At 48.8% G+C, this 56,697-nt stretch carries 55 protein-coding genes and 6 tRNA genes (2 of these 61 cut by a window edge); 32 read left to right on the forward strand and 29 right to left on the reverse strand.

The window, feature by feature from the left end; genetic code table 11:
- The 6 genes from IOQ59_RS03330 to IOQ59_RS03355 all read left to right on the forward strand — a co-directional run.
- Nucleotides 1-728, forward strand: the 3' portion of a protein-coding gene (locus IOQ59_RS03330) for a DNA polymerase III subunit delta' (protein ID WP_193951837.1). Its footprint begins 262 nt before the window's first position; 728 of the gene's 990 nt are visible here — the last part of the coding sequence; the start codon falls outside the window, past its left edge; it ends in the stop codon at nucleotides 726-728.
- 12 nt (nucleotides 729-740) lie between these two features.
- Nucleotides 741-1,091: a PilZ domain-containing protein gene (locus tag IOQ59_RS03335; RefSeq protein WP_193951838.1), complete on the forward strand. Its 351-nt coding sequence runs from the start codon at nucleotides 741-743 to the stop codon at nucleotides 1,089-1,091.
- 24 nt (nucleotides 1,092-1,115) lie between these two features.
- Nucleotides 1,116-1,910 (forward strand): TatD family hydrolase, encoded by a 795-nt coding sequence (locus tag IOQ59_RS03340; RefSeq protein WP_193951839.1) that lies wholly within the window; start codon nucleotides 1,116-1,118, stop codon nucleotides 1,908-1,910.
- 11 nt (nucleotides 1,911-1,921) lie between these two features.
- Nucleotides 1,922-2,821: a radical SAM protein gene (locus IOQ59_RS03345; RefSeq protein ID WP_193951840.1), complete on the forward strand. Its 900-nt coding sequence runs from the start codon at nucleotides 1,922-1,924 to the stop codon at nucleotides 2,819-2,821.
- Between the two features lie 164 nt (nucleotides 2,822-2,985).
- Complete coding sequence (locus IOQ59_RS03350; protein ID WP_193951841.1) at nucleotides 2,986-4,086, forward strand: malate dehydrogenase; 1,101 nt, start codon at nucleotides 2,986-2,988, stop codon at nucleotides 4,084-4,086.
- A 65-nt stretch (nucleotides 4,087-4,151) separates the two neighbouring features.
- On the forward strand, nucleotides 4,152-4,559 hold the full coding sequence (locus IOQ59_RS03355; protein WP_193951842.1) for a secondary thiamine-phosphate synthase enzyme YjbQ: 408 nt from the start codon (nucleotides 4,152-4,154) through the stop codon (nucleotides 4,557-4,559).
- Nucleotides 4,560-4,571: 12 nt separating this feature from the next.
- Here IOQ59_RS03355 and IOQ59_RS03360 read toward each other — a convergent pair whose 3' ends face one another.
- The 8 genes from IOQ59_RS03360 to IOQ59_RS03395 form a co-directional block, all read right to left on the reverse strand.
- A complete protein-coding gene (locus tag IOQ59_RS03360; RefSeq protein ID WP_193951843.1) occupies nucleotides 4,572-5,129 on the reverse strand; it encodes a chemotaxis protein CheW in 558 nt (185 codons plus the stop codon).
- 2 nt (nucleotides 5,130-5,131) lie between these two features.
- Complete coding sequence (locus tag IOQ59_RS03365; RefSeq protein WP_193951844.1) at nucleotides 5,132-5,917, reverse strand: hydroxypyruvate isomerase family protein; 786 nt, start codon at nucleotides 5,915-5,917, stop codon at nucleotides 5,132-5,134.
- The gene (locus IOQ59_RS03370; RefSeq protein ID WP_193951845.1) at nucleotides 5,917-6,846 is read right to left on the reverse strand and encodes an NAD(P)-dependent oxidoreductase; all 930 of its coding nucleotides are present in this window, start codon (nucleotides 6,844-6,846) and stop codon (nucleotides 5,917-5,919) included. The genes IOQ59_RS03365 and IOQ59_RS03370 overlap by 1 nt, the downstream gene beginning before the upstream one ends.
- Nucleotides 6,847-6,866: 20 nt before the next feature.
- Nucleotides 6,867-7,199 carry a TusE/DsrC/DsvC family sulfur relay protein gene (locus IOQ59_RS03375; RefSeq protein ID WP_193951846.1) on the reverse strand — a complete coding sequence of 111 codons (333 nt, stop codon included), beginning with the start codon at nucleotides 7,197-7,199 and terminating at the stop codon, nucleotides 6,867-6,869.
- Nucleotides 7,200-7,201: 2 nt separating this feature from the next.
- Nucleotides 7,202-7,498, reverse strand: a complete 297-nt coding sequence (gene tusB / locus IOQ59_RS03380; RefSeq protein WP_193951847.1) for a sulfurtransferase complex subunit TusB — start codon at nucleotides 7,496-7,498, stop codon at nucleotides 7,202-7,204.
- A gap of 10 nt (nucleotides 7,499-7,508) precedes the next feature.
- A complete protein-coding gene (gene tusC / locus IOQ59_RS03385; protein WP_193951848.1) occupies nucleotides 7,509-7,874 on the reverse strand; it encodes a sulfurtransferase complex subunit TusC in 366 nt (121 codons plus the stop codon).
- Between the two features lie 3 nt (nucleotides 7,875-7,877).
- Nucleotides 7,878-8,270 carry a sulfurtransferase complex subunit TusD gene (gene tusD / locus IOQ59_RS03390; RefSeq protein WP_193951849.1) on the reverse strand — a complete coding sequence of 131 codons (393 nt, stop codon included), beginning with the start codon at nucleotides 8,268-8,270 and terminating at the stop codon, nucleotides 7,878-7,880.
- 85 nt (nucleotides 8,271-8,355) lie between these two features.
- Nucleotides 8,356-9,036 carry a Bax inhibitor-1/YccA family protein gene (locus IOQ59_RS03395; RefSeq protein WP_193951850.1) on the reverse strand — a complete coding sequence of 227 codons (681 nt, stop codon included), beginning with the start codon at nucleotides 9,034-9,036 and terminating at the stop codon, nucleotides 8,356-8,358.
- A 287-nt stretch (nucleotides 9,037-9,323) separates the two neighbouring features.
- Between IOQ59_RS03395 and IOQ59_RS03400 the strand changes: the two genes are divergently transcribed.
- The 4 genes from IOQ59_RS03400 (at nucleotide 9,324) to IOQ59_RS03415 (ending at nucleotide 13,297) form a co-directional block, all read left to right on the forward strand.
- Nucleotides 9,324-10,058, forward strand: coding sequence for a pseudouridine synthase (locus tag IOQ59_RS03400; protein WP_193951851.1), 735 nt, complete (start codon nucleotides 9,324-9,326; stop codon nucleotides 10,056-10,058).
- A 98-nt stretch (nucleotides 10,059-10,156) separates the two neighbouring features.
- Nucleotides 10,157-11,155 (forward strand): thioredoxin fold domain-containing protein, encoded by a 999-nt coding sequence (locus IOQ59_RS03405; RefSeq protein WP_193951852.1) that lies wholly within the window; start codon nucleotides 10,157-10,159, stop codon nucleotides 11,153-11,155.
- Between the two features lie 147 nt (nucleotides 11,156-11,302).
- Complete coding sequence (gene mtnN / locus IOQ59_RS03410) at nucleotides 11,303-12,058, forward strand: 5'-methylthioadenosine/S-adenosylhomocysteine nucleosidase (RefSeq protein ID WP_228050655.1); 756 nt, start codon at nucleotides 11,303-11,305, stop codon at nucleotides 12,056-12,058.
- Between the two features lie 60 nt (nucleotides 12,059-12,118).
- The gene (locus IOQ59_RS03415) at nucleotides 12,119-13,297 is read left to right on the forward strand and encodes a pyridoxal-phosphate-dependent aminotransferase family protein (RefSeq protein ID WP_193951853.1); all 1,179 of its coding nucleotides are present in this window, start codon (nucleotides 12,119-12,121) and stop codon (nucleotides 13,295-13,297) included.
- Between the two features lie 65 nt (nucleotides 13,298-13,362).
- On the opposite strand, the gene IOQ59_RS03420 is transcribed toward IOQ59_RS03415, so the two are convergent.
- Together IOQ59_RS03420 and IOQ59_RS03425 are read right to left on the reverse strand one after the other, a co-directional pair.
- Nucleotides 13,363-13,863, reverse strand: a complete 501-nt coding sequence (locus IOQ59_RS03420) for a TlpA disulfide reductase family protein (protein ID WP_193951854.1) — start codon at nucleotides 13,861-13,863, stop codon at nucleotides 13,363-13,365.
- Nucleotides 13,853-14,599 (reverse strand): alpha/beta hydrolase, encoded by a 747-nt coding sequence (locus tag IOQ59_RS03425; protein WP_193951855.1) that lies wholly within the window; start codon nucleotides 14,597-14,599, stop codon nucleotides 13,853-13,855. Before IOQ59_RS03425 ends, IOQ59_RS03420 begins: the two co-directional genes overlap by 11 nt.
- Before the next feature lie 48 nt (nucleotides 14,600-14,647).
- On the opposite strand from IOQ59_RS03425, the gene IOQ59_RS03430 reads away from it, so the two are divergent.
- Complete coding sequence (locus IOQ59_RS03430) at nucleotides 14,648-15,550, forward strand: NAD(P)-dependent oxidoreductase (protein ID WP_371871819.1); 903 nt, start codon at nucleotides 14,648-14,650, stop codon at nucleotides 15,548-15,550.
- A gap of 65 nt (nucleotides 15,551-15,615) precedes the next feature.
- Nucleotides 15,616-15,753 (forward strand): hypothetical protein, encoded by a 138-nt coding sequence (locus IOQ59_RS03435; RefSeq protein WP_193951857.1) that lies wholly within the window; start codon nucleotides 15,616-15,618, stop codon nucleotides 15,751-15,753.
- A 75-nt stretch (nucleotides 15,754-15,828) separates the two neighbouring features.
- Here the strand turns inward: IOQ59_RS03435 and IOQ59_RS03440 are convergent, their stop codons facing one another.
- Nucleotides 15,829-16,686: a DUF1853 family protein gene (locus tag IOQ59_RS03440; RefSeq protein ID WP_193951858.1), complete on the reverse strand. Its 858-nt coding sequence runs from the start codon at nucleotides 16,684-16,686 to the stop codon at nucleotides 15,829-15,831.
- A 63-nt stretch (nucleotides 16,687-16,749) separates the two neighbouring features.
- On the opposite strand from IOQ59_RS03440, the gene IOQ59_RS03445 reads away from it, so the two are divergent.
- The 9 genes from IOQ59_RS03445 to IOQ59_RS03485 all read left to right on the forward strand — a co-directional run bounded on the left by IOQ59_RS03445 (nucleotide 16,750) and on the right by IOQ59_RS03485 (nucleotide 20,277).
- A complete protein-coding gene (locus tag IOQ59_RS03445; RefSeq protein ID WP_193951859.1) occupies nucleotides 16,750-17,052 on the forward strand; it encodes an excinuclease ABC subunit C in 303 nt (100 codons plus the stop codon).
- A gap of 74 nt (nucleotides 17,053-17,126) precedes the next feature.
- The gene (uvrC, locus tag IOQ59_RS03450; RefSeq protein ID WP_193951860.1) at nucleotides 17,127-18,968 is read left to right on the forward strand and encodes an excinuclease ABC subunit UvrC; all 1,842 of its coding nucleotides are present in this window, start codon (nucleotides 17,127-17,129) and stop codon (nucleotides 18,966-18,968) included.
- Between the two features lie 26 nt (nucleotides 18,969-18,994).
- On the forward strand, nucleotides 18,995-19,543 hold the full coding sequence (gene pgsA, locus IOQ59_RS03455) for a CDP-diacylglycerol--glycerol-3-phosphate 3-phosphatidyltransferase (protein WP_193951861.1): 549 nt from the start codon (nucleotides 18,995-18,997) through the stop codon (nucleotides 19,541-19,543).
- A gap of 88 nt (nucleotides 19,544-19,631) precedes the next feature.
- Nucleotides 19,632-19,707: transfer RNA gene (locus tag IOQ59_RS03460), tRNA-Gly, on the forward strand.
- Nucleotides 19,708-19,741: 34 nt separating this feature from the next.
- Nucleotides 19,742-19,815, forward strand: a tRNA-Cys gene (locus tag IOQ59_RS03465).
- A gap of 9 nt (nucleotides 19,816-19,824) precedes the next feature.
- Nucleotides 19,825-19,911: transfer RNA gene (locus IOQ59_RS03470), tRNA-Leu, on the forward strand.
- Nucleotides 19,912-20,020: 109 nt separating this feature from the next.
- A tRNA-Gly gene (locus IOQ59_RS03475) sits at nucleotides 20,021-20,096 on the forward strand.
- A gap of 17 nt (nucleotides 20,097-20,113) precedes the next feature.
- Nucleotides 20,114-20,187, forward strand: a tRNA-Cys gene (locus tag IOQ59_RS03480).
- A gap of 14 nt (nucleotides 20,188-20,201) precedes the next feature.
- Nucleotides 20,202-20,277: transfer RNA gene (locus tag IOQ59_RS03485), tRNA-Gly, on the forward strand.
- 74 nt (nucleotides 20,278-20,351) lie between these two features.
- Here the strand turns inward: IOQ59_RS03485 and gap are convergent.
- Entirely contained in the window at nucleotides 20,352-21,359 is a 1,008-nt protein-coding gene (gene gap / locus IOQ59_RS03490; protein ID WP_193951862.1) for a type I glyceraldehyde-3-phosphate dehydrogenase, read from the reverse strand.
- A 179-nt stretch (nucleotides 21,360-21,538) separates the two neighbouring features.
- Between gap and IOQ59_RS03495 the strand changes: the two genes are divergently transcribed.
- From IOQ59_RS03495 to IOQ59_RS03510, 4 genes are all read left to right on the forward strand, one after another.
- Nucleotides 21,539-22,348, forward strand: coding sequence for a DNA-binding protein (locus tag IOQ59_RS03495; RefSeq protein WP_193951863.1), 810 nt, complete (start codon nucleotides 21,539-21,541; stop codon nucleotides 22,346-22,348).
- Nucleotides 22,349-22,404: 56 nt separating this feature from the next.
- Nucleotides 22,405-22,857 carry a response regulator gene (locus tag IOQ59_RS03500; RefSeq protein WP_193951864.1) on the forward strand — a complete coding sequence of 151 codons (453 nt, stop codon included), beginning with the start codon at nucleotides 22,405-22,407 and terminating at the stop codon, nucleotides 22,855-22,857.
- Between the two features lie 92 nt (nucleotides 22,858-22,949).
- Nucleotides 22,950-23,621 carry a response regulator gene (locus IOQ59_RS03505; protein WP_193951865.1) on the forward strand — a complete coding sequence of 224 codons (672 nt, stop codon included), beginning with the start codon at nucleotides 22,950-22,952 and terminating at the stop codon, nucleotides 23,619-23,621.
- A 79-nt stretch (nucleotides 23,622-23,700) separates the two neighbouring features.
- Complete coding sequence (locus IOQ59_RS03510) at nucleotides 23,701-23,979, forward strand: hypothetical protein (protein WP_193951866.1); 279 nt, start codon at nucleotides 23,701-23,703, stop codon at nucleotides 23,977-23,979.
- 1,430 nt (nucleotides 23,980-25,409) lie between these two features.
- Here the strand turns inward: IOQ59_RS03510 and IOQ59_RS21560 are convergent.
- The 5 genes from IOQ59_RS21560 to IOQ59_RS03530 form a co-directional block, all read right to left on the reverse strand.
- Nucleotides 25,410-25,562: an arsenate reductase/protein-tyrosine-phosphatase family protein gene (locus tag IOQ59_RS21560; protein ID WP_193951867.1), complete on the reverse strand. Its 153-nt coding sequence runs from the start codon at nucleotides 25,560-25,562 to the stop codon at nucleotides 25,410-25,412.
- A gap of 732 nt (nucleotides 25,563-26,294) precedes the next feature.
- Nucleotides 26,295-26,543, reverse strand: coding sequence for a hypothetical protein (locus IOQ59_RS21125; RefSeq protein ID WP_228050656.1), 249 nt, complete (start codon nucleotides 26,541-26,543; stop codon nucleotides 26,295-26,297).
- Between the two features lie 1,005 nt (nucleotides 26,544-27,548).
- Nucleotides 27,549-28,160, reverse strand: coding sequence for a glutathione S-transferase family protein (locus IOQ59_RS03520; protein WP_193951868.1), 612 nt, complete (start codon nucleotides 28,158-28,160; stop codon nucleotides 27,549-27,551).
- 112 nt (nucleotides 28,161-28,272) lie between these two features.
- Nucleotides 28,273-28,464, reverse strand: coding sequence for a (2Fe-2S)-binding protein (locus IOQ59_RS03525; RefSeq protein ID WP_193951869.1), 192 nt, complete (start codon nucleotides 28,462-28,464; stop codon nucleotides 28,273-28,275).
- Between the two features lie 117 nt (nucleotides 28,465-28,581).
- On the reverse strand, nucleotides 28,582-29,880 hold the full coding sequence (locus IOQ59_RS03530) for a tyrosine-type recombinase/integrase (RefSeq protein ID WP_193951870.1): 1,299 nt from the start codon (nucleotides 29,878-29,880) through the stop codon (nucleotides 28,582-28,584).
- Between the two features lie 630 nt (nucleotides 29,881-30,510).
- Here IOQ59_RS03530 and IOQ59_RS03535 point away from each other — a divergent pair.
- Both IOQ59_RS03535 and IOQ59_RS03540 read left to right on the forward strand, forming a co-directional pair.
- Nucleotides 30,511-33,567 carry an Ig-like domain-containing protein gene (locus IOQ59_RS03535; RefSeq protein ID WP_193951871.1) on the forward strand — a complete coding sequence of 1,019 codons (3,057 nt, stop codon included), beginning with the start codon at nucleotides 30,511-30,513 and terminating at the stop codon, nucleotides 33,565-33,567.
- A gap of 354 nt (nucleotides 33,568-33,921) precedes the next feature.
- Nucleotides 33,922-34,560: a hypothetical protein gene (locus IOQ59_RS03540; RefSeq protein WP_193951872.1), complete on the forward strand. Its 639-nt coding sequence runs from the start codon at nucleotides 33,922-33,924 to the stop codon at nucleotides 34,558-34,560.
- An 87-nt stretch (nucleotides 34,561-34,647) separates the two neighbouring features.
- On the opposite strand, the gene IOQ59_RS03545 is transcribed toward IOQ59_RS03540, so the two are convergent.
- The 4 genes from IOQ59_RS03545 to sbcD form a co-directional block, all read right to left on the reverse strand.
- Entirely contained in the window at nucleotides 34,648-35,097 is a 450-nt protein-coding gene (locus IOQ59_RS03545) for a DUF302 domain-containing protein (protein ID WP_193951873.1), read from the reverse strand.
- A 135-nt stretch (nucleotides 35,098-35,232) separates the two neighbouring features.
- Nucleotides 35,233-35,712, reverse strand: coding sequence for a transglutaminase-like cysteine peptidase (locus IOQ59_RS03550; protein WP_193951874.1), 480 nt, complete (start codon nucleotides 35,710-35,712; stop codon nucleotides 35,233-35,235).
- Between the two features lie 242 nt (nucleotides 35,713-35,954).
- Nucleotides 35,955-39,644, reverse strand: a complete 3,690-nt coding sequence (locus IOQ59_RS03555) for an SbcC/MukB-like Walker B domain-containing protein (protein ID WP_193951875.1) — start codon at nucleotides 39,642-39,644, stop codon at nucleotides 35,955-35,957.
- Entirely contained in the window at nucleotides 39,641-40,888 is a 1,248-nt protein-coding gene (sbcD, locus tag IOQ59_RS03560) for an exonuclease subunit SbcD (protein WP_193951876.1), read from the reverse strand. The genes IOQ59_RS03555 and sbcD overlap by 4 nt, the downstream gene beginning before the upstream one ends.
- A gap of 369 nt (nucleotides 40,889-41,257) precedes the next feature.
- Here sbcD and IOQ59_RS03565 point away from each other — a divergent pair, with 369 nt between their 5' ends.
- The gene (locus IOQ59_RS03565) at nucleotides 41,258-43,066 is read left to right on the forward strand and encodes a hypothetical protein (RefSeq protein ID WP_193951877.1); all 1,809 of its coding nucleotides are present in this window, start codon (nucleotides 41,258-41,260) and stop codon (nucleotides 43,064-43,066) included.
- 59 nt (nucleotides 43,067-43,125) lie between these two features.
- On the opposite strand, the gene IOQ59_RS03570 is transcribed toward IOQ59_RS03565, so the two are convergent.
- Both IOQ59_RS03570 and IOQ59_RS03575 read right to left on the reverse strand, forming a co-directional pair.
- Complete coding sequence (locus IOQ59_RS03570; RefSeq protein ID WP_193951878.1) at nucleotides 43,126-44,307, reverse strand: DUF1501 domain-containing protein; 1,182 nt, start codon at nucleotides 44,305-44,307, stop codon at nucleotides 43,126-43,128.
- A 3-nt stretch (nucleotides 44,308-44,310) separates the two neighbouring features.
- Nucleotides 44,311-45,708, reverse strand: coding sequence for a DUF1800 domain-containing protein (locus IOQ59_RS03575; protein WP_193951879.1), 1,398 nt, complete (start codon nucleotides 45,706-45,708; stop codon nucleotides 44,311-44,313).
- 280 nt (nucleotides 45,709-45,988) lie between these two features.
- On the opposite strand from IOQ59_RS03575, the gene IOQ59_RS03580 reads away from it, so the two are divergent.
- On the forward strand, nucleotides 45,989-46,807 hold the full coding sequence (locus IOQ59_RS03580) for an ion transporter (RefSeq protein WP_193951880.1): 819 nt from the start codon (nucleotides 45,989-45,991) through the stop codon (nucleotides 46,805-46,807).
- A gap of 93 nt (nucleotides 46,808-46,900) precedes the next feature.
- Here the strand turns inward: IOQ59_RS03580 and IOQ59_RS03585 are convergent, their stop codons facing one another.
- The 3 genes from IOQ59_RS03585 to IOQ59_RS03595 all read right to left on the reverse strand — a co-directional run bounded on the left by IOQ59_RS03585 (nucleotide 46,901) and on the right by IOQ59_RS03595 (nucleotide 49,821).
- On the reverse strand, nucleotides 46,901-48,460 hold the full coding sequence (locus IOQ59_RS03585; protein WP_193951881.1) for a methyl-accepting chemotaxis protein: 1,560 nt from the start codon (nucleotides 48,458-48,460) through the stop codon (nucleotides 46,901-46,903).
- Between the two features lie 318 nt (nucleotides 48,461-48,778).
- Nucleotides 48,779-49,471, reverse strand: coding sequence for a glutathione S-transferase (locus IOQ59_RS03590; RefSeq protein ID WP_307726988.1), 693 nt, complete (start codon nucleotides 49,469-49,471; stop codon nucleotides 48,779-48,781).
- Between the two features lie 35 nt (nucleotides 49,472-49,506).
- A complete protein-coding gene (locus IOQ59_RS03595; RefSeq protein WP_193951883.1) occupies nucleotides 49,507-49,821 on the reverse strand; it encodes a Rieske (2Fe-2S) protein in 315 nt (104 codons plus the stop codon).
- A 319-nt stretch (nucleotides 49,822-50,140) separates the two neighbouring features.
- Between IOQ59_RS03595 and IOQ59_RS03600 the strand changes: the two genes are divergently transcribed.
- From IOQ59_RS03600 to IOQ59_RS03610, 3 genes are read left to right on the forward strand one after another with little or no spacing between them, the layout of a single operon-like run.
- On the forward strand, nucleotides 50,141-50,488 hold the full coding sequence (locus IOQ59_RS03600) for a type 2 periplasmic-binding domain-containing protein (protein ID WP_193951884.1): 348 nt from the start codon (nucleotides 50,141-50,143) through the stop codon (nucleotides 50,486-50,488).
- Nucleotides 50,469-51,665, forward strand: coding sequence for a porin family protein (locus tag IOQ59_RS03605; RefSeq protein ID WP_193951885.1), 1,197 nt, complete (start codon nucleotides 50,469-50,471; stop codon nucleotides 51,663-51,665). The genes IOQ59_RS03600 and IOQ59_RS03605 overlap by 20 nt, the downstream gene beginning before the upstream one ends.
- 20 nt (nucleotides 51,666-51,685) lie before the next feature.
- Complete coding sequence (locus IOQ59_RS03610) at nucleotides 51,686-54,574, forward strand: putative bifunctional diguanylate cyclase/phosphodiesterase (protein WP_193951886.1); 2,889 nt, start codon at nucleotides 51,686-51,688, stop codon at nucleotides 54,572-54,574.
- Between the two features lie 7 nt (nucleotides 54,575-54,581).
- On the opposite strand, the gene IOQ59_RS03615 is transcribed toward IOQ59_RS03610, so the two are convergent.
- From IOQ59_RS03615 to IOQ59_RS03625, 3 genes are all read right to left on the reverse strand, one after another.
- On the reverse strand, nucleotides 54,582-55,259 hold the full coding sequence (locus IOQ59_RS03615) for a cytochrome b/b6 domain-containing protein (protein ID WP_193951887.1): 678 nt from the start codon (nucleotides 55,257-55,259) through the stop codon (nucleotides 54,582-54,584).
- 140 nt (nucleotides 55,260-55,399) lie between these two features.
- Nucleotides 55,400-56,350: an RluA family pseudouridine synthase gene (locus tag IOQ59_RS03620; RefSeq protein ID WP_228050657.1), complete on the reverse strand. Its 951-nt coding sequence runs from the start codon at nucleotides 56,348-56,350 to the stop codon at nucleotides 55,400-55,402.
- 119 nt (nucleotides 56,351-56,469) lie between these two features.
- Nucleotides 56,470-56,697 carry the final stretch of a c-type cytochrome gene (locus tag IOQ59_RS03625; RefSeq protein ID WP_193951888.1) on the reverse strand. The gene runs 243 nt beyond the window's last position, so 228 of the gene's 471 nt are visible here — the last part of the coding sequence; the start codon falls outside the window, past its right edge — the gene reads right to left on this strand; the stop codon is at nucleotides 56,470-56,472.

Genomic DNA, 56,697 nt, shown 5'->3' on the forward strand with positions numbered 1-56,697 from the left:
GAAAACCCATAAAAGTTGATCAAATTCGAGCGTTGACTGACTTTATCTGTCGCACGGCGCAGCAGGGCGGTTATCGGGTTGTCGTGATCAATCCGGCGGATGCGATGAATGTTGCGGCGGCAAATGCTCTGCTGAAAATGTTGGAGGAGCCTGGGCGAGACACTGTTCTAATGCTACTCACTGACCGCTTAGGCCAGGTGATGCCCACGATCAAAAGCCGTTGTCAGCGTGTTGAGTGCCCGTTGCCGGATGAGTCCGTAGCCGCTGCATTTGTTGCTGATACGCTTGAGCTGGACTCAGACGAAGCAACTCGCATCCTTAGAATAAACAACGGTGCACCGATGTCTGCACTGGCGTATAACGAGTCAAATCAGGCTGAGTTACGCAGTCAATTGGTCAAAGGGTTGGCCGATGTGCTGAAGCAACGGCGAACTGTTGTTGAGGTGGCACAAAGTTGGCAGAAAGCAGATCTGGAGCTTTTGCTGGGGTGGTTCTACAGCATGCTGGTTGATATATCGCGGGCAAAACTAACGCAAAGTGAAGCGATGCAGCAGGCCGATGCCCATAACATGTTATTGGCGGTCTCCCGCAAATGTGATTCAGTAAAAGTGTTTGAGCTGGCCGAACTGGTTCAGGAAGAACGTAAAAGCCTTATACTAAGACAAAATGCCAATAAGCAGATGCTGCTAGAGCGTGTTCTGCTTGCCTGGTCGGCTATCGCAAGATAACGGAGTATAGATATGTCAGTGGTCCCGCGCCTCAGTCACGGTATTCTTTCGCTGGTCATTGAATCCAAGGATGACCTCTATAAGGCGTATATGCCTTACATCAAACATGGTGGGTTATTTGTACCTACGCAGCGCAGTTATCACCTGGGTGAAGAGGTGTTCATGTTGCTGGAGCTGATGGGTGAGAATGACAAAATCCCCGTCACCGGAAAGGTTATCTGGGTAACCCCAAAAGGGGCTCAGGGTGGCCGCGAGCCGGGTATTGGCATTCAGCTTTCTGCGGAAGACTCTACTCTGGTGAATACCATTGAAAACCACTTAGCTGGCGCGTTGAATTCAGAGCGCCGTACTAACGCACTTTAATCTCACAATATACGTAGTTTACCCATGTTTATCGATTCCCACTGTCATCTCGACAGGCTGGACCTTTCTCCGTATGACGGTAACTTTGAAGCAATGCTGGATGCTGCGACGGCTCGTCAGGTTCAGCAAATGTTATGCGTCTCAATAGAGATGGAGCAGTTTCGCTCCATGTATGAGCAGATTAAGCCATACGATCATATTTTTGCATCGGTGGGCGTTCATCCGCTGAATACCGAAGGAGACGTTGTCTCTACTGAGGTATTGGTTGAGGCTGCACAACAACCGCGCATCGTTGCGATTGGTGAGACTGGCCTGGATTATTACTATCAACAGGACACCGTTGAGGTGCAGCAGCAAAGCTTCCGAAATCATCTGCAAGCATCATCAGAAACTAAGCTGCCGACCATCATCCACACCCGAGATGCGCGTGAAGACACCTTAAGCATTATCAAAGATAGCGGTGATGTGAATGTGGGTGGAGTATTGCATTGTTTCACTGAAAGTCTGGAGATGGCTAAAGCAGCCTTGGATCTGAATTACATGATCTCATTTTCAGGCATCATTACGTTTCGAAATGCGGCTGAACTGCGTGAAGTTGTAAAAGCGATACCACTAGAGCGCATCTTGATTGAAACTGATGCGCCTTACCTTGCGCCTGTGCCGTACCGTGGCAAAAAAAATGAGCCGAAGTATGTGGTTGAGGTTGCGCAGTGTGTCGCGGACCTGAAGGGTGTGAGAGTGGAGCAGGTTGCTGATCAAACCCGTGAAAACTTCCATCAGTTGTTTAGTCGCACTCAGGTTTCGTCTACACCGGAATAGAGGGTTCTCGTATGTACTACTATCCACCCGTTGAATATATTGAGCCGCTATTTCGTCCGCCCAGTGAAGGTAATTCTCTGATCCTTCAGGTGACGAATGGCTGCAGCTGGAATAACTGCACCTTTTGCGAGATGTATACCGAGCCGCAGAAGCGTTTTAAGCCTAAGGCTGAGGCTAAGGTGCTAGAAGAGATTCGACGTTGTGGTGAAGAGCTGGCAGGTGTACGCAGGATATTTCTGGCCGACGGTGATGCAATGGCATTGTCCTTCCGTCGCCTGAAGACCATTCTGGAGGCCATTCGAGTCGAGATGCCAGCGGTCACACGTGTTTCTGCTTACTGCTTACCTCGCAACCTTAAAAATAAGACGGTTGAAGAGCTACAAGAGCTGCGTGAACTTGGCTTGGGGTTGCTTTATATCGGTGCAGAAAGTGGTGATGACGAGGTGCTGGCGAAGATTCAAAAAGGTGAAACCTATCGCTCAACCTGTGATGCCCTGCTGAAGGCAAAAGCTGCCGGGATGAAGACCTCCGTGATGATTATCAATGGGATGGGTGGGGTAAAATACAGCGAGCAGCATGCATTAGCTGCCGCGCGTTTGGTGAATGAAACTCAACCGGATTACTTTGCTACCCTCGTGCTTTTCTTCCGCAATGGTATGGATAAGGTACAAGAAGGTTTTGGCGGTGATTTTCAGATGCTGGATCAGCAGGGGTTATTTCTCGAGATGGAGATGATGCTGTCTCACACAGAGCTGGAACGATCTGTATTCCGAAGTGACCATGCATCCAACTATCTCGTACTCAAAGGTGTGCTGGGTCGGGACAAGGATAAAATGCTTGCTCAGATTCGAGGCGCGCTTGAAAATTCGTCTCTAATCTCCCTGCGAAACGATTCTTACAGAGGCCTGTAACCCCCGTGGTTACAGGCTTTGCCTCAAAGCGGCTAAAAACAGCCAAATTCTACCTCATTGTCACAATTCCTTAGTAATTGCTGCTTACTTTACGGTATAAATGTATTTATACTTTTGTCTGAAAGTAAATATAATTATAAGTATATAACTAAGGGTTATAAATAATGAGACGTCCAGTTCGAATTGCAGTAACCGGTGCTGCCGGTGCGATTAGCTATAGTTTGCTGTTTAAAATCGCGGCAGGGGAAATGATGGGCAAAGATCAGCCCGTTATTTTGCAGCTTGTGGAACTCCCGCATGCCATGGATTCACTGCGTGGTGTGGCAATGGAGTTGATGGATTGTGCTTATCCTTTGCTGCACACCATTACGTTACACGATAATGTGGAAGATGGTTTCAGCAATGCTCATTATGCGCTGTTGGTTGGCGCTAAGCCTCGTGGTCCGGGTATGGAGCGCAGGGACTTGTTGGAAGAAAATGCACAAATTTTTGCTCGTCAGGGTAAGGCGCTGAATGACTTCGCTAACCGTGATGTAAAAGTCCTGGTGACGGGCAACCCTGCGAACACCAATGCACTGATTGCCAGCCGCAACGCACCCGACCTGAGCCCATCACAGTTTACCTGTCTGACGCGTCTTGATCACAACCGTGCGAAAGGTATTCTTGCGAACCACTGCGGCGCCACAACACGTGATATTGGCGGCATTATGATCTGGGGTAACCATTCGCCAACGCAATACCCTGATCTTCATCAAGCCACCATTTTGGGCAAGCCAGCGATGTCGCAGATCGATACCACATGGTATCGCGATGAGTTTATTCCTAAAGTACAAAAGCGTGGCGGCGAAATCATCGAAGCGCGCGGACTATCGAGCGCGGCTTCTGCTGCTCAGGCGATTGTTGACCAGATGCGGGATTGGGTGCTCGGCACGGAGCCGGGTGAAATTATTAGCATGGGCTTGTTGAGTGATGGCAGCTACGGCATTACAAAAGGGATTTTCTATTCTTTCCCGGTGATCTGTAACTATGGTCGTTACCAGATTGTTCAAAATGTCGAAGTCAATGAGTTCAGTCGTCAGCGTCTGACGGCAACAGAACAGGAGCTGCTGGATGAGAAGGCGGCGGTAGAGGAGATGTTGCCAAAAGAAACAGAGGCTTCCCATCAGAATCTGTCTATCTGCTTGCGCTCAGGTGTAACACTCTATGCTGACAACACAGGTCCGGATGCGGATAGTAAATTTATGACAACCAATCGCGTGCTCTGAGCATTGCTGATCTAAGTTGCTCTTTGCTAAAGTGCCCCTTCATCTAAGGGGCATTTTTATTTCTTATGGTTACCACGCTTTCAGTCAAAACAGGCCGTCAGGGGCTGTTCGAGTTCACATCACAGCTCGATACAATAGTATCCGGCTCCGGTATCAATAATGGACTCTGTTCGTTATTGATTCAGCATACATCGGCCAGCCTGACGATTCAGGAGAACGCAGACCCAAGTGCAAAAGTTGATCTTGAGAACTGGATGAATCGGCTGGTGCAGGAGAATGATCCGCTCTACACCCATACTCTGGAAGGGGAGGATGATATGCCTGCGCATATTAAAGCCGCGCTAACATCGACAACGCTTTCAATTCCAATAATGAATGGGCGGTTGGCGCTAGGGACCTGGCAGGGCGTGTATTGCTGGGAGCATAGGCACCACGCTGGCCATCGCCAGATCGTGGTGCATATAGGAAGCTAAGACCGGAGAGGGTCAGGCGATCTCTGACGGGCCGTCTTCGGAATCGTGTGGTGTGATGCTGGTCAGCATCTTCATGATATCCAGCAGGATGATCAGCACGTTGTTGTGATAGCACACGCCTTGTACGAAGCGGCGGGTCGACTCGTCGCTGGAAACGCTCGGCGCGCGATCCACATCGTTTTGTGGAAGATTAATGACTTCATCCACGCTGTCGACAACAATGCCGATGACTTCCTGTTCATTGTATTCAATGACAATGATGCGTGTGTCGTCGTCGGTAGGTACCGGAGGCAGTCCGAATAGGCGTCGGGTATCAATAACGGTCACGACGTTACCGCGCAGATTAATAATGCCGAGAACATAGTTTTCCGCGCCGGGCACCGGAGTCATTTCACTGAAGCGCAAGACCTCTTTGACCTTGATAACATCGATGCCGTACAGCTCATTGTTAACCTTAAATGTTGCCCATTGATGGAAGACAACATCATCCTGATTGGTTTGTTTCGTCTGCTCTTTTGAGGCGTTGCTTAGATACTGTTGCAGATCTTCTGCAGCTTGTTCAAGACCCATGATTACTGTCCACCTATTATCGGTTTAACCTGAGCTAATCCGCTCAGCGTATCTGCTGCCGGGACATACTCCAGACTGATTGTGCCTGAGTATCCCATAGCATCTATGGCTTTGAAAAGATTTGGGAAGTTGATCTCGCCGGTACCAGGCTCATGCCGTCCGGGGACATCGGCTATCTGAATGTGTCCAACGTTGTGGAGGTTGTTGTTCAGCGTTGCGATCAGATTGCCTTCCATAATTTGCATATGATAAACGTCGTACTGAAAGTAGAGGTTTTCAATGCAAAATGATTCTTTTAAATCAATAAGTTGCTTTGATGTGTTAAGAAAGAATCCAGGTACATCCTGTGTATTTATGGCTTCAGCCATCAGCTGGATGTCATGCGCTTCGAGTGTGTTGGCAGCATGTTTCAAGTTGCGTGCGAATGTCTCTTCTGCCTTCTGGCTGCTGACATCATCAGGCTTTATACCGGACAGGCAGTTTATCTTCTGTACGCCAAGTGATCTGGCGTATTTCAGTGCAAGATTAACGCCTTTCTTGAATTCGTCTATCCGATCTGGATGGCAGGCAATACCGCGTTCTCCACCAGCCCAGTCTCCTGCGGGGAGGTTGATCAGCACCAGTGTTTGCTTGTTGCGCTGCAGTGCCGCCTGAATCTCGTCTGGTGTCAGCTCGTAGGGGAACTGAATTTCCACCTGCTTAAAACCTGCTTGTGCAGCGGCATCAAAACGCTCAATCAGTGGTAGCTCGGTAAACAGCATGCTGAGGTTAACTGCAAAATTCGGCATTACTTCTTCTCCACCAGCGCTGGACGAAGCGTTTCTCCATCACCCAGCCGCGCGGGTTGATTCAGAGACTCCAGTTGTAACAACAGACCACTGTGATCGCAGTTTTCCATTCCTTTCGCCGTCATATTGAGATATTCATCATATACGCGCTGTGACAGCGGCAAGGTTAGGTTCTGTGCGTGGGCCGTATCCAGAATAGTCCGCAAATCCTTAAGCTGCACGCGAGATGTTGCGCCAGGCATAAAGTTACGATCAATCATGCGTTGCCCATGCAATTCGAGAATTCGACTGCTGGCAAAACCTCCGAGCAATGCTTCCCTGACGGCTGCTGGGTCTGCTCCGCCTTCGGCCGCCAACAGCAGCGCTTCAGATACAGCGCCAATAGTGATTCCGACGATAGCCTGATTGGCACACTTCGCTAGTTGCCCTGAACCCGAAGGGCCGATATAAGTTGCGGATCGTCCCAGTACGCCAAATAGATATTCTGCGCTTTCAAACGTCGCTTTGTCGCCACCCGCCATAATTGACAGCGTTGCCTGTTCCGCGCCCACGGTGCCACCGGATACCGGTGCATCCAGATATTTGAGTCCCAGCGCATCTGCGCGTTTAGCATGATCTTTGGCCATCTCTGGTGGGATAGAGCTCATATCAATGATCAGCGCTCCGGTATTGCAATGCTCAGCGGCATTCTGGCCAAAAAGCACGTCCTCTACAACGGGGCCGTTTTCAAGCATGGTAATCACGACATCTGCGTTCAACACGGCTTCTCGGGGTGTATCGGCGACTTTAGCTCCCCATGCTTCCAGCGTTTCCGCTTTGCTGCGGGTGCGGTTCCATGCGGTCAGTTGATAGCCGGCATTGAGAAGGTTGGTCGCCATGGGTAGCCCCATTAGCCCTATACCGAGAAACGCAACTGTCGGTAAACTCATTCTTGCTCCTTACGCCTGATCTACAGGCAGTTTGTCGGCTTCGGTAAGCCTGCGATCTTAGCGGCTAGTTTGGCCGGGCTGCCAGGAAACAGCGTCATCAGATAGATGCTTTTACCTTTATCGGCACCTAACGCCTGTCCTACAGCTTTTACGAACGGTCGCATGGCTGGAGCGTGTTCAAATGTCTGATAAAAGTCCCGGATCACGTTGAGTACAGCCCAGTGCTCCGGTGTAAGTTCCAGCTGTTCCGAGTGTGCGATTGCTTCTGCAACAGTTTCGGACCAGTCAGACAAAGAGACGAGATAACCTTCGTCATCAACTTCGATGGATGTGCCTTCGACTACGAGTGTCATGGTTAATACCAGCTTACGACTTTGTCATGCTCACAGGCTAAATCGACGAAGCCGCCGTCATCTACCACTATAAACCGGTTGTCTTTCAAGTCGTTCAGTCCGCGCGCGGCCAGATCGGCTTGTAATGCGTAAAGTGATATATTGACCTTGATCTGATCATAGTGCGCGGCGTAAGCAGGCAGTGATGCAAGTACGCCATCTTCAATTAATAGAAGGGCGTCTCCTTCGCTCAGTGCACTCAGGCAGCGTTTAAGGCATTCGATGTTGCCGGGAGGTTGATTCAGAGTGTGTAGTGCCATAAGTGGGGTCTCAGAAGGTTAGAACCACATCGTGGTCCTGAATCAATTGCTGAATGGCGGTTTGATCAAGCTGTGTGGCGCTGTGCTCTAGCGAGTCAAAGGTTAAACCGTGCGTGTTCAGGCTCTCAGTACACACAAACAGCTGGTCGATATCGTACATTGGCAGAGCGGCGAGATTGGCAGAGAGATTCTTCTGCCCAATATCACCGGCTTGGTGGTTGCCAATCAGCTGGAACACCCCATCATCAGCAAACAAGATGCTGATCGGCATCTCAAAGACACCGCAGGTTAACGCAACATCGAGTGAATCTCGTGCGTTAGAGCGGCCGTAGGGTGCGCGACGATTAATGATCAGTACTTTCTTCTTATCGGGCATGGCTCAGGCTCCAAAGGTAATAACACGGTCGGACTGAGCAATAGCATCGGCCAGCTGGCCGAGCCCTGAAAGCTCAAAACCTTCAGCCAGGTTAGAACCTGACTTGCCATATCGGCCTGCTTCATTCGTATCCAGTACACCACGACGGACCGCTGCAGCGATACACACTACGAGATCCAGGTCATGTTCAGCGGCCAGCGTGTTCCAGTCAGCAGGGATATTGATTTCATCCTGAGGCGGAGAGGCAAGGGCGCTCCCTGTGTGTATGCCATCACCGTAAAAAAATACGCGATGTAGGCTGTGACCTTTTTCGAGCAGGCTTCTCGCAAAGCGTAGAGCCGTTTCGGCAGACTGGCAGCTATAAGGCGCAGCCTGTACAACAATTGAAAATATCATCGGCAAGCAACTGTAATAAAAGAAAAAGCCCCCTAATCTTAACAAGAAAAGGGGGCTTTAGCAGAGCTGATTAAGCGACGGGCGCTTAGTCGTCCATAGAGAATCCAGCCAGTGCCAGCATGTGTACGAACAGGTTGTAAATGTTCAGGTACAGGCTAACAGTTGCCATGATGTAGTTGGTGTAGTGACCGTTAACGATGTTGCTGGTGTCATACAGGATGAAACCAGCCATCAGCAACACGATGAACGCAGAGAACGCCATGTGCATTGCGCCAACTTCAATACCGAACATCGGCAGTACGAACAGGGCAACCATCGCAATCAAAGCAACGATCGCACCCGCGGACAGGAAACCGCCCATGAAGCTGAAGTCTTTCTTGGAGGTCATTACGTATGCGGACAGACCCAGGAAGGTCAGGGCGGTCATGCCCAGCGCAGTCATAACGATGTCACCGCCGTTTGCCATACCCAGGTAGTGGTTCAGCAGAGGGCCGAGTCCGAAGCCCATCAGGCCAGTGAACAGGAAGACCAGTGGTAGTGCAGCTGCGCTGTTCTGTTTTTTGTTCAGAACGAACAGCATAATGAAGCTAACGATGATGCTGCCAAGATACACGATAAACGGAGGGTTGATGGCCATAGAAATGCCAGCAGTAACCGCACTGAATACCAGTGTCATGCCCAGCAACATGTAAGTGTTGCGGATAAGTTTATTGGTTGTCAGTACTGATTCTTCCCTGCCAGCACTATAAGTGTCAACGTTACGCATGTTTGTCCTCATGGGTTTGTTGTTGCGTTATAGCTATTTATAGGGATTAAGACAGTTTTTTCAAGAGAAGTTTAGTTTTTGTCGTCCCTAAATGGTGGTTAATTCCCAGTCTTTTCAGTCAGATATCGATCAATCTGTATTTTTCGATAGAAAACTTCGGTTTTTTCTGATTATTGGGTGGATTTCATCGTATTTTCTTGGGGTGTCAGGCTTTAGTTGTTTGCGTTGATCTAAGCACTTAAAATTGCCGTCCTCCCAAATATCTTTGATTCTGAAGTACATAGCCCATGTGTGAGCTCGACATCCTCTTTGAGGACGATAACCTGATTGCCGTCAACAAGCCCTCCGGTCTGCTGGTCCATCCTAGCTGGATTGCCCCGAGGGGGACGCCGAATCTCACCAGTATGCTGAAAGAGTATCTGCAAGGTACGGCCTATACGATCCATCGTCTCGATCGCCCGACGTCAGGTGTTATTGTGTTTGGCAAGAACAAAGAAACCGCCCAAAAGATGAATCAGAAGTTTGCTGACCGTGAGGTACAGAAAACCTATCTGTGTATGACGCGTGGTTATACCCCGGAAGGGGATGTGATTGATTATGCATTGAAAGAGAAGCTAGATAAGTTGGCGGATAAAATGTCGAATCCCGACAAGCCGGCACAAGAAGCTGTATCTGAATACCGCCGACTGGCTACTGTCGAGCTGCCTATGGCTGTAGGGCGGTATGATGTATCTCGCTATTCATTGGTTGAGGTCAAACCCAAAACCGGTCGTAAGCATCAGATTCGCCGTCATATGAAACACATATCTCATCCGCTGATTGGCGATACTAAGCACGGGGATGGGCGCCATAATAAAGCGTTTCGTGACCACTTTGACCTGGAACGGTTGTTGTTAATGGCGATTGAGCTGAGCTTTCGTCACCCTGAAAGCGGTGAATTACTGACGATAAAAGCGCCGGTTGATCCATATGTTGATCAGCTTTTCAGTCAGTTTGGCTGGTCAGGCTCATACCCTGTATAACGCGTTTCTCACTTTTCCTTTCTATACGCGACTATGTGCGGGTCGCGTATTCATCATAGATGGGCCAAAATGAATCCCTCAATATAGGGAGAGCCCATATGCGTTTTTTGACCGCAGTACTGATGCTCGTGTTGGCAAGCAGTCCTTCGCACGCAGATTCTACTCGTCTGCTTAAATTTGATGGCGCTGAGATTGAATCACCGTATTGGTTTAAAGAGAGTTTTCTCGAATTCGGCGATGATCTGGCTGAGGCGGCTGAGAGCGATAAAACGCTGATGCTGTACTTTCATCAGGCAGGCTGTCCTTACTGCTTCAATATGATCCAGCAGAATTTTCTGGATCCACAATTAGCCCCCTTTATTCAAAAGAAATTCGATGTGGTTGCGTTGGATCTGTGGGGTGATCGTGATGTTGTTCTGCCAGATGGCACGGAGCTGACGGAGAAAACACTCGCGACTCACTGGAAGATTCAATACACCCCCACGCTTATTTTTTTGAATCCAGACGGCAGTATTAATTTGCGTATCGACGGCTACCGGCCCAAGCCGGTGTTTTCTCAGGTATTGGATTATGTCTTAAGCGGCCAAACCGAGGGTGGGTTGGCGCAGGCACTCATCCAGCAGAGTAATGAGGATATGTACCCTGAGGCCTTTTTGCTTGAGACACGCGACCTTAGTAGCCTTAAAGGGCAGCTTACTGCGGTCATGTTGGAATATAAGGGGTGTGATGATTGTGAATCTTTGCACCGTAACGCAATCGCGCGCCCGGCCGTCTATGAGCAGTTGGAGCCGTATCAGGTCGTACGCTTTGATGCGGCCAGCGATCAGCCGCTTACATTGCCTGATGGTACTGACATTACACCGAGTCGGTGGGTTAAAGAGCTTGGAGTAAACTACTATCCGACGACCTTGTTGTTCGATGAGTCTGGCATAGAGCGTTTTCGAATTGGTGGTTACGTACAGTCGTTTCACTACGCGACGGCACTAGAGTACGTCAGCGCAAAAGGGTATGAGAAATTCCCTGAGTTTCAACGTTTTCTTAATGATCGCGCAGACCGTATGAGAGAGAAGGGGACGAAGGTTGTGATCACGGAATAATCACAAAATAGCGTTGTGCCACGTAAGTCTGCAAATACCTGACAAAAGTTAGTTGTTTACGCCTCTGACGCTATTGTTTTGCCTTTCCCACTGCTGTAATTTTCCAGTTCTATTTCAATCCAGTTTTTTGACGGTTCAACACGCCTTATGAGCACACAACAGAGTTTGCAGGAAGTCATCAAAGAGAAAAATGGTGCAATTCGTATCGGTATTATCGGTGCAATGGATGAAGAGGTCGAACTGTTAAAAGCCTCGTTGGAAGGGCGTGAGGATCATGAGTATGCTGGCTACCATCTTTTTTCCGGTCGTATGCACGGGAAAGAAGTTGTCGTACTGAAATCTGGCATCGGTAAAGTAAATGCAGCTATCGGCACGACACTGCTGCTGCGTGAATTTAAGCCTGACTGTGTCATCAATACGGGGTCTGCCGGTGGTTTTGATCCAGAACTGAATGTCGGTGATATCGTAATTTCTGAAGACGTTCGTCATCATGATGTGGATGTCACTATTTTTGGCTACGAGCCGGGTCAGGTGCCAGGTTTGCCTGCATCATTTAAACCGGAGCCTTTGCTCGCCGATGTAGCTGAACGCTGCATCTCTCGTATGGAAGGTATGAAAACGGTCAAAGGGCAGATCGCAACCGGCGATGCGTTTATGAACGATCCGGAGCGTGTTGCCCGCACCCGCGAAGTTTTTCCGCAGATGCAGGCCGTTGAGATGGAGGCGGCTGCAATTGCACAAACTTGTCATCAATTCGGTACGCCATTTATCGTCATTCGCGCATTGTCTGATATCGCGGGCAAGGAATCGAATCTGTCCTTTGAAGAGTTTCTGGTAACCGCTGCCAAGCACTCCGCCGAGATGGTCATGGCGATGGTTGACGAGATCTCAGGACAACATTAATTCATAATGGAACACCCGGCTGAAGGCACTCGGCTGGCGGTGAAATGAGGCACTATATCAATGAAGGCAACCTTTAATCCTCCTGTACGTACACTGATGGGCCCTGGGCCCTCTGACGTAAGTCCACGTGTATTGTCTGCAATGGCTCGTCCGACGATTGGTCATCTTGATCCTGAGTTCATCCGCATGATGGATGAGATCAAGGAGATGCTGCAGCTTCTCTTTAAAACCAAAAGCCCTCTGACAATGCCGGTATCTGCACCGGGTTCTGCGGGCATGGAAGCATGCTTCGTCAATCTGGTTGAACCGGGCGATAAAGTCGTTGTATGCCAGAATGGTGTATTTGGCGGCCGGATGAAAGAGAACGTTGAGCGTTTTGGTGGTGAAGCCATCATGGTGCAAGACGACTGGGGTAAACCGGTAGATCTGGATAAGGTTGAAAAAGCGCTGGCGGATAACGACAACGTTAAAGCTTTGGCGTTTGTTCATGCGGAAACGTCTACCGGTGTTCGCTCTGATGCAGAATCCCTGTGTGCGCTTGCGCAGAAGTACGGTTGCCTGAGCATTGTTGATGCAGTGACTTCGCTGGGTGGTATCGATGTGGACATGGATGGCTGGGGAATTGATGCGATCTACTCCGGTACCCAGAAGTGTCTGTCCTGCCCGCCGGGAATTTCACCCGTTGCGTTTGGTGAGAAGGCGATCGACGCTGTTAAAAACCGTAAAACACCGGTACCTAGCTGGTTCTTGGATAAAAACCTTGTAATGGGCTATTGGGGTGGTGGCGGCAAGCGTGCTTACCATCATACGGCTCCAGTTAACTCCTTATACGCACTGCACGAATCTCTGGTTATGCTGCACGAGGAAGGCATGGAAAATGCGTGGCAGCGCCATCAGCTCCATCACGATGCACTGCGTGCAGGTCTTGAGGCAATGGGTGTTAATTTCCTGGTGGACGAAGAATGCCGTCTGCCTCAGCTGAACACGGTGTTTGTACCTGAAGGTGTTGATGAAGCAGAAGTACGTACTCGACTGTTGAATGAATACAGCCTTGAGATCGGTGCGGGCTTAGGTGCGCTGGCGGGTAAAGTATGGCGTATCGGCTTGATGGGCAGCGCTTGCAACCGTCGGAATGTCATGTTCTGTCTGTCTGCGCTGGAGAATACACTGTCTTCAATGAACGCACCTATCACACGTGGTGTCGCAGCATTGGCGGCAGAAGCCGTTTACAACGCCTGATAGCGTTTGCTGATGCGATAAAAAAGGGACCTTAAGGTCCCTTTTTTTTGTGCTCAGTTATCGTGCTACGGTTTAAGTACAGACTCAATCAGCTTCACTTCGCGCTGTTCATCCCACTCACGGCTGCCTGAAATAGTTCTGACCAGCTTACCGTTGCGGTCAAACAGGAAGCTCATAGGCAATCCTCGGATGCCCAGTTCATTAAACGTGCGGCCTTTTTCATCCAGCAAGATAGGAAAGGTCAGCTCTGTATCCAGCTCCATCATAAAGCTTTCCACCGCGGCCTGCGTCTCGCCTGCGCTGATCGCAACAATTTCAAAGTCTTGTCCTGCAAATTTTTGATGCAAGCGTTCCATAGATGGCATCTCTTTTACGCAGGGAGGGCACCAGGTTGCCCAGAAGTTCAATAGTACGACCTTGCCTTTGTATTCAGACAGCGATACTTCCTGCTTCTCAACATTAGGAAAGCTCAATTTGTAGAGGACGCTATTTGACGCAGACACTCCGTTAGAGGCGGTGAATATCACAGCAAATGCCAACCAGAGTGTAAGCAATTTATTTTTCATCAAGCGTCTCCAAAATGTCGATTGCGGCCATTATATCCAGATGAAACCGTCTTTTGCGACTGATCTCGCTCTCGGTTAAATCAGGGCGCTGCCAAAATCCATCCCGAACATCGGGAATCAGTCGTGAATGTACCGTTGCGCCGCTGATGCGTAGTGTATTTTCAACCTCGTCCATCCACCAGATACGTGTTGATTGATTGGGTTGAAGAATCACCACGGGGGTCGAGCATTCAGCTGCGGCAGGTACAAATTCAACGGGCTGCATTGGTTGGGGCTGGCGCAAATAGATACTTGGATTCAGTGCGATGAGGCCATTGATATATGAGCTATCTACTGCAATTCCATTGAGTGCTGCTACCGTCCCGCGACCTGCGCCTATCAAATAGACAGGCCCCGCTTCTTTTTGTTTCACGTAGTGAATAAAAGCGGAGATAAGTTTTCCATCCATTTCGGCCGGACTGGAGTAGCTACGTGGTAAGAAAAATGTTTCGAACCAATTGGGTTGGTAAACCGTGATGCCGTGCTGGGCTAACGCTGTGGCAACCGGCTGAGAGGAAAACTCGCCGTAGTGAGGTTCGAACCAGATTATTGTTTTTTTCGGAGATTTCGATGGGTACAGCAGAAAAGGGATTTCCGTATCATCGATTTGTGCGCTATCGTCGATGACTATCTGTTGTCCGTAACTCTGGCTGCTCAGTAGCAGTAGTAGCATCAGTGTAATAAAAGGGCGCATCATAACGAGATAAATTAGCTATTTCTAAATTAAATGGCATTTTAACACTACGTGGCAGCCACGTTAAATCGGGAAAGAAAGAGTATGAAAGTCGCATTTATCGGATTGGGTGTTATGGGTTTCCCCATGGCCGGACATCTTCAGAATAATGGCCATCAGGTCACGGTTTATAATCGCACGGCAGCGAAGGCGCAGCAGTGGGTTGAAGAATATAAAGGCGAGATGGCCGATACGCCGGCTAAGGCTGCCACGGATGCGGAGATAGTATTTACCTGTGTCGGGAATGACGACGATCTGCGTTCTGTTGTGCTGGGCGACACGGGTGTTTTTTCCGGTATGCGTGCAGGCGCGATCTTGGTTGATCACACAACCGCGTCTGCTGAGGTCGCTCGTGAGCTAAACGATGTTGCCGCAGAACAAAATCTGGGCTTCCTGGATGCGCCTGTTTCAGGTGGTCAGGCGGGCGCTGAAAATGGTGTGTTAAGCGTAATGATTGGCGGTGAGCAAGCCGTGTTCGATAAGATCAATCCAGTGATTGCAGCCTATTCAAAAGCCGCTGAATTGATGGGCCCCGCTGGCAGTGGTCAGTTGGCGAAAATGGTTAACCAAATCTGTATCGCAGGTTTGGTACAAGGTTTGTCTGAAGGTATTCATTTTGCCAAGCGTGCGGGTTTGGATGTTAAAAAACTGTGCAGTGTGATTCAGCATGGGGCTGCGGGTTCCTGGCAGATGGTCAATCGTCATGAAACTATGGTCGAAAATGAGTTCGACTTTGGTTTTGCAGTGGATTGGATGAGAAAGGACCTGAATATCACCCTTGATGAAGCCCGCAAGAACGGAGCGCAGCTGCCTGTGACCGCATTAGTTGATCAGTTTTATGCAGAAGTTCAAAAGAGTGGAGGCAGTCGCTGGGATACATCTAGTCTGATTCACCGTCTTGAGCGAGACAGCTGAACCCCGATATAATGCGCTTCGAATTAAGAGCAACACTATAACTATTATTATTCGAGGACAGTTCTATGGATAAGTACGCATTGATCTCTTTTGCGCCAAGTATTGCAATTGTAGTGGCTATGTTGGTTATGACCGGCGTGGGCATCAAATTGCTGAAAGGTGCAATCGAAAAAGACGCAGAAGCGGCGACTAACGCGAAGTAATACCCTTGCCGGATACTTGTTTTTGCAGGTATCCGGTTCTCTGTTTGATGTGGCTTCCCTAAGATCTTTACTTATCTACCAGTCGTTTTGTACAACAAAACCACGATCCTTTTCTTTCCAGCCTTCTTCTGCTTTTTCTAACCTGACAACAAGCTGCGGATGCCTCTGTTCTTCCAGATGGCTAGATAGTGCTTCTGATGTCATAAGTTGGCTTTCAGGCTGGTCTGGGCAAGATAACCAGTACGGTTTATTTAAAATCAGATAGCGAAGCTGATCTTCGAGGATCGTCGGTAACTGCTGATTCCTAAGCCACCATCCTTGTTGGTGCTTCGGGTTGATGTCGGGATGCAGGCGTTGAGGGCAGGGAGGGGTGGCGAATGGGTAGAATAGATAGCCCTGAATCAGAATGAGTGTGTGGTTGGGAATAAGGTTCAGGTTGTCAGCCGCTTCGCGTCCGTCAGGCGTTTTGCTTAGCCTGATCTGCTTGTTAAGCATCTTATTCCATTTGAGGTCAAGGCGATCTCGTCGGTTAGGGCCTTCGTATTGTTTAAGGTTAGACTCATCACCAGTACACAAATAAAACTTAACTGCGCATTCTATGTGATAAGCATCGGTGTCATTAAATCGTACTAGGAAATCATATTCGCCAAGCGTTTTCGTCTTGCTTCTGACCTGTATATTTCTTTTTAACTCAATGGGTTGAAGTGCCTTTGTAAGAATGTGATTTAATAAGTTCTCATAATAGAATCCTAATCGATGTTGCCAGAAATCAGGTTCAAATACGGTAGATTCATCCTGCTGTGGCATGTGGCTCTGATCATGCAGCCAATGTGTTGCATCGTGCTCGGCAGGGATAGACATCAGGGGTGGTGAATTCAGCAACCAACGAATGTCCCTATGAATCTGTTGTGTAATGAAAGAATCAGTTAACAAAACCACCTCTTAGGCTTTAAAGTAATGGCTGGTGCTCCATAAGTATTTAACAGGATTTTTGGAATGAGCAAATCTGATTCGGCAAAAACACCGCTTAATGAGCGAGAACGTAATCCACTGTTATCTGAAACCGATATCAACTACATTCTGCTTAATGGTGCACAAATTGCTCTTACAAAGCTTAAACGTGCGAAGTCTACGGAGAATAGCCTGTTTTACTATGCAGAAATTGGTGCTTATCTGGAAGTGTCTCTGTCGCGTGGTGCTGGGATTAGCGACTCTACGCGTGAAGAGCTGCAGTTATTGCACCGTGAGGCAACTCATGAGCATATGAGTCACAATAAGGCGCTAAATCGCGCTGAATAACTCCGCTTATTCAGGGGCTAGCACGCTAGAGCTGTTGGTCTCACATCCTTGTAACGTCAGAGTCGTCGGCTGTTTTGAACACTGAAACTACTTCACCGCTTTTTGATTCCAAGTCCTTTCTTAGTCGATTAACCGGTCGCCCGGGTGTGTATCAGATGTTCGACATAGCGGGTGAGGTTTTATATGTCGGTAAGGCGAAAAACCTTAAAAAGCGCGTCAGCAGTTATTTTCGCAGCACCGGTCTTTCAATCAAGACGCAGGCGCTGGTTGGCAAAATTGCTGATATTGAAGTGACGGTAACCAACAGTGAAACCGAAGCGTTGCTGCTTGAGCAAAGCCTGATCAAGCAACAACGACCGCCTTACAACATTCTGCTTAGGGATGATAAATCCTATCCCTATATATTTGTTTCTGATAAAGACACCTATCCCGCCATTCGTTTTCACCGCGGCTCGCGACGTCGAAGTGGTCGATACTTTGGTCCTTTTCCCAGTGGCGGTGCGGTGCGCGAAAGCCTGAATCTTTTGCAAAAGATTTTTCGTATTCGTCAATGTGATGAGAGCTTCTTCAAGAATCGATCCCGACCCTGTCTGCAATACCAGATAAAGCGTTGTAGCGGGCCTTGTGTCGAGATGATTACGCCTGAACAATACCAGCAGGATATTCGTCGTGCGATGATGTTTCTTGATGGGAAGAGCAAGGTCATCATGGAGGAACTGGGTGCAGAAATGGAAAAGGCATCCGAGAGTCTCGCCTTTGAGAAAGCAGCGGAATTTCGGGATCAGATTGTTAGCTTGCAGAAGGTTCAGGAGCAGCAGTATGTATTCGGTTCAGCTGGCGATGCCGATGTTTTGGGGTGTGCGCTTAAGCCAGGTGGTGCCTGTGTTCATATGCTGTTTGTACGTGGCGGGCGTATTATTGGTAGTAAAATCTTTCACCCTAAAGTCTCCGTTGAAGAAACAGAAGCGGATGTGTTGTCTGCATTTATTGCGCAATGGTATTTGTCATCTCAACGCGAGATCCCAAACAGTGTAATCACCTCATATGCAGTCGACGATAAAGATTGTCTTGAAGAGGTATTAGGGGATAAGCGAAGCAAACGTGTTTCCGTGTCTCATAGTGTGCGTGGCGAGCGCGCGGGCTGGCAGCGACTAGCTCAAACTAACGCTGAGCAACATCTTGCCTCTCATCTCGCCAACAAGAAGAACGTATATAATCGCTTTTTGGAGTTACAGGAATCGCTGACTTTGGATTCCGTGCCCCAGCGTTTGGAGTGTTTCGATATTAGCCATAGTTCGGGGGAGGCAACGGTTGCGTCATGTGTTGTATTTGATCGTAACGGACCGCTTAAGCAGGATTACCGCACGTTCAATATTGAAGATATTACTGCCGGGGATGATTATGCGGCCATGCATCAAGCATTGATGCGGCGTTACACGCGCATCAAAAAAGGCGAAGGGAAACTGCCCGATATACTGTTGATCGATGGCGGTAAGGGTCAGGTCACGCAGGCAATGGATGTGCTGGAGGAGTTGCAGATTACTGAGGTGCAGGTTGTCGGCGTGGCAAAAGGCCCTACGCGTAAGGCTGGATTTGAAATCCTGATCAATGGCCAAACGGGTGAAGAAATAACTCTGGCGGGTGATTCTAGTGCGCTCCATCTAGTGCAGCATATACGGGATGAAGCGCATCGTTTTGCGATTAACGGGCATCGTGCTCGGCGTGGTAAAGCGCGTAAGCAATCGGTGCTTGAGGGAATTGCGGGGGTCGGACCAAAGCGTCGACGTGAAATCCTGAAACATTTCGGTGGTTTGCAGGAGGTTGAGCGGGCGAGTGTTGAAGAAATTGCAAAAGTCTCTACCATAAGCCGGAAGCTCGCCGAGGAGGTTTACTTGGCGTTGCATCCAGAAGTTTGACACACGAGGATAACGTGCTGTTTTCGATGAAGATTCCTAATCTCCTCACACTTTTACGTATCGTTCTTATTCCGGTATTTGTTCTGGTGTTTTATTTGCCTTATAGCTGGGCTCCATATTGGGCAGGTTTTATTTTTGCATTAGCTGCAGTCACAGACTGGTTTGATGGTTATCTGGCTCGCAAGCTTAACCAGTTATCTCCCTTTGGCGCATTTCTTGATCCTGTTGCAGATAAGCTGATGGTTGCAATCGCGCTGGTTCTTGTGGTTGAGGCCTATGGCAGTCCAATTGTGACAGTGCCAGCGATGATTATTATTGGGCGCGAGATCGTGATATCTGCACTTCGAGAGTGGATGGCAGAGCTGGGTAAGCGTGGCAGCGTTGCGGTGTCCTATGTAGGCAAGGTGAAAACCAGTTTGCAAATGGGCGCAATATTCTTTCTAGTGCTGGCTGAGCCGGGTACAACTTTGGCTTGGGCTGCGATGGTTATGCTGTATCTTGCGGCAGCGTTAACGCTATGGTCTATGATTGAGTATCTGAAAGCAGCATGGCCAGATCTAACAAACGATCTGTAAGTGTTTAAAAAATAAGCGAAATATTTTCTTATTACAGTGTTGACATAGAACTGAGGGTCTCTATAATACGCACCACTTACTAAGCAGGGCGGAATTAGCTCAGTTGGTAGAGCGGGACCTTGCCAAGGTTCAGGTCGTCGGTTCGAGCCCGATATTCCGCTCCATTCTACTTAGTAGGCGCCTTTAGGCAAAGAAAATGGCTGGATGGCAGAGTGGTCATGCAGCGGACTGCAACTCCGTGTACGCCGGTTCGATTCCGACTCCAGCCTCCATTTTCTTTCGCCCGGATGGTGAAATTGGTAGACACAAGAGACTTAAAATCTCTCGCTCGCAAGAGCGTGCCGGTTCGATTCCGGCTCCGGGCACCAAGCAGTTTCAGTAATTTAAAGATTTCTGATCAAAGGCTGTAGCAAGACAATCTGCTATGAATTTACTACGAAGTTTGTTCGCAGTAAGTGAATTCAGATTTGGCACTAAGCGGAATTAGCTCAGTTGGTAGAGCGGGACCTTGCCAAGGTTCAGGTCGTCGGTTCGAGCCCGATATTCCGCTCCAACACTTCGGTGTAGTGTGGCGCGATGACAGAGTGGTTATGTAGCGGACTGCAACTCCGTCCACGCCGGTTCGATTCCGACTCGCGCCTCCATTTTCAAGACCTATGCGGAATTAGCTCAGTTGGTAGAGCGGGACCTTGCCAAGGTTCAGGTCGTCGGTTCGAGCCCGATATTCCGCTCCAAATTCAAACAAAAAAGCCAGCTTATGCTGGCTTTTTTGTGTCTGTCTGATTTCAGGGTGGCGCGTGTAGCGGTGTCACTCTGTATTCATAAGGGCCACTGCTGTATCCAGCATTCGGTTTGAAAATCCCCATTCATTGTCATACCAGGCAAAAACCTTAATCATTGATTCGGTTGCATGTGTTTGGGTGCTATCAAAAATGCAGGATGCTGCATGATGATTAAAATCTGCTGACACTAGGGGTAGTTCGTTGTATTCAATGATGCCTCTGAAGTTGCTCTGTGCGGCGTTTTTTAGCAGTGCGTTTACTTCCTCTTCGCCGGTATGTTTGCTGGGAGTGAAGCTTAGGTCTACCAGTGAAACGTTAGGAGTAGGGACGCGTACAGCAAGCCCTGTAAGTCGTCCTGCGAGTTCTGGTAATACCAGGCCGACAGCTTGAGCGGCTCCTGTCTTGGTTGGGATCATTGATAGTGCAGCTGCGCGCGCTCGATAAAGGTCGCTATGATGAGTATCTGAAAGGTGCTGGTCATTCGTGTAGGCGTGTATCGTTGTCATAATGCCTTCTCGAATACCGATTGCGTCGTTAAGTACTTTTGCCATTGGGGCTAGGCAGTTTGTTGTGCAGGATGCATTCGATATGATTTTGTGTTCGCTGGTTAAATGCTGATGGTTGACGCCATACACAATTGTCGCATCAGCATCTTTTGCGGGAGCGGAAATAATGACCCGCTTGGCGCCTTGTTTTATGTGGCGGCTGGCATCTTCCCTATTGGTGAAGCGTCCGGTGCATTCAAAGACAATGTCAATGTCGAGATCGCTCCAGGGGAGGGCGTCCAGGTTTGATTCGCTCAGAATGGTGATGTTGTCGTTCTGGATGAGCATGCAGTTTCTTGTGGCTTCTACCTGATGCTCAAAGTGGCCGTGAACGCTATCGAACTCGGTTAGGTGTGCGTTGATGCGTGCATCTCCTAAGTCGTTGATGGCGACAATTGATATCTCTTCTGTTCTTTTTGCCTCGTACAAAGCGCGCAAAATCATGCGGCCAATGCGGCCGTAGCCATTAATTGCAACTCGAATGCTCATCGTGATATCTCCCTGATTCTTCGCTATCCCCGTCAGCATAGAAGAAATTTGTGTGTTGTGTTGTAAGCGGCTTTTCTTGTGCTGGTTATATTTTGGTCGGAGTTGAATAAAAAGCGTGCGATTCGTGGTTTGTTGGTATCTAATACGTATCAAATAATACGTATTAGAGTTATTTTGGTATGCCAAGGAAAAGTGATACCGCCGAGCGCGTTTTGCAGGTCGCGGACAGGTTGCTGGAGCAAGGCGTTCGCCCAACCCAGCAAAACGTGCGTGAACAGCTGGGTAGCGGCTCAATCTCAACGATTAATCGCGCGCTGAATGAGTGGTGGCAGCAGTTGGGGGCGCGAATAAAAGAAAACCGAGATCGCCCCGATCTTCCTGACCCGGTGGTAGATACTGCGAATAAGCTCTGGCAACAGGCGCTTGGGTATGCGGATCATGCCTACGCTGAGAGGAAGGCTGAGCTTGATGCTCGGTACAAAGAGATAAAGGCGCAAGCAAGGGTTGTTGAGGCGGGAGCGCTGGATGAGCTCAAGGAGATGCGCCTGCAGAATGCGCGCTTACTGTCTGAGCGCGAGCAGGCTGCGAACGAAAAGCATGCGCTGCAGCAGCAGCTGATAGCGCAAGAGTCGGATTTGGTTCGGCTAAATGCAAAAAACTCTGATCTTGTGCGTGAAATCAAGCAGCAGGCGTTGCTGCTTGAGCGTGGTGTTACGTCAGGGGCTCAGGTTGATACTCAGCAGCTGATAGAGCTAAAAGTCTCGCTGCGGGTTGCTCAGGACGAGAAATCACGTCAGGAAGCTGTCTGCGAAGTGCTTTCCAAGGAAAATGCAGAGCTTAGAAAGCAGCTAGTTGATCAGGATAAGGAGTCGATCAGTAAGCGGCATGCGCTTGAAACAGTGATTGCTCAGCAGGATGTAAGGTATGATCAGGCTCTCAAGGAGCTTAGTGAATGCCGGCGTCAGCTAACAGACGTACTAGAGCGCTAAGTCCGAGTTTTCGACTTGTAATGTGATACTTAACATAATTGCTGCAAGATATTGAAATGGAAAAGACTATACAAGAACCCGCTACATACCAGTTGGTCGCTGATTTGCTTAAGCAAGGTGCTGAGGGTGATATTTTTGGGTGTTTGACAGAAGGTTCTTTTGATCTGGCAAAAGTGGCGCTGGTTAAGGAAAAACTCAGCGGTATAACTGTTCAGTTACTGGATGGGGATGGCTACGCTGTTCGTCAGGTAACCAGCAAGCGCCGAGAAAAGAGCGTTGCACGACAGGAGAGTTTGTCTGACCGCCAGGTTAAGGTCGTTAGGGCGCTGGAAAAGGTGTTGATGCATTGCAAGCGCGAAGGAATTCAGCTGATCGGTTATAGCGATGAGCTTGTTGCTTTACCAGCCTCTGTTTCAGAGGAGGAGATATCTGCTGCAAGTGCCGTCGATATAGATTGCTATGGCAGTTATCGAGGTGCAGATGCTATTTTTGATACTGATACCGACTAAGGTGTTGTAACCCGGATCAATCTCGCTAGAATGGCAGCAAGCCTTGGGAATAGGGCGGGTTGTCTTAAAAGCACACTTGGAAGGGAGATTATATGGTTGATGGTATCGGAGTTCTCCTGGTTGATGACCACCCATTGGTTAGAGCGGGTTTTCATCGGTTATTGCAGGCAGACGGGCGTATTAATATCGTCGCCGAAGCAAATAACGGGCAGGAAGCATTCGATCTGTACCGCCAGTTCACGCCAGATTTGGTCATCATGGACCTTTCCATGCCTACAGACACATCTGATCCCGAGGCAACGACCAATATCAACGGTGGCCTGGATGCCATTCGCCGCATCATTTCTCATGATTCATCTGCTCGCGTGCTGGTTCTCACGGTCATGGAGAGCGATCCTTTCCCATCTCATGTATTGAATGCAGGCGCAAAAGGTTATCTAACTAAGCGCTGCGCTCCTGAAGAGCTGCTCGAGGCTGTTGTCACTATTCATGGTGGCGGTACCTATATTTCTGACGTGATTCAAGCAAAGCTGGGCGCAAATGCTGATGATGAGGCTTCACCAGTAAGAGCATTAACTAAGCGTGAGCTTCAAATTTTCACCCATCTTGCTGACGGCCAGTCAGTGACTCAGGTGGCAGAAATCATGTTTTTGAGCCCAAAGACTATTCACGCGCACCGCACCAATATTCTTCGCAAACTCAAAGCAAGCAATAACTCAGAGCTTGTACATCTCGCAATTCGTCACGGCATAGTTCAAGCCTGAACGCTAAACTGTAATAGTGGTCCAATTAATCGAGGTTTCGTACATATATGTATGAGGCCCGATCACTAGGTGGTGACATATGGCTACGTACGGTATTTCAGATCTTCTTGTTGAAAGCGATTTTATCTGGCGCGAAATTGCAGTTGGCGATCACGTTATGGTCGAGGCTGATCTGTACGACAGTGACGGATTGATGTTGAAATATGGCACCTCATATCTTGTGTTAGCGAAGCTACGGAAAGAGCCGGGCAGTTCCACGTTGATCGTCGAGTCTGATGTTACCGGCGAGCTTGTTAATGTTCATCCTGCGTTGATTTGCAGTTACGAAAACGCCCACATACCCATCTCATATTCTTAGCGAAGTAAGCTCTTACTGTCACTGAATAGCCAGTAATGACGGTATTTTGTCGGAATTATTAAATTACGTATAATGTATATTATGTTAAATAGGATAATATTAATTATTATGAGAGTCCCTGTTTTTGTTAATGGAAGTTAAGCATGAGGTTGGTCTCATACAGACGTAAATATCCAAACCCGCATATGACCTACTGTTCTTGCCTTAGGTGTTTTTGCGGCCCCGTGCGGAGAGCTTCGAAGATTTACGATTCGTGGGCAAAGTATCGTTCTATGCAATTGTGATGTTACGAGTTGGTACTGATACCAGTTTCAACTTCTAGTCCTAACTGACACTTGGTGTACAAGCGGTTTTGTGACATTGCCGTAATTAGCAATTACAAATTTATCGTGATACTCCTGGGTGTTCTTGCTGTGTTCGCACTGCTCGTGCGGAGAGCTTCGAAGAATTTTGTTTTGTGGGTAAAGTGTCATTCTTTGCAACGTGAGCCGTTCTCATGTTCCCGCATCTTCATCTATGTTTTCGGTCGTCCTTTGCAGTACTTTGAATTCGATGTCGGATTTGGATTCAGCTTAACGAAGGCAGGAAATGTTAGCTGCTCAGCCTAGCCTTGATTTGGATTCGGGCTTGGTTATCTGTATTAGAGTTGAGTGATGAACTTCGGTACCAACAGTGTTCAACGCTTAAGTGCTTCGGGTGAGCTATCGCTTCTGTCCGTCTTCTTGTGGGTATCGCGTGGCGTGGAAAGCATTTGGTCGCTATGTGAAATTTAAGAGGTGTCGAGAAGTCGTCCTGGGAGCCTCAAGTAACACGGCATTCATTGAAAGCCGTCATCTATAGATGGATGTTGGTGCCCTGCTGAATTTATGATGCCGATAAATGGTATTATCGGCATCGAGTGAAAGATTTGTAGCGTCCCAGATGTTAGCTTCAATATCACCTATCATCAGGCGCAAGGTTTCTTGCACGGAACGACTGCAATCGATATCAAAGCTTAGACCACCATTTGAGTTAAGCGCCCTTTGGATAAATTCTTTAGCAACACATCTCCAACATGGTGTTACCCAGCATCTTGCTAAACCACCAGTCGCCCAACGAAGTCTTGGCCAGCTATCGTAGTTTATCTGCGAGGTTCTTAGTAACAAAGTTTGTCATGATTGCCCTGTAACCTTTTGAATACTCAGGTTTTACTTTTAGTAAGCATGTCAAACACGACACATCGGCATCAATTTATTGGGGTACTGTAAGATTATAAAACGTCAGAAACCTTCATCTTGAGAGTCTCGACTAGATCCGGCTCTTCATATTGATATCTGTCTGGGATTTCGAGGTTGATCAGCTTGTCAGCAAACTCGGTTCCTGTGTTATCAACTATGCGCTGCGCGTGCATCCCTTCGAATACGAATACTTTGTCCGCCCAGTTTAGAAGCTCAGCTGGTACATAGTGTGCTGTTGTTCCTGGCGCATTCTTTCTTGCTTACTCCTGCAGATTTGAATTGGTGCTCGGGATACAACGTTCTGCACACATGCTCTGCAGTAAGAGATCTCTGGATGTTTGCTGTACATATAAATAGAACTTTCATGGCAGTTCACAAGATTAAGCTTAAAGCACAGTTGAGATGCTTAGGATAGATTGTATCCAGTGCACAAGCATTTCGGCGAATATTTCCTATTACTGCCTAAGGCCTGCTGTCTTTGTCGAATAATCCCTTTCCTGGCTTACTACTGTTCGATTTCACTAAGTTTTTTAGTCGGATCCCAAGAAACACGGGCTTCCCCGATCAATCACCTGCTGTTTGGTAGTTTGTTCTAGGCTTGAATATTGACGATTTGTCGGATGACTATATCTATACCAAAGTTTTTCACACCAGCTACAGCAAGAAAATCCAGTTTACTCAGTCAACAGTGCCATCAGCAGTCGATGTATTCTGTGAAGATATCACGTACTTTTTTCCGAAGTGTGAATAATACCTAACATGAAAGCAACTACCAGCCACCATTTTTTCTCGAATAAAGCTATTGGGTTGAGCTATACTAAATCTTGTTATTTCACCGTGTTGATCAAATATTACGCTGCACCCTCCTCTTCGACACTTAGTGTCAATATAGCAACCATATTCGCTGTTCACTTCTTGACTGGATATATTGATCCTCCATAAATCATCCGTGACAACAATCATTAAAACAAAAGCAGTAATTCTTAAAAAAAACTTAATATGCCGTTCTTTCGGGTATTTGGATACAACTACCATCAAGACTGCTACGCTAACCAAAAGAATAATCATGCCTTAGCTCTCCTATATAACTTGGTACAGTTAACGGATCGTTTTTCCTTGATGGGTTGTAGGATTGGCTTCGTGTAACGAATAAAAATATGTGGTAACTACAAATTCGTAATGCCCAACATAGTAACATCTGCCAACAACCGGTTCATAATCGGATATAGATTGAGGTAGGCCTATACGATAACCCTTGAGTTCGCCATTGGTTTCAAAGTACGCAACACGACCTCTTGAGTTTTTGGTTTCTACATAACAACCGTGTTCGTAATTTATATCTTTCATGGCTATGGTCACCCTCCACCACCCAAGTCCTATATAAACGACGAACATACCTAAGACCGTTTTCCGAAAAGATTTTAGAAAGGGCTTTTTTACAAATATTAGAGCATGAATCCACCATAGGAATAACATGGCCATTATTATGGTAAAAAACATGATTTGATCCCTCGCAGTTTATGGATCTCTATCCAGTGTAGCCTGTTTAAACCCTCGATGAATCCCTCCTATATGAGGGGTTTTCAATGCCGGTCGCATATAATCTTTATAATTCTCTAGTTTCATTAAGCTGATTAACTGTCTTATTATCAAGCCATATAGGAAAAACTCCTATTTTTGGTAAAAAGGTCTGGTGGTGTAGAAATAGTACTAGCCAACTGCATAATAGTACTAATGACTGTAGCTGAATGTGCTACACAGTCCATATTATTAACATGGATTAAAAATGTGTTTTCAGAGATTAGCATGTCAATGCCTAATCAGGAATGCTCCTCAATTAATGTTAACTATCCCCCCTAGGAAAAATTAATAATTTTATTGAGCAAGCAAAATGATGATAACTATCCGCAAAATAGTACAAGTAAGGTCAAACTCTCTGTCTATTTTTATTTGAACAAAGCGCATGCAATTTGAATAGTGATTTATCGTGAGACGAATTTTCTTTGGCATGGTTTGGTTAGCAATAACAACCTTTGTATCTCTTTATTGCGGAGCATTTACTGCAGGAATGGTTGAGAAGATAAAAAACCGACTCTCTCTACTGAAGAGATCGCCATTATTGTGCAGTCATTCACCAACCGATATACACTTCTCATAGTTGTTTTCTATTTTACGCTTTGTGCCGTTGGGACGAAACAAGGAAAATTTTCTGGCACAAAAAAATAGGCAGTTGTTCATATAGGGGCTAACTACCTTCGCTAACAACTTTACTCTCTCAGTTGTCAACACCAAAACATAATACTCAATGAAAACCCGGCTATTGCCGGGTTTTCATTATCCTAGACTGCTCAGTTACTTGCACAAAGCCTTGTATCGCTTGCTGCCGGCGCGTTCAGCGATACGGTTTCGCCACTGATTAATGTTGCTGTACTCGGACAGATCAAATTTGATGTCATCGCATATGCTGACAACAAATGATGTATTCAGGTCCGCCAGTGTGAAGGTGTTGCTGACGAGGTAGTCTTTGCCTTCCAGCTCGGCTTCCAGCGTGTTCAGCATGCCCGGGATTTTCTCAAAGGCTTTTTTAATCACTTCGGCATCACGGCGAGGCTCTGGCACAAACACCAACTGGATGAACGCCTGAATCATCGGCACTTGCAGATCAGCGACAGACCAGATGCTCCACTGGCTGACGAGGCCGCGTTCTTGGGCGGTTGTGCCCAGCAGTTCAGGTTTATAGGCATCAGCGATGTAGTTATTGATTGCCAATGATTCCCAGATCGTGAAGTCACCATCAGTTAATGCAGGCACTTTTCCGTTACGGTTAATCTTCAGAAAGGCTTCAGATTTGTGCTCTCCGGCACTGAAATCGATCGACTTCGTTGTGTAGTCGATGCCTGCCTCTTCAAGGCACCAGAAGCAGCGGCCAGCACTTGATTTTGGGCTACCGTAAATTGTGATCATGACCTTTCCCTATGGCTAGTATATGTTGGGTATACGTGGCTGTAGTATTTAGCGAGGCGGCATCTTAGCACAAAGCGTGTGACCTAAAAGGCGCGTGGGCAGATCTTGATGCTCAAGCGATCTCATTGACCAGTTGTTCGACGTGGCAGCGACACTCCGCACAGCGTGGTTGCAGGCCATGAACGGCAAAAATCTCACGGTATTCCTCCTCCCCAAACGCGATCGCTTCTGCAATGTCGTCCACATAGAGGTCATTACAGGTACATACCAATGAGGGATCTTCTGCTTTACGTTCGGTGTCCATTGCCCTGCTCTACTGATCAGTAAATTTGGGCCGATTGTAGGTGTCAGGAGATTCTGGGAATAGCGAATTTAATGCACGTAAAGATGAATCCGCTGCAACCTGATCTGTATGCCACGGCTAATAGGCATCTGCCAAATGATCTATCGGCTTACTGGCTGCAGATTCGTGGCGTTCCACTCGGGAGGTGTGCAGATATTGAGAGGTTGTATCAATACTGTCGTGTCCGGCATCCGCCTGCACATGAGACAGTGGTCTCCCATTGATATTGATGTCGTGGGTAATGCCGGTATGACGGATGCTGTGTGGCGTCATCTGTCGCATTTCCAGTGCATCTTGGGTCATGCCGTCTTTTTCGGCGGCGTTGGCTGCATGATTGAACAGATCGTTGAGTTCTTCGCGTAACTGCCGGATACCCAGATTTGCGTTCAACAAGCCAGCGTCACGCCCTCGTCCCGCTGCTCGGTGGCGTACAAATAGAGGGATCTCCTCATTGGGTGCGGGCAGATCGGTCAGATTCAGGAATCGACGGTAACGCTTTAGCGCTTTTAGCAGCAAATGTGATACTGCAACCGTACGCTTTTTACCGCCTTTGCTGCGCGGGATATGAAACCCCCATACGCCGGTTTTATTGTCGCGCCGGAACTGCCCCATCACCGGTGAAAAACCAGGGCGCGCGGCAGCTTCGGAGATGCGTAGATAGCAACAATACATCAGGCTGATCAAAAATAGCGTACGTTCGTGTTCATCCTGGTGGCTTTTTGCGAGATTCTCGGCGGTTGAGATCACGTATGACCATTGCAGTTCAGTAAATGAACGCATCTCCTCGTCATCTTCATGCATCACCCGGTTTTGCGTGCCTGATTTAAAGCGGCCATTTTTCATGAGCATCATTGCTGGATTGCGCTCAGTGTACTCTTCGTTGATCAGATAGCTGAAGAATGCGGACAAAATCGCCAGTTTGGTTTTCAGGGCTTTGTCTGTAATCCTGTATGGCTGCTCAGTGCCTTCTAACTTTTTGCCCAAAAAGGGTCGCCATAAAGGGTTGGGTACCCGTTCCTGCAGATCTTTATCAACTACGAACTGGGCCACATTGCGATATGCCACCAGCTCGATTGGAGGTTGTGTGCAGTAATCGATATATCGCATCAATACGCGCCGGCTAACATCTGCGACGGATATGCCTTCCACATCAAATGCCCAATGCAAAAATGTTGTCAGTTCACTGCGATAGGTTTTGTAATTGTTCTCGCTGTGGCGCTGTTCAAGCAACCAATCCACGGCGTACTCATACACTAATGCCGCATCGTTAACGTGCTTCATTGTTATGTTGGCGATGTATTGATTGACGACGGCATTGCCATCTTCCAGATATTGGACGGAGTCGAATAAGGGGGTTGCTTTAGGATTGTTGAACATAGTATTCGCCAGCGAAGAGTGGTTTTTATATCTTAGCAAAAACAAATAGATGCGATGACTATTTAAACTACATAATACAATTATTTCTATGCGGCGCGCCCTATATGGGCTTCTTTAAAAAGTATGTCACATAGCCTCTAATTTAGAGGCTTTTCATCAGCATAGGCATCAGCGTGTAACGCCAAGTCTTCAGCTAAACAGGGCTGCATCATTTTCAATTTTTCACGGCCATTGTGAGTATTGGGGGCGGTATCGCGCATTAGCGGCGGTTATTGCCTTATTGATCCAGAAATTTTCAAGATCGTTTGCGAAACAGCTTTATGATGAGAAATTTCATACACCTTTCAATAGAGATGCATTGGGCAATCCCTTACCACAGCCTTATAGCGGGCGATTTGCGTTTAATCGCTTAGCTATTCTCATGTGTTTCAACACATAACTATCACCTGCGCTAATGATCTTCACCGAACCATTGAGTAGAACTCATTTGGGCGGCGCAAGAAAGTGCTACTGTTCGTGCGAAAAGTACCAACTGTATACATATGTTTACACTAGTGTTAACTGCAGGAAGCGGACTAAAAACAGTGGTGTATCCGTTTGTTATGTTTTTTCAGTTAACGGAGCTTCGTTATGTATCGTTCTGCCTGGGCTAAAGTCCTTTTATTATCAGCAACACCTTTACTCTTCCCGATGGAATCTTTAGCACGGAGCGACAATGCATACGGTGTTAACGCACCGTTTGGAATCAACGAGTTACCACCGGGGATTTTAAAGAAGCAACTGGAAGATCTGTCTCCTGCCGCGCAAAAGCGTGCATTAGGCTGGATGCACCGTTTTAGCTTTACCGAACAAGATGTGCCAGCACTGCGCGTTGATCAAAGCGGTGGTGTTTTTTATGAAGACCCGGTTTTCGATGGCATTGATCCGGCGCCATCTTCTACCCCATCACTGTCTGAAGTTACCCACGCTGAGGCGTTCACACTGCACAGTAAACCCGGAGCGTCGCGGGTCGTTTATCTGGATATGGATGGTCATGTGGTGAGCGGGACTATCTGGAACGGCTCTGCAGATCCACTCTATATGCGTCCTTACGACAGTAACGGTGACGAATCTTCATTTAGTCAAACAGAGCTGAATGAGATTGCGGAAACCTGGAAGCGAGTTGCAGAAGACTTTGCACCTTACGATATCGATGTTACCACCGAAGAGCCCCCAGCGTTTGGGGCTAATGTCGGTCATATTCTGGTGACCCGTAAAGCGGATGAGAACAACCGCAACATATATAACTGCAGCTGTGGTGGTGTCGCTTATGTCGGCGTATGGGGAAACAGTAACTTCCCCTATTACCAGCCCGCGTTGGTTTTCCTGGATGGAGTCGGTGGCCCGCACAATATATCCGAAGCAGCCTCTCATGAGCTAGGACATAACCTATCGCTATCCCATGACGGAAATAGTAGCACTGGCTACTACGGAGGCCATGGTTCCGGGAATACCGACTGGGGGCCGATCATGGGTGTGGGTTACTATGCCCAGGTGTCTCAGTGGAGCAAGGGCGAATATGCTGATGCAAATAACACGCAGGATGATCTGCAGCTGATTGCAGATCGCCTTACCTACCGTACGGATGATCACGAAGATGTTAATTTCTCCGGGGCCACTCCGTTAGTGATTACGGGAGGGACTTCTGTTAATGCGACCAACCCCGTCACGGACCCCGCCAATACCGATCCTTCGAACAAAGGGATCATAGAAGATCGAACGGATGTAGATCTGTTCTTTATGGACGTTGGGGATGGCACGATTAATCTAAGTGTGACACCCGCGTGGGCTGACGCCTTCGCGTCTCAGTCACGTCGCGGTATGAACCTGGATGTTAAAGCGGTGCTCTATGATGAGTTTGGCTATGAAGTTGCGCAAAGCAACCCGCTCTCTGATACCTACGCCACTATCAATGTAGGTGTTGCCGCAGGACGCTACATCCTGTCAATCGAAGGTGTTGGCGTAGGTGATCCACTGACAAATGGTTATACCGACTACGGAAGTCTGGGTCAGTATTTCATCACGGGTTCTGTACCGGAAGATTCGGTATCGACCACACCACCCACTGCGCCAACGGATCTCTCAGCTGTACAGTCGGGTGATGCTAACATCGCCCTGAACTGGACCGATCCACTGTCTACCGCTGAAAGCAATGAAGCGGGATACCGCGTGTATCGTCAGATAGATGGTGGCAGTTTCGTGCAAATCTCCACGCTGCCCAGAGATAGCTCAAGCTTTTCAGATAACAATCTCGCCTCCGGGGCGTATGTTTATCAGGTTGAGGCCTATAACAGCGCGGGCTTCTCTACTTCAAACAGCACCATAGCGATTGTGATCAGCGTGCCTTCTACTGCATCTGCTACATCTGAAAATACTATGATGGGCAGTATTGTTAGTGGCTCTTACCAAAGCACGGTTAATGTGTCTGGATATGAGCGCATCTCTGAACAACATCAGGGAGGAAAGCCGCGGAATCGTGTTAGCCAGATGGAGCACTTTTGGACCGTGTCGGGCATTGCCCCTGCCGCATCCGTCACGCTTGATGTTGACGCTACGGCACCCGCAAACAGCGATGGCGATGACTTTGCGCTGGCCTACTCTACTGACGGCAGCAACTATCAGCCATTTGGCATGCTGAGTAACGGAACGGGGCGTCAGGTCATCTCCGCATTGCTACCTGCAGGCACCTCTGGCTCTATATTTATCCGGGTTAATGATACCGATCGCACTGCCGGGAACGGACAGAACAATTATCTGGACGTATACCAAATTGTCGTCACTTCTGCGGGCGAGCCAGGCGACTTGCCGCCAACAGTCACTATTAGTGAACCAGCAGACAACACCACTGCTGATGCGGGTGATTGGCTGATTTTCTCTGCGACAGCAAGTGACAGTGAAGACGGCGACCTATCCGGCGGCGTGAGCTGGAGCTCCAGCCTTGATGGCAATCTCGGTCAGGGTGCATCAGTGCAAACATCAACGTTGTCTTTAGGGGCTCATGTGATTACAGCAACCGTCACTGATTCCGCAGACAACAGTGACAGCGATACGGTGAACGTCACCATTAGCGACCCTTTGCAGAACAATGCGCCGGTCGCAAATACGGATAATGCGAGTGTCGATCAGGACAGTAGCGTTGTTATAAGTGTGTTGAGCAATGATACCGATGCTGATGGTGACAGCCTGACCATTGGATCGGTCACACAAGGTACTAACGGTAGCGTGACCAACAATGGCAGCACCGTGACCTATACGCCAAATGCTAGTTTTGTGGGCAGCGACAGCTTTACCTACAACGTCAATGATGGTCAGGGAGGTAGCGATACCGGAACCGTGAATGTGACCGTTAATCCGACAGGTGGTGCGGTGCTCACAGTCACTGACGTCACACCGAATACTGTTGGTGTAAATCAGCAAGTTGAGGTGACGATTGTGGGTACGGGCTTTACGCAAGGAGCGAGCGTAAGTTTCCAGAATGGTTCAGGCCCCGCGCCCTCTGCATCAGGTGTGGTTGTAGTGAATAGCACGACTATGACAGCCAATGTCTTCGTTAAAGCTGGTGGGCCTCGTCGTAATCGTACATGGGATGTTGTGGTGAACAACGGCAGCAGTGCTACCTGCAGTGGTTGCATTACCGTAACGCCTTAATCGCTCGTTTTAGTCCTTTCAGACAAATACCCGGTCCAGAGCAATCTGGCCGGGTTTTTTTATGGTTGATTTAACTAGCCCATACCTGCTGTATGGGGCGTTGGCGTTTCGTTGTACTTTCACATACGTCATAAGGCGGTCTCCAGCTCATGGACTTGCGTGTTATTCGCGCTGGAAAAAAACCTTTTATTCACACCCATATTCGGTCGGGATCTCCCGATCAAAACTCGCACAACAAGTTTGTGGTTGCTGCATCACATGATCCCTAATCACTGCTAAGCTGAAGGGGTTTGAGTATTCGGGTGTAACGGTGAGGGATCCAGCGTGACAAAGAGGCGACAACCAAGTGCGAACATGGAACCTGATTCTCGGGTGTTGAACTCCTCTACTTCTGGGCTTGCGTTCCCACTGCATAAGCGCCCCAAAAAACGTTGCTGGATGGGTGTGCTAGCGGTCTTCATTGGCAGTCTGTCTGTCGCCGTATACATCCATCGTCCTGCAACCACGCATTCGTTTACAGATATTAGCGCTGAGCAATGGCTAAAAGCGGGTAAAAAAGTCGTTAACCATGCCATGAACGGCGTGGATTATGCGGTTGCAGCGATAGACGCGATGGACGCAACGTTGTCAGCTATGGCAGAGCATAAAACACCGCAATTGATTTCAGGGCTGCCTGTGGTCGCAACGAAGCACTTGGCAGGTAATGCACAAGACACACTGGACACCGTTACCCAATTCTCCCGCCGCGTGCGACAGGATGTCCCTGAAATGCCCCCTCACGCCCATCGCTTCCTGAATAGGACGGAAGCTTATCTGCGCACTGGCGGCGAAGATATCGAACAAGCCAGTGCATCCATCAGTGAGGCGTACGAGAGAAAACACCGGCAAAACGTTGAGCAGGCGCTGGATGACTTGTCTGACAAATCTGCCGTTTGGTGGCAAGAACATTGGTTGGCGGTTAAAACCTTTGTTCTCAGTAAAGTTCAGAGATAGAAATCTACAAACAGGTCGTTCAAGAACATCTCAGGTCGCGCTTGGAGAGGGCTGCTACACACATCCCTGCTCCAAGAAACATGGGTGCTACTGCGTGGCGGCCCCTGCGAATTTGGCTAATGCGCCCTTCACTTTGCCGATCACAGCATCGCAGCCTTCGATGTTGTGGCGTTCTTTCAGGTATTCCGGATCATTGTATGACAACCAGGTCTGGCCTTTTTCGTCTTCCCAGATCAGCGCTTTCTGTGGCAGATCCAGTGCAGTTGTCTGGCTGCACAACATCAGGGGGGTGCCGACTTTTGGATTGCCGAAGATCACAACTTCGGTTGGTCGCAGTTCCAGGTTAGCTTTTTTAGCACCTTCTGCATGATTGATACGGGTGAAAACTGTCATTCCTTTATCGTTTAACACAGACTCAAGTTTATCTGCGGTTGTCGCCACGTCGTGTTTGCTCTGTACCGTGATGATACCGTTGTCAGCCATTACAGGCGCGGAGATCAGAGCGGTTAGTGCCAGGCCAGTCAGTTGTTTACGCATGATTAGACGTCTCTCATGATTAGGTTAACGCCAGGATGGCGGATAGCTTGCATATTCGAACTCGCGCGATCATAACTCTGGTGCCTGAAACAAGGCTGAAAGTCTCAAAAACGCAGCGAATTACTACACACGGGGTTAACTATCAATGCGGTACCAGTGTCCGCTGGGTCGACCGATACTGATCCAGTCATAACGAAGATCATCACGCCGGTGCAGCCACTTATGACGGCTGTCCAGTATCCAGCCTTCGACCGATAGCACCACATGGTCGCCTCCGTTCTCGGTGCGTACGTAGACTAAATCTGATGGAATCCCAATGGTTTCCAGCCGGTTCCGAACCCAAAGCGCAAAATCCTCACAATCACCTTCAAGGCTGGCCGTCCAATAGTCATTGAGCTGGTATCGGCTCTGGTCACTGACATAGCGGTGTTTGGCATGCGCTTCATCAAGCACGTTCTGCAGGGTGTCTTGCAAAGACCAGCAGTGGCCGCCTCTATTACGCAAGTCGGTACAGCCACCCAGTGGAGGTACAGGATCGCCAATACGAAATGGCGTGGGGGCGTTTGTCATACATCCCGTGAGCAGTACGCTGAATAAGGCGAGGGCTAGTTTCATATCGCACCCAGTGCGTTGGCGTTCTGGGTGGGTCACGTGCAGTCAGCAACATTCCCTTTTGCATCGATCTGGTGAGTGTGTGACCTGCCGGTTGAGCGCCGGAGTTCCTGATCTGTAAATAGATCGAATTCTGTTGGTGTTAGCGGTAAGTATAGCGTGCGGGTATCTGAGGATGCGGATCTGAGGTGTATAGACTGGCGGACTGGGGGAATGCCCCCAGCCCACTTGGTGTGTTGCTCGCCCTATTCCCGCAGTCGGAACTGGCTTTCAAGTTGGCTGACCCCTAAGCCATTCATTTTCTTCACTTGAATCTGAGTAGAGATCCGTTCCTTCATCGCTTCGATATGGCTGATCACACCAATCATCTTTCCGGACGCATTCAGACTATCTAGTGCATCCAGTGCGGTATCCAATGTTTCAGCGTCCAGTGTCCCGAAGCCTTCATCCAAAAACAGTGAATCGATACTGGTTTTTTGGCTGACAAGATCGGATAGCGCTAGCGCCAATGCGAGACTGACAAGAAAGCTCTCACCGCCTGAAAGCGTTTTGGTATCGCGCACAGCATCGCCCTGCCATGTATCCAATACTTGAAGTTCCAGGGCTTCCGATTGCTTGCGCTGTAACAGATAACGGCCGTGCAAACGGTCCAGCTGTTTGTTGGCAAGATACACCAGATGATCCAGTGTCAGGCCCTGAGCAAAGCGGCGGAACTTGTCCCCTTTTTGTGAGCCGATCAATGCGTGCAGGTAGGCGATGTCGTCATACTGTTCCTGACTCCGTTCTATCTCGGCAAAGAGTTCAGTCTGATTGATGCGGCGTTGCTGATCATCATCGATGCTGCGTTTTACTTCACCCTGCTGTTTGCTGTTATCAAGCTGCTGGGTGGTCACCAGCGTCAGGCGTTCTTCGACTTGTGCCGCCGGAGTCTGAAGCCATTGCTGTTGCTGATCGCCACTTTGCAGTGCGTTGAGTGTTGCATCGGCTTGTTCTTTTAAGGCTTGTGCACGCTCTAGCTGGCTTTCCAGTTGTTTCTTCAGCGCAACCAAGCGACTGCGCTCCTCTTCAGGTAGCAGTGCAGCTTCGAAAACCTGCTGGGATTCAAATGGACTGTTGTTCAAAAGCGCTTGCCAGTCCTGCTCTTGCTGTGTCAGATCTCCATTGAGTTCGGTCAACTGTTGTTGCGCGCTATTGAACTGTCCGCTCAGATGTTGCAACTGTTGTGTTGTTTGCTGATGCGCGTGCTGTGCCTGCTGATAACCGGTATCGGCATGCTGGCAATGTTGCAGCATCCGCTGACGTTCAACTTCTACCTGTTTGTCACCAAACAAAGTCTGGCGTTGCGATTGTTTATCGCTCAGCTGCGCGGAGATCTGTGTTAACTGCTGGCTGTGTTCTGATAGAGCATTACTTAAGCGTTGTGAGTCGTCTTCCAGTGACTTTATGTCAGATAAAAGCCCTGTCAGTGATTTCTGATGCTCTAAGCTTTGCTGATATGATGTTTGCCATTGGGATGCTGCATGATGTCGCTCGTTCAGCCATGGATCAATCTGATCCAGTGATGGCATCGTCTGCCCTAACGCGTGCAGCTGGGTATTAAGCTGGCCTTCAAGATCATCGCGTTGTTGCTGCAACGCTGTTAACTCAGTCTGCAACTGGCCTGTCTGTGTGACGGCGTGATCATGCTGCTGACGGTTCAGTGCAATCTGATGGCTACTGTTATGTGCTTCACGCTCTGCGGTCGCCAGTTCATTCAATGAGGCTTGGGTGCGTTGCTGCAATTGTTTTAGCTGGCTTTGCTGCTGATTCAGATGCTGCATGCGTTCATGGCTATGCTGCAAGAAACCGTTGAGCACGGCAGGATCACCGATCAATAGCTGTACGTTTAATTCTGCGGCGATTTGCTGCCAACGTGCGGTGATTGCGTGGGAATCAGACTCCACGGCAGCGTAACGTTTAGTTTTCTCTTCCAGGGTAACTTCGTCTTTATGAAGTACGTCCTTTTGCGCTTTAGCCTGTTGCTCGATAGCCTCCATCTCAGACTGAAGCTGCTGCTGACGCTGTTCGGTCTCCGACAGATTGAGCGCTTGATAGGTATCGATCAGTGGGTGCTCAGCCGAACCACAAAGCGGACACGGCTCATGGGGTTGCAGTTTGGCGCGCTCCACCGATAGGTCAGCGATACGCTTTTCCTGCTCAATCAGCGTATCGACATCTTTTCGGTGATTGAGTTTCTGCTGATACTGTTGGCGCAGCACCTGTATCTGTTGCTGTTGAGTCTGTATTGCCGCACTCAGAGTTTGTTGCTGAAGGCCCAGATCAGACTTTTCTGTACTCAAGCTTTGAAAGCGTTCAGACAAGTTTTGCAGCTCAAGTCGAAGCCCTTGCTGCTCGTTCAGCATACGCTGTTCTTGTTCCAGAGCGGTTTCATCGTTACCGGCTAAAAGCTGCGCAGATTCTGTCTCAAGCGTGTGTAATGCAGTTTTACAATCGGTAACACGTTGCTGAGTACGTTCGACATCGTGCTGTAACGACCCTTGTGCAGCACTGAGTGCCTGAATATTGTCATTGAGCGCTAACAGATTCTGCTGACGCTCTTGGGTCTGAGTTTGCAATTGATTGAGCTGATCAAACTGCGCCTGCCAGCGTGGTAGCTGCGCGGCTAGCTGCTCGTCTTGAGCATGTGTCTGAAGGTAAACGCTTAACGTGTTGAGTTCCGCCTTCAGCACTGTTTCCTGGGATCGCTGCGTGTTAAGTCTTACTGTGGTGCTGGAAAATTCCTGTTCGGACTTCTGCTTTTCCGCATTCAGTCGATTTTGTTCGGCGGACAGCTGCTGACATTGGTTGTCCAGCGGAACGATCTGTTCATTGAGCAAGGTTTCCAGCGCTTGCTGGTCATGACGTGCGGTCTTTAACGCCTCTTCATGACTGTTCAGCGATAGTTGGGTATTGGCAGCGCTCTGCTCGGCGCCTGTCACGCCCGCTTTAAGCGCCGTGACGGATTGTTGCGCTGTTGCCTGTTTAGAGCGAATCGTTTGCAACAGATAAAACGGTGTGCGCAATGTTTCAGCAGGTTCCGCCTGAGCCAGCCGGGTCAGCGAGGCCTGCTCCTGATGCAAGGTCTGTTGTGATTGCTGCAGACTGGCGTGTGCATCGTTGGCGCTACGCTGCGCGGCCAGATAGTGCTCCCACCATGCTTTGTGGGCCTGCCATTGCTGGCGCTGCTGTTCGAACAGGGCTTCCTGTGCAGTCAGTTCCCGTTGACGGTCAGCCAGCGCTTCGAGTTGCTCGGCACTGAGCAGCTCTACACCCTCTGCACGTGCTTTGAGTTGTGCCAGTTCACTTTTCTGCAGGCTGAAATGTTCGTGCACTTTCTCGGAAATCAGGCCGTATATTTCAGTGCCCGTCAGTTCTTCCAGCAGTTCAGCACGATCATTGGCATCGGCGTTTAGAAATGCTGCGAACTGGCCCTGAGACAGCATCATCGATTTGGTAAAGCGGGCAAAATCCAGACCGGTAATCCGTTCGATCAGCTGGTTCTTCTTTTTTACCTGCGAGGCGATGATTTTTCCATCGTCCAGGCCTGCCAGCTCCACCTTGGCATCCTGCAGGTTTCCGTCGGCCTGATCACGGGAGCGGCGCTGACTCCAGAATGCACGGTAAGCGGTGCCTTTTACGTCGAACTCCACTTCAGCCAGTGCATCAGCAGTTCCACGGGTCATCAGCTCGTTGCTGGATTTCGAAATGTTATTCAGCCGAGGCGTACGGTGATACAGCGCAAGGCAGATCGCATCCAGAATGGTGGTTTTACCCGCACCCGTCGGACCGGTAATCGCAAACAGGCCGTTATCCGCAAACGGGGATTGGGTGAAGTCGATCTTCCACTCGCCTTTAAGGGAGTTGATGTTCTTCAGACGCAGACTGAGGATTTTCATGCGTTCACCTCCTCTTCCTGATCAGACGAACTGACCTCTTCCATGATGCTGCGAAAGCGTGTGCGGATGCGTGTCAATCGCTCACCTTCACTTTCGCCGTCGAATGTTTCCTGCGCCAGACGCCGCTCGAACACCTCTTCGGGTGTCAGTTCCGCCAGTGTCTCCTTCTCCTGCCGCTCAATCTGAGCCTGTCGGTTGCTGCGGGCACGCCTCAGCTGGAGCACTTCTACGTTCATATCGGCGGTCATGGCCTGAATGCGTTGTTGCAAATCGTTCAGGTAGTCCTGTGTATCTACTTCGATGCATAACCAGACAGGCTTATCATCCAGATGTTCTGATAGTAGGTTTAACTCGCGCTCTATGGTCTCCAAATCTCCCTTGATCACCTGCATCGGTTGAAACAGCGGGACCAAAATGGGAGTGATCTGATTGAGCGTGCCGTCAGTAAACTCTGCCATCAGCACCTCTTTCTGCGTGCCGAGCTCATCGAAACTGAGCGGAATCGGCGAGCCACAATAGCGAATATGTTCCGACTGAGCGACGATCTGCGGGCGATGAATATGACCCAACGCGATATAATCTGCAGGCGGAAATGCACTGGATGGCACTGCCTCAAGACTGCCGATATAGATATCACGCACTGACTCGGAGCTTTTGACGCCCATCGCAGTGAGGTGGCCGGTCGCAATAATAGGGACGTCTGCGGATAACTCTGTACGTTTTTTCTCAGCCAGCGCATACAGAGAGGCATAGTGATTTTTGATCGCCTCCCCTAATGCTTGCTGCTTCTCAACGCCAGACTCATCGGCCTGACTGGTGACTACATCACGGGGGCGAATATATGGGATCGCACACAGGATAGCCCCGGGATTACCCTCTTGATCATTCAGCACGATGATCTGATCATCGGCGTTGTTTTCAACACGCGCGACAACCCGTGTATTCAGATACGCCAAAAGCTCTCGGGATTCGTTGAGTGTAGATACCGAATCGTGATTGCCTCCCAGAATAACCAGCTGGCAACCGAGCTTGTTCATTTCCACCACAAAACGGTTATAGATCTCGCGGGCATAACTTGGGGGTGCACCGGTATCAAAGATGTCTCCAGCGACAATCACCGCATCAATCTGCTGTTCACAGATCCGATTCAATAACCAATTGATAAAAGCCAGATGTTCGGCCGCACGGCTTTTGGTAATAAAGTGCTGGCCTAAGTGCCAGTCAGAGGTGTGCAGAATGCGCATCAGTTGTGCTCAGAATTCCATCTATGCAGGTTTTGGAGGGTCGCAGGCAATACTAACAGTGTCCTTCTCTGTGCTCCATGTGGTTGTCGTCTTTCTGTCTTCAGCCGCGGGCTGAGCGTTGATAATAAAGATCACCATCTACAATAAATTACATTCTTTATGGTTTGTAACATTCTGTTTTATATATATTTTATAAAATTATTTCGACCTCTTTGCCTCCTTGTAAGTCTCGTCGTTACAGGCTCCCGAAAGGATTGTTCAATATTTGCACATGAAACCTTGTGAAATTTTAATGTTTCTCTACCTATGCCAAACCTAAATGCGGCCGATACCCAAAGTTCAGGCAGTGCGAATACTAAGGATATGGATATGAAATTGGACTCAGCAGGTTTGCAGAATGCAATCACCAACCAGCTGTCCAGCTTGAGAACGCAGTCCCAGCCGGCAGATGACAGCAGCAAGACGCAGATGCTGTCTGGCAAAACGCGCACAGATACGGTGTCGCTATCAAATACAGGCCCTACCTTTGGAGAAAGTGAGTACATTGCTTTTGAAGGAGATGTTCATGTACTCATTGTCGAGCGCTCAGAGAAAGCCGGCCGCATGGAGTCAGTGCTCGATCGGTTGTCTGACACTCAGCAAAATACGCTGATTGACACTGACCTGATTCAGGATGAAGGCTTCTTAGCGTTAGCAGAAGAACTTAATGATGACGAACTGAGTAAGCTGGCCAACGGAATTGAAGGCCTGCGTACGCCGCCACAACAGAGTGGATTCACTGCCGAGTTATCTGCAGGCAAGAATACTGAAAATCTTATCGCAACACTCACCGGCCTCAATGGAGAGACGCGCAGTCGTGTGTTGGATGAGGTGGATCGTCATGCAGCTAAAATCCCGCCACGAAATACATCTGAAACCTATCAACCTACGGGCCAGCTCTCCCCGCCCAGAGGCGCAGCACCTGCGGATGATCTGCACAACTTTGTGCAAACGGTTACCCATGTGGGGGATGTCGCCAAAACCTTAGACACCCTTGCGCAGTTTAGTGATAGCCAGCAATCAGATGTGTTACACGTTTTCGGAAAGGATGCTGAACTCGGCAGTCGTTTAGCAGAACAACTATCTGATCGCAGCAAAACCACTAAAGATACCACCCTGAACTATCTGGGCGGCCTCGCCGCAAAAGCGGATCCGTATCTGAGTGCGATGACTCAGGCAGTCGTACCTCCTGGAGAAGATCATTACGCCGTTCCTCAGCACGACAATCTCTCCTCTGATACGTTAATGGGCATGATTGAAAGCTCCGTGGGTATGCTGGAGAACTACGATTTTAGTGATGAGCAAGTGACTCAGATGAGTACGCAGCTCAAGGCAATGGATGCCAGTGATCAGCGCGCTTATATTGCCATCACGGAAACCGGACTGGACCAGTTAATCGGTGCTGATAGCCAGCGCCCAGCTGATATGGAAACCAACGAAGAAGTTATGGCGACGGTTGATGCACTGCGCAGTGATGTGACGGTGCGTGAGACCGTATTTATGGCCCGTATGGGGGAGCAGCGTGACACTGGCAGTGATGAAGATCGCAATTACTATCAAGTTAAACAACCGGGAACCGGTGAACGTGATCAGGAAACACTGATCAAAGTATTGGCGACCGATGCCTGGGTAAATCGAAACAATGAGGATGTAGACCTCTCCACCCGTGCGATGCATCTGGCCGAAAACCTGACAGAGCTGGGCGCAGATGCGCGTGACCAGCAGGTACATGACCTGAATCGGCTGATTCAGCAACAAGTCCCTTTGATTGAGTTATCAGATGACTATCTGCAAAAAGATACGCAGGATTTTCAGGCGCGTACCAATGCACTAGCGACAACGCAAGATATGGAAGCATTACGTGACGCCGAACAGGCTGTCATCCCAGAGCAACGAGAAGCATTTTGGCAAGCCGCCAGCATGGCGGGAGACGAAGTAGATCAGTTAGTTGAACTACTCAACAAGACGCCAGCGGATATGGGTGAAAAGATGTTGAGTTTCCTGTCTGAGGAAGCCGAGCAGATTCAAAATGGCGAGAAAACCGATGAGCAAGGCCGCGAAAGTGTGCACGAACTGATTAACTTCTTTGAGTCCAATCTGGAGACTGATGATCGTCAACGCTATCTGGAAGGTTTATAACGGAGTGGTTGTCATACCACTCCACGTTGATGTTTAACTAACCGTATCGACCAGACACGTCATGATACAAGCTTAATTAGCCCGGACAGTTTTTTGCGGTGATCCGGAAAAACAACTTCGTCGACAAAGTGACGATCTACGCCCATGTGATCGATCAGCACGCCGGCAAGCAGCGAGCGCATATCAAGGGTCGGCTTCAGATCTCTGCCTTTGTACAATTGGTCAGGTGACAGTCCAGGCCAGTCTGCGATCACCTGCCCTCCTTTAACGCCGCCCCCTAGCAGCATGGCTGCCCCACCGACTCCGTGATCACTGCCTCCCGTACCATTGACCGCCACCGTGCGGCCAAACTCGGTGACAACAACGACACAGGTGTCTTTCCAGGTACTGCCCATCTGTTCTTTAAAGCTACCGAGAGTGTTATCAAGCGCTTTAAACTTACGCGCCAGTTTGCCGGACGCTGCACCTTGATTGGAATGGGTATCCCATCCGCTACTTTCAACGACTGCAACACGCGGGCCGTCCGGCTTGATGAGGAATTTTGCTGCGGCTTTGGTCGCCGTCGCCAGATTATTCGCACGCATATGTTTGGTGGAATTCCCCATCATTGCGTCGGTATTTATCGCGGTTTGCAGTTTGGGTCCGAGCACAACATCTTCGTCGTACAAGGCCATCAAGCGTTCAAACGTATCGGAGTCGGGATCAGGAAGCTTGTCTGGAGCCCAGGAGCCTACAGGCTGTTCTCCACGTAGTATTCGGGGAACCGACGTTCCAAGAGCATAGGCGATTTGGTCAAACGATCTCGTGTCATCAACACCGTGCAATGCACGGTAGAGCCAGCCCGATGAATTTCCACGTGGGTTTGTTAATCCGGTTTCCAATACATCTTGTGCATCGAAATGGGAGCGTTTCATATACGGTGGGGCAATCGCCTGAATCGCCAGAGCTTCACCCTTCCCGTACATATCAGCCACGCATTCAAATGCCGGATGCAGGCCAAAAAATCCATTTAGATCAATAGCGCCTCCCGCATCGCCTGGTGTCGCCAAGGCTAGCGTGCTCCGGACGGATCTGTATGCAGGGTCACCTATCGGAGGAATGGCTGCGAGGCCATCCATGCCGCCCCTAAGTATCAGTACCACTAAACGTGGATCCCGCGGTGCTACTGCACTTAACGTCAACGGCGACATGAATCCCAGTGTCAGTGCCGCCGATGCCTTTATGAAATCACGACGATTCATCTTTTATCTCCACTGGAAATCAGGTGACGCGAACAGCAAAGCAATTGCCTGAGAGGGGCTTTCCGCCCGAGACATTGCCACACGCAAAGTATCTGAGTCTGGGGGCAGCAATTTTTCGATGGTTTGATTTGCGAACACAGGATCAATCCCGCTATTGAGACCAATTGCCAATGCCCATTCGATACGTTTTTTAAGGGCATCGGGAGCAGTCCAGTGAGTGGCCGTATCAGGCCAACCTTTCGGGGAGCTCGCTGAAAACGGTACCTGTCCCATACTTTCTAACCCACTACTGAGACTGCGGCTCAGCCGTTTATCTGCAATAGAGACCGGTAGCACGCGCAGAATCGATAGCACATATTCATAGGGCGTTTTGAATTTACGATGGGAGGGCTGCCAGATCAGGTCCATCTCGATCAATGCTCGGTGCAGTGTGGGTAAATGCCCATCTGTGTCGAGATAGGTTTGAGTCAGAAGATTGATAGCCTCTTCAGGCGGCTCATCTGCGATAAAGTGGCGCGCTAGTTTCGTCGCGACAAAACGAGCGGTAGATGGGTGAAGAGATAAGTCCTGCAATGCGCTCTGGCCTTGTTGAACATCCTCTTGTAGGTAGTCCTTTCCCATCAAGCGATGAGCGCCGGGCTCATGCATGCGTTGCGAAAAGAAAAATGCACCGGGCTCAGCACCAAATTTTGCCAGTCGTTTGCCACCTACGGTCCAACCCGTAATGATATTCGCCAGCGCTATTACATCCCGCTGGTGGTAGCCACCATCAACACCTAACGTATGAAGTTCAAGAATTTCGCGCGCAAGGTTTTCGTTGGGGCCGACCTTCCGTTTCTTTCCCGCACTCGAATTAGGACCGATCGAACGAATGTTATCAAGATAGGTGAGCATAACCGGATGTTTAACGACTGCGTTCAGCATGCCACCGAAGTGACCATTAAGTCTGGATCGGATCGCTTCGTTTTCATAACCTACACAGGCCGTTGATATTGCATTTTTGCCTTTGCACGATACCGTAAAATGATTGCTGTAAAACTGCACCAGACGTTCTCGAAAAGGCGTGTTCGTTGTCTGGGCATAGCTAAAACGCTGGAGGAGCTGTTGTTCTGTGATTTTGCGTGCCTGACGGCGAAGCTGCTTGATCTGCTGATCGCTACTTTTACTGATACCGCCGCTGCCTGAGCCTGCGCGTTTAAGCTTTCTGATTTCATCAAAAATCGCCTTGCGCTCAACCAGACTCCGACGGCTGCTGGGCACCTGAGGTCCGTGATCTTGAACCGTGGGCTCAATCTGGCTCAGTAGCCAATCGTTAGGCGAATCACCCAAGGCTTGCAGATCTTTGAAGGATGGGCCAAGACCGAAACGGGTCATCGCGACATATTGCTGCTGGGTTATCACTTCGCCCTCTCATTCATCCGAAACACTCCAGAGTTTGCACACATATCTACTGATCATCCTACATGGCTTACCAATAAACATCGCGAATATCAGATGAAAGAAATGTAAAGATTAACCTATATCAGAATCTACGAATTAATCTGACTGATTGCTTAACGTTTTTTAGGTATTCTGGCGGCTTAAGTGTGGCGAGGGCCCGAGGATCTATTGCGCATAATGGTGCAACGACACCTTGATTCGGTCCCGCCTTCCAGACATGTCTATTGATTGAAACTGAACTATGAACTTTGAGATTCTCCAGGAACGCTTCTTTTCGCTGCGGTCCAACCGTATGTTTGAGCTGTTTGTTGTTGCTGTCATTCTATTTTCAGCGTTGGTGATCGGGGCTAAAACCTACGATATTCCAGAAAACGTCCTGATGGTGATCGGGTGGCTGGATACTGCAATTACATTTTTCTTTCTGATTGAAATAACCATCCGCTTTGTGGGAGAGCCCAACAAACGAAGCTTCTTCAAAGACCCCTGGAACCTCTTTGATACTTTGATTGTGGTGGTAAGCCTGATCCCTATTCAGGACAGTGAGATGGCGCTGGTGGGCCGGTTAATTCGTATTTTCCGGGTACTGAGGATGGTCTCTATCGTGCCGGAGCTGCGTTTACTACTAAACTCCCTGATCAAAGCCCTGCCGCAGCTGGGTTATGTGATTCTATTGATGTTTATCATCTTCTACATCTATGCGGCTGTGGGTGCATCGTTCTTTGTCGATATCAATCCTGTGTTGTGGGGTGATATATCCATTGCGATGCTGACACTGTTTCGGGTGATGACATTCGAAGACTGGACCGACGTCATGTACGAGACGATGGAGGTGTATCCCTTCAGCTGGCTGTTCTATCTGACGTTCATATTCCTGACCACCTTTGCATTTTTGAACATGGTAATCGGGATTGTGGTGAACGTGATGGAAAACGAACATGCTGAAGAGGAGCGAGAAAAAGCGATCGCTGAAGGTCAAATAACTATTGAAGATCTTTCTAATCAGATCAATGAGTTAAAAGCCATTGTTGAAGCTCAGGCTAAAGAAAAGGATAGGCTGTAAAGCGTAGTAAGGTGAGCTAGACATATCCGTAACATCGTAAAAAAGCCCCGGCAGCCAATGGTCCTGACGGGGCTTTTTAGTATACAGCGAACGCTATTTTTCGAATGCCTGAACCATTGATTCAAGCTGATCCATAAGCTGATGTAACTCGTGGCTGGCTTCGCTGGTCTGGCGGGAAGCTTCGCGATTCTCCCCTGCCAGATCACGAATGGAACCGATATTTTGATGAATATCAGACACCACTGCGGTTTGTTCCTCTGATGCTGTTGCGATCTGCGCACAGCGGTCGGATACCTCAGCCATCATGCTTTGTACATTAACAAACGCATCGTCTGTCTTTTGCGTAGCCTGCAAAACGTTGACGGTTTCTTCTTCACTTTCCTGCATGATATGAACGTTCTTGTTCACGGCGCTCTGAACGTGTTCTATAACGGCTTTAATTTCTTGAGTAGAGTTTTGAGTGCGCACAGCAAGTGTTCGTACTTCATCAGATACCACAGCAAAGCCGCGGCCATGCTCTCCCGCCCTCGCCGCTTCGATCGCAGCATTTAAAGCAAGCAAGTTAGTTTGATCAGCGATATCGTTAATTACAGACAGTACGTTTCCGATTTCATCGGCCTGGGATTGCAATTCCTTGGAGGTAATTGCTGCCAGTTTGACCTGTTTTGCCAGCGCTTCAGTGTTCCGAATCACTTCTTGCAGCGCACTACGCCCATCTTCTGTAACAGAGCAGGCATTTTGGCTAACCTGAGAGGTTTGTTGTGTATTTACCGCAATTTCTTCTGTTGCGCTCGCCATCTGACCAACGGCACTGGCTACTTGGTCAGTTTCATTGTCTTGTCGGCTAAGTCCGCTATCGGTGTTCTTAATCGCGTTATCTGTCAGGCCTACAGCACTTCGAATTGTTTGATTGATATCAGCTAAACGCCCCAACACGGTACGGTTCCGTGCATCCTGCATGGTCATTGCCAGTTGAATATCGCCCAACTCATCGCTGGAATCACAGTAGATCAGCTTGATCAGTGAATTTGAAGATATGTTCTTCGCGGTGCTCTTTAGGACCGTAATTTTGCGTGTGCGCCAGCTCCATACCAAAGCTACAGATATGCCGGTTAACGCAGTCACCACTGCAGATGCCAGTGGGGCTGACAGCAGGTAACTCGCCATACTCCCGACGGCCACCAGCCCTGACGAGATAAGCAATGCCGATGAGTTGATCTTGCTTTGGCTGAGTAAGCGATTGAGTTTGCCCTGAGTGATCAATCCATAGATCGACTCGGCCTTTTTCTTTTGCGCATCAGATGGACGTGTACGCACGGACTGATAACCAACCTTAACGCCTTTTTCGTACAGCGGCGTAACGTAGGCATCAACCCAATAATGATCTCCATTGGCGCAACGGTTTTTGACAATCCCGCGCCATGCGTGATCTTGTTTCAGCGAATCCCATAGATTACCGAACGCCTCTTTCGGCATGTCAGCATGCCGGACTATATTGTGAGGTTTGTTCTTCAGCTCTTCTAGAGAAAACCCGGACACACTGCAAAAGGCATCATTTGCATACAGGATTTTGCCTTTTAGGTCGGTTGTCGAGATGAGTTGAACATTCTCTGGAACCAGAACTTCATTCTGGGAGGATGTCTGTACTTTCATACAAGCTCCTTTTGCTAAAACCCTTAGTAATTAAGGGGTTAATATGGAGATCTATAACGTTTCCCAACGTGCGCAGGAACTGCCGCCAGACTAAACCAATTCAATAATAGTTACCATTCTACTTGCGCATATCGAGTTGGTTGAAAATGCCGGATTAACGCCTCGCCTTCCGATACAGAATACATATTTGATATTATATGTATCATTCCGTAAGAATCAGAGGCTCCAGACGACGCCAGTACGATTAGATTCCTAAACGCAGAGATATCGTACGCAACGCCCTTGAACAGGCAGTGTAGACAAGTATCGGAACAATTATTAAAAAATAATTTCAGTGTTTTCCGGTTGCCATGGCGCATACTTCTTCATCACTGTCTGAAAACGCTCTGATTCCAGAAATTGATCCAGCCACTGCTGAAGCGCCGGATACGGTGTTGTATCAAACCAATGCTTGTCAACATGAGCACATTGACGGACAAATGGTAGCAGTGCGGCATCAGCCAACGAGAAATGTTCAGCCAGTAGATAACCTCCATGGGCCTCTAGCTGAACGTCTAGCTTACGAAACCACATTTCACACTGATCCCGATAATAAACCTGACTCTGCTCGGGATAGCGGTCTGCGTACTTATAACGATCTAACCAAGGTTTAAAGTCCTGGTCATTTATTGCAACGAGCGTATCGATTGCTTGAGTGAGATCTCCTTCCCTTCCCAACCAGAGAAAAGGGTCAGCGTTGCTTAATGCCCACTTCATGATGTCATAGCTTTCGTCAATCACTTGACCATCAGGTAGCTGCAATACCGGTACGGTTGCTTTGGGGGAGATTATCAGCATTTCCGATGGTTTATCTCTAAGCACGACTTCACGCAATTCTACCCGAACGTCCGCTGCAAGGAGCCCGAGTCTAGCCCGCATCGCATAGGGGCAACGCCGAAAGGAATACAAGATGGGTAAAGAGCGTGCGGACATAGATAGCCTGTTCATATTCATTCGTAAAAGAAGCCGCATTATCGTCTTCTTCAGTAAATTAACAAGGATGAACCTTATCCGGGAATAAACACTTCAAGACGTGAAGCGTTAACACGGGTTGGAAAGCTATCAATATCTTCTGTCGCTGGGGGGGCAAGTACTTCACCTGTACGCAAGCAAAACCGCGCGCCGTGGCGCGGGCAGATTACGTCTGTACCTTCTACAGATCCTTCATTAAGTTCACCACCATCATGCGGGCATACATTCTCAACCGCAAAAATCTCACCATTTACGTTGATCAGCAATAAGCTGATATTGCCTACGGGGATGACCATCCGATTGCCTGGAGGCAAGTCATTCACTGCACATAAGTCATGCCAGCTATCCATGATAAATACCTCTATGAGTCATATGAATGTTCTGCGGTGCAAAACTACGTTTAACTATAGCTTCTACCCATCTACTCCCTAAAAGCGTGGTTCAGATCACGCATTGTCCACTCTCTTCGGGGTGATTTGCGGCAAGTGCAAAAATACGTTCTATACTTTTCTGAGTTTATGGATGACCCATTCCCCCGATGTAGCAGCAATGGAATTTCGTATGAGAGTATGGATCCTTTCGTGTCACACGATGCTCAGGTATATCATCAGGACGCTCATGTTTATTGCCTGTCTTCAGATACCCGCTGTTTTCGCTACAGATACTCCCGTGATTATCACGCATGCCACAGTTAAAGAAACATCATTGAGTCGCCAGTCACTGCTTGCGGTGTTTGGTATGCACACTCAACGCTGGCGAGATGGACAAAGGATCAAAGTATTTGTGTTAGCGAGTGATCAGCCTCTGCATCGTAAGTTTGCGACTGAGGTGCTAGGCACCTATCCCTATCAATTAGATCGAATCTGGCAGCGTCTGGTTTATTCCGGCACAGGACGTGCGCCTCATATTTGTACCTCTGAGGACGATATGCGTATGAAAGTGAGGAACACACCGGGTGCTATTGGTTATGTGGGCAGCGTCATGGAGGAGGATACACATGTCATTACCGTCGAATAGCCTAAAACTCAGGGATTGGATGTGCAGTGCTATCCTTGGCGTCACAGCCTCTAACCCAGCCATGGCATTAGAGTTGACTGATGATCTGGTGATACACGGGTTTGTTAGTCAGGCGTACATCGATACGACAGATAATAACTACTTTGGCCGCTCTGATGGTGGAACTTTTGATTTTCGAGAGCTCGGGCTGAATGGCTATTGGCAACCCCACAAAAATCTTAACTTCGCCGCTCAGGTCATTTCGCGTAACGCTGGGCGCGAAAGTGATTCAGAACCCCGATTCGACTTCGCTCTTGCAGACCTGCATTACCATATTGATTTCAGTACCCGGATTGGCTTACGCGCGGGTCGAATTAAGATTCCATTGGGGCTTTACAATCAGACCCGTGATGCCCCTTCAGCCCGAAACGGTATTTTTACACCGGCCAGTGTCTATTTTGAACAGTTCCGTAATGCGCTTGTAGCCACCGACGGCATCAGTCTGTACAGCGACATCAGTCGCCCGTGGGGGGATCTGAATATTGAGATCTATGCCGGTGAGAGTGATCCCGGTGAGCAGGAAATGGAATATTACGTCTTTAAACAGGCGCTCCCCGGAGAATTTGATGACGCCTCTATGCAAGGTGCTCAAGTCCGGTATGAATCTTTGGGTAGCGGTGTTCGACTCGCTTTAAGTTACAGCCGCCCTAGCTTGGACTATGTGCCACTCGCAGGGTTTGACCCTCTTCTGAATGGCCATGTGATTTCCGACATGCTGGTCTACTCCGGCCAATACAACACCGAATTCTGGACCTTTACCGCTGAATACTTATTGATGATAAATAACGTCAAAGGCTTCGGTCCTGGATTCGAAGACTTTCGTGCCAAAGGTGAAAGCTTCTACGCACAGGCAGATTATCGATATCAGCCTGATCTCACCTTCTCTATTCGTTACGGCGAACAGATCGTAAATGATGAAGACCGTGATGGTGACAAGAAGTTTAATCCTGCGCATGTTGGTTTTGGTAAAAGCTGGATGCTGGGTGTGCGTTGGGACTTTGCACCCAACTGGATTGCACGCGGCGAATACCATAATACCCGCGGTACAGCATGGTTATCAGGCACAGATAACCCTGTTGGTATTGATACAGTGCGCGACTGGGAAACCTACGCGTTGCAATTGGTTTATAGCTTCTGAGCTATGAAAGGGGACAATTGATGCTGCAAGCTCAGTTCAGTATCCGATGGAAAGCCGTTCTTTTCCTTAGCATGGTGCTAATAGCCATCAGTGTATCGATGGTCACGCTTTATACCCATACGTTGCTGCAGGAAGCGGATCGCACTACACAACGATCAGTCCTGCAACAAGACCAGGTGCTCGCTTCCCTTTTAAGAGAGCTACGGGATCAGCAAATCCAGTTAGCGCTGTTGTTACCCAATCTGGCCAATGTGTCAGAGTCGATACTGGGGCATAACAGCGAAAGACTTCAATCAGCACTACACCCCCACTGGCTCAATCTTGCGCTCAATCTAAATCTTAACTATCTCTACATGTTTGACGAACAAGGCTCTCAGCTTGGCGGATTACATCATCAAGACCAAATAGGCGCCCTGGAGCTTGAGCAGGTACGAGATATAGCACGAATGGCCGCGGAAGATGTCGCTCCGCGATATTTTATGAGTTGTACAACTCAGTGTACTTACTACGTTGTTGAACCGTTCATTACCAGTCGTGAGGTTCGTGGTGCGATTGTCATTGGGCGCAACATTTCAGAAATAGTGGTCTCTTTTCAACATCTGTTGGACGTAGATTTAGGCGTTCTTATTCCCGTGTCCGATATCACCACTTCTACTGACGCACGCATGATGCCTAATTGGGAGCTACACACATGGGCATTAAGTAACTTTGAGACTCAGGCCGATGTGTTAAAAGCCATTCAAGCAAACCTTCCTGCGGCAGAGGATAGCGTGTTTCAGTCTGATGAGAATATTCACTATCGAATGCATGTATTGCAAACCGATGGTGTTGAAACGATCAATGCTCAACCTCGTTTTATCTCTCTGCAAAACATTACTGAAAACCGACGCCTGTTAGAAAACACTATCAATAAGGGCATCACGGTCGGCGTGCTCGGATGGGTCTTGGCTGAATTACTTCTATTTATGCTAATACTGAAACCAACACGCCAACTAGCAAGAATTACCCGCGCCCTGCCGCTACTCGCAGGGAGTGAATTTGGACAAGCTCGCAAATATCTATCTCCACGCAATCGACGCTGGTTTACTGATGAATTAGACGTTCTCGAACGTACCGCGCTACAAGTATGTGAGGAGCTGGAGGCTCTGAACCAAACGGTTGCGGATAATACTCGCGAGCTACATACCCAGATGACTGAGCAAACTCGGGCACGCCAGTTTGTGTCACGGCTGCTTGATACGGCGCCATTGATTATCCTGACGCAGTCTCGTGATGGAGAGATCGAACTGATGAATCGCTGGGGACGTGAAGTCATCGGCAATCCGGGTGAAATGGATTCCCCCCTGCCTGATTTTCAGTCATTACACGTGCCCGATACCATGCCTGAAGCTTGGTTAGACAGGTTGCAGGATTTAGACACAATGGATCCTCCGCGCTATCAACACGAAGCACAGCTAAAAGACTGTGATGGTGGATTACGTTATGTCACATGGTTGCACTCACTGGTAGAAAGTGAAGCCGGTAAACCGTCAATCCTTTCCGTGGGCATGGATCTGACTAAGCGTGTAGAAGCCGAAAACAAACTCTCATGGCTGGCAACCCACGACACCCTCACAGGCTTGCAGAACCGACATAGCTTTCAAAAACACCTGAGTCGTTTATTGGAGCGCGGCAGCCGTGGCGCACTTTTGTTTATCGACGCCGATCGTTTCAAATACATCAACGATACGGCCGGTCATAACGTGGGGGATTCCGTATTGATCTACATCGCGCAGCTACTTGAGCAACATACGCGCGATTCGGACGTCGTTGCACGCTTAGGCGGCGATGAGTTTGTTATTCTGTTGCCCCGCGCGTCCGCCACAACGGCCCGTGCGGTGATGGCAAAACTGTCTACTTTACTGGATACCCATCTTCGGATGTCTGATCGATCTATCCAGCATTTCAGCTGTAGTTTGGGTGGAGCATTGTACCCTGATCACGGTACTCGAGATGAAGACCTGTTGGCAGCCGCTGATATGGCGATGTATACCGCAAAACAGCAGGGGCAGGGAAAATGGCATCTGTATGATGCGAGCCGGGCAATGATTGATCGGATGCAAGCCGATCTGACATGGCAAGAGAAAATCCGCCTGGCATTGAGTGATGATCTGTTCCGTCTGTATTTTCAGCCTATTCTGGACGTCACCGATAATTCGATCAGTCACTACGAGGTTTTGTTGAGGATGCAGAACGGCCCGAATGAAGTGATCCCTCCGGGTGACTTTATTCCGGTGGCTGAACGTACAGGGCTGATTGGTCAGATTGATACGTGGGTGCTTGCGGAATCTATGAAATTCCTCGCTGCGTATAACGAAGAACATGGTGATTCACCTATCAGCCTTGCAGTTAATATCTCAGCGCCTAGCATCCAATCGCCAACGTTTGATCGTACCTTCTTCCGCTTGTGCGACCGTCACGGTATCTCACCAGATCAGATCATTATTGAGATCACAGAAACAGCCTTTCTTTCTGACTTCCAGTCTGCACTTCTCACACTTGAGAAACTGGCGGTATCCGGCTGCCGTATTGCGTTAGATGATTTCGGCGTTGGCTTCTCATCCTTCAGTTATCTTAAACAGATGCCACTTTCATACGTCAAAATGGACGGCTCCTATGTGCGCGAATTGCATCGCAGCCCGCAGGAGCAGATTTTTGTGAAGTGTCTAACCGAGATGGTCAGTGGATTTAATATGACAACCATTGCGGAGTTTGTGGAAACAGAAGAAATTCTGGTGGTGTTAAAACGCCTGGGCGTGAAATATGCGCAAGGCTATTTAATTGGTAAGCCGTCTCCGGTGATCGAAACGGCTGACGCATTGGGCATAAAAAACCTGGCAATGCCCACCGAAGAGTCTTGCGAGGCCTGAGTTCATATCACAGTGGCAGGCTAAAAAGGTATAACACCCAGCCTGCCGATACTGACAGCGCCACGAAACTGGCTAGCAAACCTGCACTACCGGATGATACTGCCCCACCCTGATCTGGCTTTTTGCCATGCACCATTGCAGGCACTAAAGCATCTTTGTATTTGAAACGGTGAAAGATGATCGCGGCCACATGCAATACGACGAGCAGCTGTAATACATTCTGTACCTGGTGGTGCAACATACTACCCAGCTCAGCCAAATCGTCACTGACCGCACTGTAAAAAGGCCCGTCCCAAATCACATCGTCGGTGGTTACCAACCCGCTGGCAACCTGAACACTCAACAGAACTAGCAGGACAATCACCATCATGCCACCTGCCGGGTTATGTCCATAATGATGTTCCGCCTTTCCTTGGATCATCCGTTTTAGGTATCCCATTGTATGCAAAGGATGACGAACGAAAGAGATAAAGCGGGAATGTTCAGAGCCCACGACGCCCCATATCAGGCGGAAGACAAGCAAACCTGATAGCAGATATCCGGCATAAAAGTGCCACTCAATCAGATCATCACCCAAATCACCACTGATGATAAGGAATACAAACAGGCCGACCAGAGACCAGTGAAAAATACGAGTATGCAGATCCCATACCTGGATCATGCGACGGGTAGCAACTTCAATCATTCTGAGGCCCCTGAGCTAGGTAGATGCTTTCCTTAGGTACGATGTATCACCGCACAAAACCAACCGCTATATTAGCACTGGCTTAATATGCGAAAAATCTAATACTGAGTTAACTTTTGTAAAGATTACCAGATGAACCATTAGATCGGATTAAGCCGCAAACGAATGCTGGGGCTGTCGGGATCTGGGCGGATAACCAACTCCACGGCTGTAAGCCTGTGATGCGTGGATTGTAACACCTCATAATCACGTTCAGAGAGTGTAGTATCCAGCCTCTTGAGATAGAAGTACCCTTCGTGTGCGTAGATTTTGTCACCGATAATCGGATGTCCAAGCGACTTAAGATGCGCGCGGATCTGGTGTTTTCGTCCGGTAAACAACTCGCATTCAATGAGACTGGTGTTGCCTTCACGGGACAATACACGAAATGCGGTTTTACTCCATCGGAGCTTCTTGTGCAGTGTTGTGGGCTGATCTCCTGCGACATACACCTGACTGCGAATTTCACTGTCTACCCGCTCTGATAGCTCGCACTCGACCTCGTTTGTCAGCCATTCAGGATGGCCAGATACTACGGCATGATACAACTTCCGCTCGATCAGCTGATCAAGCTGCTTTTTCCATTTTCGATCAGACGCTTTGTCTTTAGCGATAAGGATCAGGCCGTCGGTTTCCGTATCAAGACGGTGCAGCAGATGTGCATCATAAAATGGTGTCTGACGGCGCACCAGTTGTATCAACGTGTTGTACAAGTTGCGTGTTGTCCGGCTCACCGGTAGCAATGCAGGCTTATATACCGCCAGGATCTCAGAGTTCTCCCAGACTTTATGCCACTGAGTATCCACCGCATCTTCCCAGTGATCGGGCATTATTACGGATACTATCTGCCCTGCCATGAGACATTGTTCTGGGCGAGCTGGTACACCGTCCAACAAAATGCGCTCAGTGTTGATCCAGTCTATCAGTTCGCGTTGCTCATGCTTTGCATAACGAAGCGCGACAAATTCCAGCAATGTACGGACATGGTCAGATAAACAGTCAGCAAATACAGGATGATGAAGTTCAAAGGGGTGCAGATCAGCGTGAGGCAAAACAGGACTCGATAGATTCAAACTACCGTGCATCATACCGGAAACGATAGCCGGTGGCTTATCGAGGAAGCCAGAAGGCTCTGCGCCAGCACTGATACTAACGCAGAGGTATCAAAAGCTTACTTAGCTTTATAGGCTTTGTGGCAACCTTTGCAGGATTTACCCAGCGGCCCCATCGCTTCTTTCAGGCTTCCAAGACCCTGACCAGCAGCGGCAGACATGTTTTCTGATGCTTCGACCCATGCCATATGCTTGTCGCCCACTTCGGAATCATCTGCCCACATTTCAGGTTTTGATTTGGTCAGTTCTTCCAAACCCTCAACGCTATTATCAGATCCTTTTGGCCA

It is taken from the genome of Pontibacterium sinense (genome assembly GCF_015209595.1).
In the GTDB taxonomy this organism is placed as follows: Bacteria; Pseudomonadota; Gammaproteobacteria; order Pseudomonadales; family Balneatricaceae; genus Pontibacterium; species Pontibacterium sinense.

Coding starts and splice junctions, on each gene's coding strand:
- IOQ59_RS03335 (WP_193951838.1), top strand. CDS start 741: ATGTCAGTGGTCCCGCGCCTCAGTCACGGTATTCTTTCGCTGGTCATT.
- IOQ59_RS03340 (WP_193951839.1), top strand. CDS start 1,116: ATGTTTATCGATTCCCACTGTCATCTCGACAGGCTGGACCTTTCTCCG.
- IOQ59_RS03345 (WP_193951840.1), top strand. CDS start 1,922: ATGTACTACTATCCACCCGTTGAATATATTGAGCCGCTATTTCGTCCG.
- IOQ59_RS03350 (WP_193951841.1), top strand. CDS start 2,986: ATGAGACGTCCAGTTCGAATTGCAGTAACCGGTGCTGCCGGTGCGATT.
- IOQ59_RS03355 (WP_193951842.1), top strand. CDS start 4,152: ATGGTTACCACGCTTTCAGTCAAAACAGGCCGTCAGGGGCTGTTCGAG.
- IOQ59_RS03360 (WP_193951843.1), bottom strand. CDS start 5,129: ATGGGTCTTGAACAAGCTGCAGAAGATCTGCAACAGTATCTAAGCAAC.
- IOQ59_RS03365 (WP_193951844.1), bottom strand. CDS start 5,917: ATGCCGAATTTTGCAGTTAACCTCAGCATGCTGTTTACCGAGCTACCA.
- IOQ59_RS03370 (WP_193951845.1), bottom strand. CDS start 6,846: ATGAGTTTACCGACAGTTGCGTTTCTCGGTATAGGGCTAATGGGGCTA.
- IOQ59_RS03375 (WP_193951846.1), bottom strand. CDS start 7,199: ATGACACTCGTAGTCGAAGGCACATCCATCGAAGTTGATGACGAAGGT.
- tusB (WP_193951847.1), bottom strand. CDS start 7,498: ATGGCACTACACACTCTGAATCAACCTCCCGGCAACATCGAATGCCTT.
- tusC (WP_193951848.1), bottom strand. CDS start 7,874: ATGCCCGATAAGAAGAAAGTACTGATCATTAATCGTCGCGCACCCTAC.
- tusD (WP_193951849.1), bottom strand. CDS start 8,270: ATGATATTTTCAATTGTTGTACAGGCTGCGCCTTATAGCTGCCAGTCT.
- IOQ59_RS03395 (WP_193951850.1), bottom strand. CDS start 9,036: ATGCGTAACGTTGACACTTATAGTGCTGGCAGGGAAGAATCAGTACTG.
- IOQ59_RS03400 (WP_193951851.1), top strand. CDS start 9,324: ATGTGTGAGCTCGACATCCTCTTTGAGGACGATAACCTGATTGCCGTC.
- IOQ59_RS03405 (WP_193951852.1), top strand. CDS start 10,157: ATGCGTTTTTTGACCGCAGTACTGATGCTCGTGTTGGCAAGCAGTCCT.
- mtnN (WP_228050655.1), top strand. CDS start 11,303: ATGAGCACACAACAGAGTTTGCAGGAAGTCATCAAAGAGAAAAATGGT.
- IOQ59_RS03415 (WP_193951853.1), top strand. CDS start 12,119: ATGAAGGCAACCTTTAATCCTCCTGTACGTACACTGATGGGCCCTGGG.
- IOQ59_RS03420 (WP_193951854.1), bottom strand. CDS start 13,863: ATGAAAAATAAATTGCTTACACTCTGGTTGGCATTTGCTGTGATATTC.
- IOQ59_RS03425 (WP_193951855.1), bottom strand. CDS start 14,599: ATGATGCGCCCTTTTATTACACTGATGCTACTACTGCTACTGAGCAGC.
- IOQ59_RS03435 (WP_193951857.1), top strand. CDS start 15,616: ATGGATAAGTACGCATTGATCTCTTTTGCGCCAAGTATTGCAATTGTA.
- IOQ59_RS03445 (WP_193951859.1), top strand. CDS start 16,750: ATGAGCAAATCTGATTCGGCAAAAACACCGCTTAATGAGCGAGAACGT.
- pgsA (WP_193951861.1), top strand. CDS start 18,995: ATGAAGATTCCTAATCTCCTCACACTTTTACGTATCGTTCTTATTCCG.
- gap (WP_193951862.1), bottom strand. CDS start 21,359: ATGAGCATTCGAGTTGCAATTAATGGCTACGGCCGCATTGGCCGCATG.
- IOQ59_RS03495 (WP_193951863.1), top strand. CDS start 21,539: ATGCCAAGGAAAAGTGATACCGCCGAGCGCGTTTTGCAGGTCGCGGAC.
- IOQ59_RS03500 (WP_193951864.1), top strand. CDS start 22,405: ATGGAAAAGACTATACAAGAACCCGCTACATACCAGTTGGTCGCTGAT.
- IOQ59_RS03505 (WP_193951865.1), top strand. CDS start 22,950: ATGGTTGATGGTATCGGAGTTCTCCTGGTTGATGACCACCCATTGGTT.
- IOQ59_RS03510 (WP_193951866.1), top strand. CDS start 23,701: ATGGCTACGTACGGTATTTCAGATCTTCTTGTTGAAAGCGATTTTATC.
- IOQ59_RS21560 (WP_193951867.1), bottom strand. CDS start 25,562: ATGAAAGTTCTATTTATATGTACAGCAAACATCCAGAGATCTCTTACT.
- IOQ59_RS21125 (WP_228050656.1), bottom strand. CDS start 26,543: ATGAAAGATATAAATTACGAACACGGTTGTTATGTAGAAACCAAAAAC.
- IOQ59_RS03520 (WP_193951868.1), bottom strand. CDS start 28,160: ATGATCACAATTTACGGTAGCCCAAAATCAAGTGCTGGCCGCTGCTTC.
- IOQ59_RS03525 (WP_193951869.1), bottom strand. CDS start 28,464: ATGGACACCGAACGTAAAGCAGAAGATCCCTCATTGGTATGTACCTGT.
- IOQ59_RS03530 (WP_193951870.1), bottom strand. CDS start 29,880: ATGTTCAACAATCCTAAAGCAACCCCCTTATTCGACTCCGTCCAATAT.
- IOQ59_RS03535 (WP_193951871.1), top strand. CDS start 30,511: ATGTATCGTTCTGCCTGGGCTAAAGTCCTTTTATTATCAGCAACACCT.
- IOQ59_RS03540 (WP_193951872.1), top strand. CDS start 33,922: ATGGAACCTGATTCTCGGGTGTTGAACTCCTCTACTTCTGGGCTTGCG.
- IOQ59_RS03545 (WP_193951873.1), bottom strand. CDS start 35,097: ATGCGTAAACAACTGACTGGCCTGGCACTAACCGCTCTGATCTCCGCG.
- IOQ59_RS03550 (WP_193951874.1), bottom strand. CDS start 35,712: ATGAAACTAGCCCTCGCCTTATTCAGCGTACTGCTCACGGGATGTATG.
- IOQ59_RS03555 (WP_193951875.1), bottom strand. CDS start 39,644: ATGAAAATCCTCAGTCTGCGTCTGAAGAACATCAACTCCCTTAAAGGC.
- sbcD (WP_193951876.1), bottom strand. CDS start 40,888: ATGCGCATTCTGCACACCTCTGACTGGCACTTAGGCCAGCACTTTATT.
- IOQ59_RS03565 (WP_193951877.1), top strand. CDS start 41,258: ATGAAATTGGACTCAGCAGGTTTGCAGAATGCAATCACCAACCAGCTG.
- IOQ59_RS03570 (WP_193951878.1), bottom strand. CDS start 44,307: ATGAATCGTCGTGATTTCATAAAGGCATCGGCGGCACTGACACTGGGA.
- IOQ59_RS03580 (WP_193951880.1), top strand. CDS start 45,989: ATGAACTTTGAGATTCTCCAGGAACGCTTCTTTTCGCTGCGGTCCAAC.
- IOQ59_RS03585 (WP_193951881.1), bottom strand. CDS start 48,460: ATGAAAGTACAGACATCCTCCCAGAATGAAGTTCTGGTTCCAGAGAAT.
- IOQ59_RS03590 (WP_307726988.1), bottom strand. CDS start 49,471: ATGCGGCTTCTTTTACGAATGAATATGAACAGGCTATCTATGTCCGCA.
- IOQ59_RS03595 (WP_193951883.1), bottom strand. CDS start 49,821: ATGGATAGCTGGCATGACTTATGTGCAGTGAATGACTTGCCTCCAGGC.
- IOQ59_RS03605 (WP_193951885.1), top strand. CDS start 50,469: ATGTCATTACCGTCGAATAGCCTAAAACTCAGGGATTGGATGTGCAGT.
- IOQ59_RS03610 (WP_193951886.1), top strand. CDS start 51,686: ATGCTGCAAGCTCAGTTCAGTATCCGATGGAAAGCCGTTCTTTTCCTT.
- IOQ59_RS03615 (WP_193951887.1), bottom strand. CDS start 55,259: ATGATTGAAGTTGCTACCCGTCGCATGATCCAGGTATGGGATCTGCAT.